Source organism: Mycobacterium sp. 852014-50255_SCH5639931 (genome assembly GCF_001665605.1).
Lineage (GTDB): Bacteria > Actinomycetota > Actinomycetes > Mycobacteriales > Mycobacteriaceae > Mycobacterium > Mycobacterium paraffinicum.
Genome location: NZ_LZSV01000031.1, coordinates 1 through 56,128 on the forward strand (window position 1 = coordinate 1; position 56,128 = coordinate 56,128).

Consider the following 56,128-nt stretch of genomic DNA (forward strand, 5'->3'; position numbering starts at 1 on the left):
TTTTTTTTCACCCCCATGACGCCATACGACCTGTCTTAGGGTCTCGTGGGCTCGGAGATGTGTATAAGAGAGGTCACCAACGCGGCGCCGCGCTCGACGTCACCGCGCCGGGCCAACGGGTCGGTGGGCCAGACCGCCTCGGTGATGTTGTCGCGCAAAGGGTTACGATCGCCGTCCGCCGGCGCGGGCGCCCACTGATCCACCACCCCGCAGGGCGCCCCGGCCGCGGCCGAACGGTCGATGACCTCCTTGATCTCGCACAGGAAATCCGAGGGGCCGCGCGGTTTGATGCCGGAGGCCCCCCACTGATGACCCGACACCATTAGGGCGTCCTCGGCCCGGGTGACGGCGACATACAGCAGCCGGCGTTCCTCGTCGACGCGCCGCTGATCGAGCTGGCGGCGATGCTCGGAGATCTTGTCGGACAACTGCTTTCGATTGGTGACGTCAGAGGTGTCCAGCACCGGGATGCCCAGCGCGCCCGCCGAGGCGCGGTCGCCCCGCAGCAGCGGCGGCAGCTCGGCCGCGTCGGTGAGCCAGCTGCTCCTGGACGCGGTCGAGGGGAAGATTCCGCCCGACAGGTGTGCCACCGCCACCACCTGCCACTCCAACCCCTTCGCGGAGTGCACCGTGAGCACCTGGACGCGGTCGCGCGCGGCCACCAACGGGGCAGGCGGCAAACCGTTCTCGACGGACTCCGCCACCTCCAGGAAGGCCAGCAGGCCCGACACCGATGCCGCGGTGCGACGGTCCGAGACGCCGGCGACGTCGGCTCGTTCGGCGTATCCGGCGACGACGTCGGCGAACGCGTCGAGGTGTTCGGTGCCGGCCCATCCCGCGTCCGCTCCCGCCGCGGCGCGGACCTCGCAGTCGACACCGAGCACGCGGCGCACCTCGGCGACCAGGTCCGGCACGGAATGGTCCAGGCGGCCGCGCAGGGTGCGCAGTTCGCCGGCCAGCGCGGTGATGCGCTGATATCCCGCGGCCGAATACCCTTCGGGCGGGCCGGGATCGGCGATGGCGTCGGCCAGGCACGCCGTGTCGGCGTCCGGGCCGGCGGACATCGCGATCGACTCGGGCGCGGATGCCCCGCCCGGGCCCAGCCCTTCGCCGAGTTTCCGGGCGCGCCTCCAGAGCGCGGCGATGTCCCGGCCCCCGAGGCGCCAGCGCGGACCGGTGAGCACCCGCATCGCCGCCGCGCCCGCGGTCGGGTCGGCGACGAGTCGCAGCATGGCCACGACGTCGGCAACCTCGGGGATGGACAGCAGCCCTGCCAATCCGACGACCTCGACCGGAACTCCGCGGGCGCGCAGAGCGTCGGCGATGGGGGCGGCGTCGGCGTTGCGGCGCACCAGAACCGCGGCGGTCGGCGGGCTCACTCCGTCGGCCCGGGCCGCCTGGTACCGCGCGGCGAGCTCGTCAGCGATCCACTCGCGTTCGGCGTGCACGTCGGGGAGCAGCGCGCAGCGGACCGTTCCGGTCGGGGCGTCCGGGCGCGGCCGCAGCGCGTGCACCGCGACCGACCGGCGGCGCGCCTCCGCCGAGATCGCGTTGGCCAGTTGCAGGGTCCGCGGCGGGTTGCGCCAGCTGGTCCGCAGCTCCAGGACCGGCGCGGGGGTGCCGTCGGAGAGGGGGAAGTCGGTGGTGAAGCGCGGGAGGTTGGTCGCCGAGGCGCCGCGCCAGCCGTAGATCGACTGAATCGGGTCGCCGACGGCGGTCAGGGCCAACCCGTTGTCGACGCCACCGCCGAACAAGGCCGACAAGGCAACCCGCTGGGCGTGCCCGGTGTCCTGGTACTCGTCGAGCAGCACCACCCGGTAGCGGCCGCGCAGGTCGGCGCCGACCTGCGGGAAGTTCGCCGCCAGCCGCGCCGCGCAGGCCATCTGCACCCCGAAGTCCATCGTCTTCGCGGCACGCATGCGCTGGTTCAGCGCGTCGAGCAGCGGAACCAGCTCGGCGCGCTGGGTCTGGGTGGCCAGCAGCCGCAAAAACCACTGGCTGGGTCCGCGGTCGCGCTGATAGGGGCCCGGCGGGAGCGCGTGGATCAGCCGCTCGAGCTCCACATGCGTATCACCGAGCTGGCGGGTGTCCACCAGGTGTTCGGCCAGCTGACCCCACAACCGCAGCACCATCGACGTGACCGCGGCGGGGGTCTTGTCGGTGCGCAGCTCGCCCCGGTACCCGCTGACCACGTCGAATGCCAGCTGCCACAGCTCGGTTTCGCCGAGCAGCCGGGTGTCGGGCTCGATGGGCAGCAGCAGCCCGTAGTCGCGGATCAACGAACCGGCGAACGCGTGGTAGGTGCTGACCGTCGGCGCGCCCGCCGGCTCCGCGGGGGCCGCGCCGTCGGGACCCAAGCCGACGCCGGCCAGCCGGGCCAGCCGGGACCGGACCCGGCGCAACAACTGGCCGGCGGCCTTGCGGGTGAACGTCAATCCGAGCACCTGGCCGGGTTCGGCGTAGCCGTTGGCGACGAGCCACACCACCCGCGCGGCCATGGTCTCGGTCTTGCCGGCGCCGGCGCCGGCGATGACGACCAACGGCCCGGGCGGTGCCGCGATGACGGCGGACTGCTCGTCGGTGGGCGGGAAAAGCCCGAGCGCACCGGCCAATTCGGCGGGGCTATAGCGCGGGTTCACTGCGCCGCCCCGTCGGCGTGGGCCGGACACGAGGGCCGCAGCGGGCAGTGCGAGCAGCCGTCGTTGCGCCGGGCGATGAACCGCGGCCCGGCTGTCGCCTCGGCGGCGCGCCGGACCAGCCGGCGCCACTCGTCGCGGGCGGCCGGTGTCAGCGGATCCTGCTCGCGTTCGGTGGCTCCCGAGGCCCCGGACTTGCCCAGGTAGACCAGCCGCGCCCCGCCGGGCTCCGACCCGGCGGCGACCATCCCCTCGGCCACCGCCAGCTGATACATCGCCAGCTGGGCGTGTTGTTGGGCATCGTCCTTGCTGACCGGCGTTTTGCCGGTCTTGATGTCGACGATCACCAGCCGGCCGGCGGCATCGCGCTCCAACCGGTCGACCCGGCCGCACAGCCGGACGTCGCCGCCTTGAAGGGCACCGTCACCGGATGTTGCCAGGGTGCCGTCGATCTCAACCTCGACGCCGACCTCGGTCAGCGCGCCCCGGGTCTGCGCGCGCCACTCGACGAAGGCCTCGATCATCGCGCGGTGCCGCGCCAATTCGTTGGCCGAATGCCATTGCGCCTCGAAGGGCAGATGGCGCCAGGCCCGGTCCAGCTCGGCCAGCAATTCGGATTCGCTCCGCTGCGGTTCGGCGACCAGGGCGTGCAGCACCGACCCGATGGCGGAACGCAGATCACGCGCGTTGGTGCCACCGTGCCGTTCGGCCAGCCAGCGCAGTGGGCAGTCGTTGAGCATCTGCAGGGTCGACGGGGTCAGGGTGACGGCATCGTCGTCACCACGCAGAGGTTCGCTGGTGCTGACCGGGATCAGGCCGTGCCAGCCGGCCGGGTCGGCGCCCGGGACAGCGGCGCGGGCCAACCGCGCCAATTGCGTTGCCGCACAAGCGCGGGCGGCGTCGTCGACCGCGCCGTCGGGCGCGCACACGACGCCGCGCAACCGGCCGACCAGCGCGGCAGCGGACAGCACCCGGGGCGCTGAGATGGGTTGCGCGGCAACGAGATCGCCATCGTCATCGGTCCACTGTCCGAGTTCGTAGCAGAACGACGACGGCAGCGCGGCCTCGTTGTCCCCGCCGCCCGTGTCGCCGTCCACGGCGGTCACCAGCAACCGGCGGCGGGCCCGGCCCATCGCTGCCACCAGCAGCCGTCGCTCCTCGGCCAGCAGCGGCGCCCGCACCGACGCGTCCTCGGTGACGCCGTCGAGCACGTCCAGCAACCGCTGGGTGCCCAGCACACCGCCGCGCGGAACGGTGTTGGGCCACAACCCCTCTTGCAATCCGGCGATGACCACCAGGTCCCATTCGTGCCCCAGTGCGGCGTGCGCGCTGAGCACCCGCACCTGCTCCACGGGTGACACCGGCTCCTGGTTCCCGGTCGGCAGGTGCAGCGCGGCGACGTGCTCGATGAGACCACGCAGCGACGCACCCGACGTGCGGGACACGTACTGATCGGTGATGTCGAACAGCGCGGTCACCGCCTCCAGGTCTCTGGTGGCCTGGGCGCCGGCGGGGCCCCCGCGCTCGGCGGCCGACAGCCAGCGACGCTGCAGGCCGGACCGGTGCCAGGCGGCCCACAGCGTGTAGCGCGGGTCTTGGCCCGCACGATGGCAGCGCGCCGCGGCGTCCAGCACGGCACGCACCCGCTGCAGCGGGCGGAAGTGCGGGCCCGATGGCGGCGGGTCGGCGGACAGCGTCTCGGCCAGCAGCTCCGCGACCTCGCCCGGCGCGCGACCTGGGTTGGCGCGCTGCACCGTTCGGCGCAGCTGGCGCAGCGAAACCGGGTCGACCCGACCGATGGGACCGGTCAGCAGCGCCAGGGCCCGTTCGCCGTCGAGCCCGTCGGCGGTGGCCGCCAAGACGGTGAGCAGCGCCCGGGCCGCCGGCTCGTCGGACAGCGGTCCGCTGGTCGCGGGCGCGGCCACCGGCACCCCGGCGGCGGCCAGCGCGCGGGGCAACCGCGCACCCGCCCGTGGCACCGACCGGACGACGACCGCCATCTGCGACCACGGCACCCCGTCGACCAGGTGCGCACGCCGAAGCGCGTCGGCGATCATCGCCGCCTCTGCGTGCGCCGACGCCGCCAGGCGCACCGTGACCGAACCCTCCTCGGGCCCGCTGCCCTCGATCCGCTTGCCGCCGCTGCCGCCGGGCAGCCGGTGCGCGATGCCGCTGACGGCGCGCGCCACCGCCGGGGCGCAGCGGTGCGAGACCGTCAACGTCACCGACGGCGAATCCCCGTCGAGCAGGCCGGCGGATTCGCCGCCCCGGAAGCCGAACACCGCCTGGTTGGGGTCGCCCGCGATCACCGCCAGCTCGGTGCCCGCCGCCAGCACCCGGACCAGGCGGGCCGCCTGCGGGTCGAGCTGCTGAGCGTCGTCGACCAACAAGACCCGCACCCGGCCCCGCTCGGCGGCCAGCAGCTCGGGATCGACCGCGAAGGCCTCCAGGGCGGCACCCACCAGTTCGGCGGCCCCCAGCGCGGGGGTCGTCGCCTGGGGTGCCGCCGTCCCGACCGCCGCCCGCAGCAGCATCACCTGCTCGTACTGCCGGGCGAACTGGCCGGCGGCCGTCCATTCCGGGCGCCGGCACCGACGGCCCAGGCGCTCCAGCTCCTGCGGATCAACGCCACGTTCGGCGCAGCGCGCCAACATGTTTCGCAGCTCGGTGGCGAAGCCCGCGGTGGCCAGCGCGGGTTTCAGCTGGGCGGGCCACGCCGTCGTCGCGCGCGGCCCGTCCTCGAGGTCGCCGGCCAACAGCTCCCGGATGATCGCGTCCTGTTCGGCGCTGGTGACCAACCGCGGGGGTGCGTCACCGGCACGCGCGGCGGCCCGCCGCAGCACCGCGTAGGCGTAGCCGTGCACGGTGCGCACCAACGGTTCGCGGACGGCGGCCCGGCAGGGCCCGGTCGAGCGTGCCCCCAACAACGCCGTTGTCAAGGCGCTGCGCGCCGTCATGCCCAGCCGGCCCGAACCGGTAAGCAGCAGAACCGAATCCGGGTCGAGACCCGCGTCGATCCGGGCGACCGCGGCGTCGACCAGCAGGCTGCTCTTACCGGTGCCGGGGCCGCCCAACACCCGGACCGGCCCGCGCGCGCCGGGCGCCAGCAGAGCCCGCGCCTCGGTGTCCCAGATGTACGACATGGCTGCATGCAATCACCAGGGTCTGACAAGTCGCCGGGCCCGCGCCGCCGCGGACCCCTACGCTGGAGGCCGCAAGCAGCCCGACGAACGGTGAGGAGGTAGGTAATCGTGACGAACGTCGGACCCGGTTTTCCCAGCGACGAAGCGCCCGAAGGTGACGCCGCGGAACAATTGCAGCCCGTCGACTTCGACGACGAGGTCGGCCTGGACACCGAGTATCTGTCCGCTGCCGACCGCGAGGCCAACGAGGCCGACGTGATCGAGCAGGCCTACGTCGTCCCCACCGAGGACGAGTGGGACGAACGCTGACCCGCCCGCCCGCGAGTGGCCGTGGCGGCGGCTGCCACGATCGACGGGTGACCGCTGATCTCCATGTGCACCGCTACGGCCCGCCGGGTCCGGTGCGAGTGCTGGCGCTGCACGGGTTGACCGGTCACGGGCAGCGGTGGCAGCATTTGGCCGGCCTGTTGCCCGAAATCACCTTCGCTGCACCGGATCTGATCGGTCACGGCCGGTCATCATGGGCGGCGCCGTGGAGCATCGACGCCAACGTCGCGGCGATGGCCGCGCTGCTCGACGGCGAGGCCGAGGCACCGGTGCTGGTGGTGGGGCACTCCTTCGGCGGCGCGCTCGCCATGCAGCTGGCCGCGATGCGGCCGGACCGGGTGGCGGCGCTGCTGCTGCTGGACCCGGCGGTCGGATTGGACGGCGCGTGGATGCGCCAGATCGCCGACGCGATGCTCGCCTCGCCCGACTACCCCGACGCCGAGGAAGCGCGCCTGGAAAAGCTGCACGGCTCGTGGTCGGACGTCGACCCCGCGTTGCTCGACGCCGAGATCGACGAGCATCTGATCGAGCTGCCGGGCGGCCGGTACGGCTGGCGGGTGAGCCTGCCGGCGATGATGTCGTACTGGAGCGAGCTGGCCCGCGACATCGTGTTCCCGCCGGCCGGGACGCCGACGGTCCTGGTGCGGGCCAAGCGCACCTCGCCGCCGTACGTCGGCGACCAGCTCATCGCCGGGCTGCAGGACCGGTTGAGATCGGATTTCCGGCTGCTGGATTTCGATTGCAACCACATGGTGCCCTACGCCGCGCCGGCGGAGGTCGCCGCGCTGACGCGCGAGCTGCTCGAAGCCCGCTGATCGTGGCGCCGGTGACCGACGAGCAGGTCGAGCGGGTGCGCGCGCTGGTCGCGGCGATTCCGCCCGGCAGGGTCGCCACCTACGGCGACATCGCCGACGTCGCAGGGCTTTCCAGCCCGCGCATCGTGGGTTGGATCATGCGGACCGACTCCTCGGACCTGCCGTGGCACCGGGTGATCACCGCCTCGGGGCGCCCGGCGCCTCATCTGACCACCCGGCAGCTGGAGCTGCTGCGGGCCGAGGGGGTCCTGGCCACCGACGGCCGGATCGCGTTGCGCGAGGTTCGTTACGACTTCCGGCGCTAGAGCACCAGACGCACCAGCGCCGCGGTGCGGGCCAGCCCGGGAAACGCCTCGGCGGTCGACCGCGGGTGCAACGCATGGACCGCCAGGCGGAACATCAAGGCGCGCAACAACATCTGGGGCCACTCCGGCAGCGCGTTCCAACGTTCGATGAGTCCGTCGTCGGCCTCGCCCCAGGACAGGGCGTCGACGACGACGACACCGGCCGCCCACGACGCTGGCCGCCAGTACGGGGTGATGTCGGTAATGCCCGGGGCGGCGGTGCCGATGAAAAGCACTGTCCCGTAAAGGTCTCCGTGCACCAGCTGGTTCGGGCTCTTGGTCGGCCGGCGCAGGGTGGCCAGCTGATTTATCAGCTCCACCGACCGCTCGGCGTCGGCCGTCGGCGGTGCGGTCCGGGCGCCCGGGGGCACCGAGGCCAACGGCCGTTCCTCCCAGGCGGCGCGGTCGGCGGCGATGAAGATGTCCACGTCGCCCCACGGCGCGGTGGGGCCCTGGGTCAGAAATCGGGGCCGTTCCAGTTTGCCGGTCGCCTCGTGCAGGCGCACCGCCGCCGAGACGACTTCGTCATGCCGCGGTTCGGGCGTGCCGGCGACGAAGGTATCCGCCCGCCATCCCGAAACCACGTATCGCCCGTCCGTCGAGCGGACCGGGCGGGCCAGCCGAACACCGTCGACGAACAGCGTCTCCCGCACCCGGGCCGACCAAGCCGCCCGCGCGTGGTCGGCCACCAGCGACAGGACGACCTCACCGCAGCGCCAGCCGCCTTCCCAGCTAGCCCCCAGATAGACGGGCTTGACGCCGGTCAAACCAAACGCCGTTAGCACATGCTCCGGCGGTGGTTCGACATTCACACGGGTAGCCTAGACGAGGTCACCTGCGGCGATCGCGAGCGCGGCGACGCCGGGCGCGGCGGGTCGGCGCCGACAAACCACGACGTATTGGGTCAGTACATGACCATGTCGGGTTGCATCTGCTGCGCCCACGCCACGATGCCGCCCTGCAGGTGCACCGCGTCGGGGAATCCGGCCTTTTGCACCGCCACCAGCGCCTCGGCCGAGCGCACCCCCGTCTTGCAGTACAGCACCGGCATGCGGTCCTGCGGCAGCTTTGCCAGACCCTCACCGGAGTTGATCGACGACTGCGGGATCAGCTGGGCCCCGTCGATGTGCACGATGTCCCATTCCGCGCGCTCACGAACGTCGATCAACGCCAGTTTCTTTCCCGAATCCAGCAATTCGCGCAATTGCCGCGGGGTGATCACGGAGCCGGTGACAACCGGGCCGGCGTCATCGGACGCCACACCGCAGTACTGCTCGTAATCGATCAGCCCGGTGATCTTCGGCCGGAAGGCGTCGTCGGGGTCCCTGCGGATCGTGATGGTGCGATAGGACATCTCCAGGGCGTCGTAGATCATCAACCGGCCCAGCAGCGATTCGCCGATCCCGGTGATGAGTTTGATCGCCTCGGTGCCCATCACCGACGCGATGGAGGCGCAGACGATGCCCAGCACACCGCCTTCGGCGCACGACGGCACAGTGCCGGGTGGCGGCGGCTCCGGGTAGAGGTCGCGGTAGTTGAGGCCCCGCCCGCCCGGCGCGTCCTCCCAGAACACCGAGACCTGCCCCTCGAATCGGTAGATCGATCCCCACACGTACGGCTTGCCGGCCAGCACGGCGGCGTCGTTGACCAGATACCGGGTGGCGAAGTTGTCGGTGCCGTCCAGGATCAGGTCATACTGCGAGAACAGGTCGACGGCGTTGCTCGAGTCCAGCCGGAACTCGTGCAGACGCACCCGGACCAACGGGTTGATCGCGGCGATCGACTCGCGCGCCGACTGCGCCTTGGAGCGCCCGACGTCGGCCACGCCGTGGATGATCTGGCGCTGCAGGTTGGAGTCGTCGACGACATCGAAGTCGACGATGCCGATCGTGCCGACGCCGGCCGCGGCCAGGTACAGCAGCGTCGGCGCGCCGAGCCCGCCTGCGCCGATCACCAGCACCTTCGCGTTCTTGAGCCGCTTCTGCCCGTCGACGCCCAGGTCGGGAATGATCAGGTGGCGGCTGTAGCGGGCCACCTCATCGCGGGTCAGCTCGTCTGCCGGCTCCACGAGAGGCGGCAACGGTGTCGGCACCCACTCCTCCTCGGTCTCGCGTTGCGGTTGTCCACCACCATCACAGCAGCCGCCGAAGTGGACGGCAATGAATTCAACTTGCCGAGCGTCGGGCTACGGCTAGGCGATCGGGAACGGCCACGGGTTGAATCGGCAGGTCTTCCCGTCGGCCTTGACGAAATCCGGGTCGAATTGGGCGGCATCGTTGTTCGACGTGGAGAAGGTCTGCTGCATCATCACCGGCGCCAAGGCGCCCTGCTGCTCACACGGCTCGTGGCGCACGTACCCGATGGCGTGGCCGACCTCGTGGTTGATCACGTACTGGCGATAGGAGCCGATGTCCCCCTCGAACGGGACCGCCCCGCGCACCCAGCGCGCCTCGTTGATGAAGACCCGCGATTGCCGGTCCTTGCCGAATGAGGGGTTGTAGCAGGAGGTCTCGAGCCGGAATTCGTAGCCACACCCCTCGCGGACCGTCACCGGCGACACCAGTGAGATCCGGAAGTCGGGCTTTCCGTTGTCGATCCTGACGAACGCGAACTGCGGGTTGTGCGTCCAGCCCTTGGGGTTGGCCAGCGTCTGGTCGACCATCTGCGCGAACGCCTCGTCGCCGCCGATCATCGTGGGGTCGATGCCGTCCTCCACCTCGACGGTGTAGCGAAACACCCGTACGGTGCCCTGACCGATCTGCGGCGTCGTGCCGGGCACCACGTGCCAGGTCTTCTCGCCCGCCTCGGTGAACGGGCCGCCGTCCGGCAGCGTCCCCGCCGGCAGGTTGGCGTCGAACGCCGCGAGCCCGCGCGGTGGCGCGTCGATGATCGAGGTGCCCACGGCCTCCATCGCCTGCGGACTCTGGATGGGCTGGTTCGCCGTCGGCTTCACCGCGCTGGTGCCCGTCACCGTCTGATAGATGACCACCGCGGTGAGCACCGCCAAGACCGGCAGCGCGTATGCGCGCCAGCCATAGGTGGATACGAACCGTCCCAGCCACGTCTGTTTGCGCCACTGGCGCGGCCGCTCCCGGTCGGCCCGGGTCCGTCCGCCGTCGCGGGCGATCGGGTCACGCAGCGCCCGTAGCGGTTCGCGCCACTCGTCCCGCAGCACCGGGACGCGACCGGTGCCGCGCGAAGGCCGCTGGGACGTCATTGCCCCAGGATTACACAGTCGGCAGCGGGGCCGTCCTTGGCGCGCCCGAATGCTCCGCCCGACACCACTTTCTGCCAGCCACGACGGCGGCGACGACGGTCACCGGGACGACGCGGGTAGTAATGTCTCTCGCAACGAGCCGAGCGCGCTGGCCAGTTGTGCCGGCGGCCGGTTGCCGACACATCAGATGAGGACTCGATGAGCGAACTCGCCAAGGCCGGGGCGCGGCGTGCCGTCAAATCGACCGACCGCAGTCGGCCCGGGGACGGCATCGCGGCTTCGAGCCGGCGCGGCAACCGGTTGCCCCGAGATGAGCGTCGCGGTCAGTTACTCATCGTCGCCAGCGACGTCTTTGTCGATCGCGGCTACCACGCGGCCGGCATGGACGAGATCGCCGACCGGGCTGGAGTCAGTAAACCGGTTCTGTATCAACACTTTTCGAGCAAACTCGAGCTCTATCTGGCCGTGCTCGCCCGGCACGTCGAGAATCTCGTCTCGGGCGTACAGCAGGCACTGAACACCACCACCGACAACCGCCGGCGGCTGCACGCTGCGGTGCAGGCGTTCTTCGACTTCATCGAGCACGACAGCCAGGGTTACCGGCTGATCTTCGAGAACGACTACGTCACCGAACCCGAGGTGGCCGCGCAGGTGCGCGTCGCCACCGAATCGTGCATCGACGCTGTGTTCGCCTTGATCAGCGAGGACTCGGGGCTCGACCCGCACCGCGCCCGGATGATCGCGGTGGGATTGGTGGGCATCAGCGTCGACTGCGCGCGCTACTGGCTCGACTCCGACCGCCCGATCTCGAAGGCGGACGCCGTCGAGGGCACCGTCGCGTTCGCCTGGGGCGGGCTGTCACACGTGCCGCTTACTCGCCTTTAGCGCCCTTGCCGGTGAGCTTTCCGACTTCGGCGCCGATGCCGAAGCCGACCCGGCGCGCGTCGGCGGGGCCGATCTCGACGTAGGCGATCTTGCTGGTGTGCACGAGGAAGCGACGTCCCCGCTCGTCGTTCAGCCTCAGCAGACCCGGTCCCTCACTCAGCGCGGCGCTGACCAGCTCTTCGACTTCGGCCGGCGTCTGCGCACTGGAGAGGACCAGCTCGCGCGGACTGTCCGTAATACCGATCTTGACCTCCACGGTCACCCCTTCCATAGGTATTGAAGTCGACAGACCTGTCAGCTGCAGGCTAGCGGACGCGGCGGGCCCGCTGCGGCGACAGCCCCCGGCATGCGGTTCGCGCTGAGCGAAACATCGGTCGCGAGCAGATAACGATTAGCTTGCGACTGGGCCCAGACCCGGGTCCGCAGCCCGGTTCGTGTTTTCACATGGCTACCTTCGGCCCCATGGGTACCACACTGGCCGATCTCGACGAGGTCCGGGACTACCCCGAAGACCAGACCGACGAGCTCTACGGAGCCGACGCCTACCCCGAGGGCGACTACACCTGGACCGGCTGGCCGGCCGAGCTTCGCTGGCGTCCGGTCACGGCGATCCTCGGCGCCGTGGTGGCCGTCGGCGCGATCGCGACCGCCGTCATCATCAACAGCGGCGACAGCGCGTCGACCAAGGCCACCGTGGCACCGGCCCCCCAACCGGTGACGTCCGCGCCGGCGACGACGAGAAGCTCCGTCCCGCCCAGCGCCCAGCCCAACCCCTCACGCACGGCGTTGCCGCCCGAAACGGTCACCACGGTGACCACGCCCAGCGCGTCCCCGAGCCTGGCGCCGACCGGAACGCCCACCGCCGCTCCGCCCCTGACGCTGACGCCCCCGCCGGCCGCGCTGAACCCGCGCACCGTCGTCTACAGCGTGACCGGCAACAAGCAGCTGCTGGACCTGGTCAACATCGTCTACACCGACGGGAGCGGCTACTCCCAGACCGAGTTCAACGTGTCGCTGCCGTGGACCAAGGCGGTGATCTTGAGTCCGAGCATCCAGAACCCATCGGTCGTCGCGACCAGCTTCTACGGCCGGCTCAACTGCTCGATCGTCAACGCCGCCGGTCAACTGGTGGCCGCGTCGACCACCAACTCGAGCCTGGCGACCTGCGCGCGCTGAGCGTCAGCTCAGACCCAGTTCGTGCATCCGCCGGTCGTGGGTGTGCTGCAACCGGTCGAAGAACGCGTTGAGCTGGCCCAGGCCCCCGGCGCCCGACATCACCAGGTCGACCAGCTCGTCGTGGTCGGCCAGCAGGTACTGAGCCTGCGTGATCGCCTCACCGAACAGGCGGCGCGACCACAGCGCCAGCCGGCTGCGCTGCTTGCCGCTGGAGGTCACGGCGGCGCGCACCTCGGCGACGACGAACTGCGAATGCCCCGTCTCGGACAGCGCCGACCGCACCACGTCGGCGATCTCGTCGGGTAGCCCGTCGGCGATCTCCAGGTACAGGTCGGCGGCCAGGGCGTCGCCGACATAGGTCTTCACCAGGGCTTCCAGCCACGTGCTGGGCATCGTCAGCCGGTGGTAGTTCTCCAGCGCCGAGACGTACTTCGACATCGCCTTCACGACGTCGACGCCCCGGCTTTCCAGGGCATCGCGCAGCAGCTCGTAGTGCTGCATCTCGGCGGCGGCCATGCTGGCCATGGAAATCCGTCCGCGCAGGTCGGGGGCCATCCGCGCCTCGTCGGTGAGCCGATAGAACGCGGCGATCTCGCCGTATGCCAAGACCGCGAACAACTCGTTGACGCCCGGGTGGTCGGCCGACAGACGCGGGGCGGGCGAATCGTCCACCTGGTCGGCTTCCAGTTCGGCTTCGGAGGGCTGGCAAGAGGGCCGGGTCATGGCAACACTGTAGTCGGCGGACCCGGCGCTAAATGGGCGCCAGCTGTCGACCAGCTATCATGTATCTAGATAGCGGCTGTATTTCTTTTTCCAAGCCGCTATCGGCGAAATGTGCGTGCACAGCTGGCCCGCCCAGATTGGGCAGGGGCCCGCGACTCGGCGACGTATTCGGAGTCGGACCTCGTGCGCGCGTGACCGCGACAGAGAAACACCGACACAATCCGATACGTCACCGAAAGGCTTACAACCCACGCATGAGCGCACTCACCAGCACAACTGAATTGACTTTTGCCAACCTCGGCGTTCGCGACGAAATCGTCCGCGCCCTCGCCGAAAAGGGCATCGAACGCCCCTTTGCCATCCAAGAACTGACCATGCCGCTGGCGCTCGCCGGCGACGACGTGATCGGCCAGGCCCGCACCGGCATGGGCAAGACCCTCGCCTTCGGCGTGCCGCTGCTGAACCGCATCACCTCCGGAGTCGGCGTGCGGGAGCTCAACGGCACACCACGGGCCCTGGTCGTGGTCCCGACCCGTGAGCTGTGCCTTCAGGTCACCGAGGACCTGGCCGCCGCGGCCAAGTACCTCACCGCCGACGAAGGCCGGAGGCTGTCCGTCGTCTCGATCTACGGCGGGCGGGCCTACGAGCCCCAGATCGAGGCGCTGCAGGCCGGCGCCGACGTCGTGGTCGGCACCCCCGGCCGGCTGCTCGACCTGGCCCAGCAGGGCCACCTGCAGCTGGGCGGGCTGTCCATGCTGGTCCTCGACGAGGCCGACGAGATGCTCGACCTAGGCTTTTTGCCCGACATCGAGCGCATCCTGCGTCAGATCCCCGAGGACCGGCAATCCATGCTGTTCTCGGCGACCATGCCGGGCCCGATCATCACGCTGGCCCGCACCTTCATGAACCAGCCCACCCACATCCGGGCGGAGGCGCCGCATTCGGCCGCCACGCACGACACCACCGAGCAGTTCGTCTACCGGGCCCACGCGCTGGACAAGGTGGAATTGGTGAGCCGGGTGCTGCAGGCCGAGAGCCGCGGCGCGACGATGATCTTCACCCGCACCAAGCGCACCGCCCAGAAGGTCGCCGACGAACTGGCCGAGCGCGGCTTCAAGGTGGGCGCCGTGCACGGCGACCTCGGGCAGATCGCCCGCGAGAAGGCGCTCAAGGCCTTCCGCAGCGGCGACATCGACGTGCTGGTCGCCACGGATGTGGCCGCCCGCGGCATCGACATCGACGACATCACCCACGTCATCAACTACCAGATCCCCGAGGACGAACAGGCCTACGTGCACCGCATCGGCCGCACCGGCCGCGCCGGCAAGACCGGTATCGCCGTCACCCTGGTGGACTGGGACGAGCTGCCCCGCTGGTCGATGATCGACAAGGCGCTGGGCCTGGAGTGCCCCGAGCCCGCCGAAACCTACTCGAACTCGCCGCACCTCTATGAAGAGATGGGCATCCCCACGGACGCGGGCAGCGCCATCGGCTCGCCGAAGAAGCCGCAGGGCCAGCGCCGCGCCAGCGAGCGCGACGGCCAGAAGGCGGACCGGGGCGGGCGTGCCCGCTCCGGCGCACCGCGACGGCGCACCCGCGGCGGCCAACCCACCACCGCACATGCGGGCGGGAATGCCGCGGCCGGCGCCACCAACGGCGAAGCCGCCGCGGAAGCGCCCGGTAACGGCGGGACCAGCCGCCGCCGTCGGCGCCGCAAGCCCGCCGAAGCCGGCGCAAACGCCAGCTGAGTCGCCCGCCCGGATGGTCAGACCCGAACGCCGGACCAAGGGCGACGTCTTGGCCGCCGCGGCGATAGCGGTCGTTGTCGCCGCCGTCGCCTCGCTGATCTGGTGGACCAGCGACGCCCGGGCCACCATCAGCCGGCCGGCCGCCGTTCCGGCGCCCAACCCGACACCGGCCCGACAGGTCCCTGCCGCGCTCAAGGAGCTGTGGACCGCGTCGAGTCCGGCCACCACCGCGCCGGTGGCGGTCGGCGGGACGGTCATCACCGGCGACGGCCGCCGGGTCGACGGGCGTGACCCCGCCTCCGGCCAGTCCCGATGGAGCTACGAGCGCGACACCGACCTGTGCGGGGTCTCCTGGGTGTACCACTACGCCGTCGCCGTCTATCGGGACGACCGCGGGTGCGGGCAGGCGAGCACGCTTGACGGGTCCACGGGTCGCCGCGGGCCCGCCCGCAGCGGCTACTCCGACCCGCACGTGCAGCTGTCCTCCGACGGCACGACGGTGTTGGCGGCCGGCGACACCCGGCTCGAGCTGTGGCGCTCCGACATGGTCCGGATGGTGGCGTACGGCGAGACGGACGCCCGGGTCAAGCCCACGGCACGCGGGCTGCACTCCGGCTGCAAGCTGGTCTCGGCGGCGGCCAGCTCGTCGGCGGTGTCGGTGCTGGAGAGCTGCGTCAACCAGGCCGACCTGCGGCTAGTGCTGCTGCGGCCCGGCAAGGACGATGACGAGCCTCAGCAGCGCATCGTGGCCGAACCCGGGATCAGGGCGGATTCGGGCGCCCGGGTGCTGGCCGTCTGGGAGAGCAACACCGCGGTGTACCTGCCGTCGCCGCAGCCCCGGGTGGACGTGATCGACGAGACCGGCACCACCGTGTCGAGCACACTGCTGCCCAAGCCGCCGACGAGCCCCGGTGCCGTGGCACACGCGGGCAGCCTGATCACCTGGTGGACCGGCGATTCCGTCATGGTCTTCGAGACGGGCAACCTGTCGCTGCGCTACACCATCGCCGCAGGCGCCACGACGGCGCCGCTGGGGCCGGGCGCGATGATGGCGGGCCGCCTGCTGGTGCCGGTCACCGGCGCGATCGGGGTCTACGACCCGGTCAGCGGCGCCAACGAGCGCTACATCCCGGTGAACCGGGCGCCGAGCACACCCGGACGGGCGGTGGTCCCGGCCGTCGCGGGCTCCCAGGTGTTCGAGCAGCGGGGCGACACCGTCGTGGCCCTCGGCTGACCGCAGCCGCGAGCCGGAACTACACCTCGACGGCGAGCGTCGGCAGCGGCTTGCCGGTCTTCCAGTGCTTGAGCAACGCCTTCGCCAGATCGGCGTAGGCCGACGCACCCTTGTTCTTGCGCCCGGCCATCACCGACGACCCCGAGGCGCTGGCCTCGGCGAAACGCACCGTGCGCGGTATCGGCGGGGCCAGCACCGGCAGGTTGTAGCGGTCGGCGACGTCCACCAACACGTCCCGGGTGTGGGTGGTCCGCGAGTCGTACAGCGTCGGCAACGCGCCGAGGAGCCGCAGCTCCGGGTTGGTGATCTGCTGGACATCGGCGACCGTGCGCAGGAACTGGCCGACTCCACGGTGCGCGAGCGTCTCGCACTGCAGCGGCACGATCACCTCGTCGGCGGCGGTCAACCCGTTGAGGGTGAGCACACCCAGCGACGGCGGGCAGTCGATGATGACCACGTCGAAGTCGTCGGAGAGCTTCGCCAACGCGCGTTTGAGCGCGTATTCGCGGCCGGCGCGCATCAACAGCATCGCCTCGGCTCCCGCCAGGTCGATGTTGGCCGGCAGCAGCGTCATTCCCTCCATGGTGGTGACCAGCGCGGCGTTGGGCTCGACCTCGCCGAGCAGCACCTCGTGCACCGACACCGGGAGTTTGTCGGGATCCTGACCGAGCGAGAAGGTCAGGCAGCCCTGCGGATCGAGGTCGACCAGGAGCACCCGGAGTCCCTCGTCCACCATCGCTGCGCCCAGCGAGGCGACCGTCGTCGTCTTGGCTACGCCGCCCTTCTGGTTGGCCACTGCCAGTACCCGGGTCTTAGCAGCCATAGGCGCGGCTCTCCCCTCTGCATCGTTGCCATGCGGTCAACAGTGCCCATCCTGGCACGTTCGCTCGCCACACGCTGCGGCCGACGTGCCCGGCATGTCGTCCGGCAGAATCGGTCGATATGGGCTTGCACAATCATCGACTGGTCCTGCTCCGCCACGGCGAGACCGAGTGGTCGAAATCCGGCCAGCACACGGGCCGGACCGACCTCGAGCTGACCGACACCGGCCGCGTTCAGGCCGAGCTGGCCGGCCGCGTCCTGCGAGAACTGAACCTCACCGACCCGTTGGTGATCAGCAGCCCGCGCATCCGCGCCCTGACCACCGCGAAGCTGGCCGGCCTCGCCGTGGACGAGGTCTCTCCCCTGCTCGCCGAATGGGATTACGGCTCCTACGAGGGGTTGACGACGCCGCAGATCCACGAACAGGTGCCCGATTGGCTGGTCTGGACGCACGGCTGTCCCGGTGGCGAAAGCGTGCAGCAGGTCAGCGACCGCGCCGATCGGGCGGTCGCGTTCGCGCTGGACCACATGAGCTCACGCGACGTGGTGTTCGTGGGGCACAGCCACTTCTCCCGTTCGGTCATCACGCGCTGGGTGGAGCTGCCGCTCGTCGAGGGCAGCCGCTTCTGGATGCTGGCCGGCTCCATCGCGGTGTGCGGTTTCGAGCATGGCGTGCGACAGCTCGCCGCGCTCGGATTGACCGCCCAGCCGCAGGCGATCAAACCCGGGTGAGCGCCCAACCGCCGTTCGCGCTGTGCGGACCGAAGCAGAGCCTGGTCGCCGCGGGGGTGCGGGAACGCTACCGCGACGTGGCGGTGGCGCAGGACGCGCTGCGTTCGGGCTCAGCCGCAATAGTGTTGGGCGCGTTGCCTTTCGACGTGAACCGGCCCGCAGCGCTGCTGACGCCCGACGCGGTGCGGCGTACCGACGGCCCGCCCGACTGGCCGACCGGCCCGCTGCCGCCGGTGCGTATCGCCGCCGCCGATCCGTCACCGGCCGACTACCGCAGTCGCATCAGCCGGGCCCGCGATCAACTCACCGCCCCCGACAGCCTGCTGAGCAAGGTGGTGCTGTCCCGCGCGCTGCGGCTGGTCGCCGACGCCCCCCTGGACGCCCGCGTCATCCTGCGCCGGCTCATCGCCGCCGACCCGGCCGCCTACGGCTATCTTGTCGACCTGACCGCCGCCGGCGATGACTACGCCGGTGTGGCGCTGGTGGGCGCCAGCCCGGAACTTCTGGTGGCGCGCAACGGAGATCGAGTCACGTGCCGGCCGTTCGCCGGTTCGGCGCCCCGCGCCGCCGACCCGGACGTCGACGCCGCCAACGGCGCCGCGCTGGCCGGTTCGGCCAAGGATCGGCACGAGCACCAGTTGGTCATCGAAACCATTCGGGTCGCCCTCGAGCCGCTGTGCGACGAGTTGACGATCGCCGCCGAGCCCGAGTTGAGCCGCACCGCGGCGGTGTGGCACCTGTGCACACCGATCAGCGCCCGGCTTCGCGATACATCCACCACCGCAATCGATTTGGCCCTGGCGCTGCATCCCACCCCGGCGGTCGGCGGGGTGCCGACCAAGGCCGCGGTCGAGCTAATCGCCGAGTTGGAAGGCGACCGCGGGTTCTACGCGGGGGCGGTCGGCTGGTGCGACGCCCGGGGCGACGGCCGCTGGGTGGTGTCCATCCGCTGCGCGCAGCTGTCCGCGGACCGCCGCACCGCGCTCGCACGATCCGGTGGCGGCATCGTCGCCGAATCCGACCCCGACGAAGAAGTAGCGGAAACCACAACGAAATTCGCGACAATCCTCAACGCATTGGACGTCGAGCAATGACCATTCGCCGCGCCGCCCCGGAAGACGCCGCCGCAATCACCGGAATGATCCACGAACTGGCGGAATTCGAACACGCCGCCGATCAATGCACGGTCACCGAAAAGCAAATCGCGGCAGCACTTTTCGGAGCCACCCCGGCGGTGTACGGGCACGTCGCGGAAGTCGAGGGCCAGATCGCCGCGATGGCGCTGTGGTTTCTCAACTTCTCCACCTGGGACGGCGTGGCGGGCATCTACCTCGAAGACCTGTTCGTGCGGCCGGGATTTCGCCGCCGCGGCCTGGCCCGCGCGCTGCTGGCGACGCTGGCGGCCGAATGCCTCGACAACGGCTACACGCGGTTGTCCTGGGCGGTGCTGAACTGGAACGCCGACGCCCTCACGCTGTACGACGGCGTCGGCGGCGAACCCCAGCGCGAGTGGACCACCTATCGGCTGTCCGGCCCCCGGTTGGCCGAGTTGGCGGAATCGCGCTGATCGCCCGCGGCCCAACGCACGCCCGCGGGGCTGAAGAGCAGGCCCAACACGCTCAGCGCCACAATGCCAGCGGGAATCCCGAAGCCGGGCCGATGCGAGTCCACCGTCAGGTACCACGCCACCGGCAGTAACAGCAGCTGGGTGATCACGGCCAGCCCGCGCCCCCAGCGCTTGCCGACCGTCAGCGCCCGTCCAGCGGCCAGCACCACCGCCCCGACCAGAACGAAAAACACCGCCGTGCCCAACCCGTTGACCACGCGCTGGTCGGCCCCAGCGACGCCCCGCACCACCAGCACCGCCGCCACCGCCAGCGCGGCCAGCCCTTGCACCACCACCAGGAGCCCAGCGCCGCGCACGGCGGCTGGAGCGGCCCCTGGGTTGCGGCGGAAAACTGTCACCCGCGTCAGCGTAGTCACCCCGGCCGCCGAGGAGTTCCCCACAGCGTGGCCTTAACCGGCCCGCATAAGCTCGTGCTTCATGCGCGCCGTGCTGATCGTGAACCCCACAGCCACCACCACCACCCCGGCCGGTCGCGACCTGCTGGCGAACGCGCTCAAGAGCCGCCTAGAGCTCACCGTCGAACACACCAGTCACCGCGGTCACGGCACCGAACTCGCCGAGAAAGCGGTCGCGGACGGCGTCGACCTGGTCGTGGTGCACGGCGGCGACGGCACGGTGAGCGGGGTGGTCAACGGCCTGCTCGGGCGTCCCGGCGCGGTTTCGGGGCACTCCGGCCCGGTGCCGGCGGTCGCGGTGGTTCCCGGCGGTTCGGCGAATGTGCTGGCGCGGTCGCTGGGGATCTCGCGGGACCCGGTGGCCGCCACCAACCAGCTCATCCAGCTCCTCGACGACTATCGCCACCACCACGCCTGGCGCCGCATTGGCCTGATCGACTGCGGTGAGCGGTGGGCCGTGTTCAACACCGGCATGGGGGTCGACGCCGAGGTGGTGGCCGCGGTCGAGGCCGAACGCGACAAGGGCGGCAAGGTCACGGCCTGGCGCTACATTCGCGCGGCGGTGCCCGCCGTGTGGGGCTATACGCGCCGCGAACCGATGCTCACCCTTGAACTGCCCGGCCGCGAACCCATCACGGGGGTGAGTTTCGCGTTCGTGTCCAACTCCAGCCCGTGGACGTTCGCCAACGAGCGGCCGGTGTGGACCAATCCCGGCTGCACCTTCGAGTCCGGGCTGGGCGTGTTCGCACCCAAGAGCATGAAAACGATCCCCACCCTTCGCATAGTGCGGCAGATGTTCGCTAAGCGGCCCAAGTTCGACTTCGACCACCTCATCACCGAGGACGACGTGCCCTGCTTGCGCGTCACCTCGACCGGCGGCCCGGTCGCCTGCCAGTTCGACGGGGATTACCTCGGCGTGCGCGAAAGCATGACGTTCAAAGCGGTACCCGACGCGCTGGCGGTGGTAGCACCTCCCCAGAAAAACGCCTTCTGAGCTGCGCAAACGAAGCGGCCGCGGGCCACGCGGCGAAGTTTTTCCTCGTGAGTGGCCGGTGAGTGTAGTACAACGGAGTAATGGCCCGACTACGGAACGATCGAAGTGAGATAGCCCACGAGCGAACTCGGGGCTATTGACATCTGTTGGGCCTGTGAAACGATCAAAAGGTTGCATGCAGGAATTTAGATAGGGGTACGGACCCTTTTCTTGTGCACGCGTTAACAGCCGAAGAAAATTGGCCGTGCGCCTTGCTGCGCACTCAGTGAGGAGTAGGACGTATGGATTGGCGCCACAAGGCGGTCTGTCGCGACGAGGACCCGGAGCTGTTCTTCCCGGTAGGGAACAGCGGCCCGGCGCTCGCGCAGATCGCTGACGCGAAACTGGTCTGCAATCGGTGCTCGGTGACCACGGATTGCCTGTCGTGGGCCCTGAACACCGGCCAGGACTCGGGCGTCTGGGGCGGCATGAGCGAAGACGAGCGGCGCGCACTCAAGCGTCGCAATGCCCGGACGAAGGCCCGTAGCGGAGTCTGACTCAGTCAGAGCAAACAGTGCGGCCTCGACGAAAGTCGGGGCCGCACTGTTGTGTGGGGCGCACTTTGAACGCCTAGATGGCCAGTCGGGCCCGCCGGCCGATCGGTACCCGCAACACCACGTCGGTGCCGCGAGCCGGGGCTTGGCGCATGCCCAGCGTGCCGTCGAGTTCCGCAGACACCAGCGTCCGCACGATCTGCAGGCCGAGGCTGTCGGACGTCTCCAGGTTGAAGCCTTCCGGCAACCCGCGGCCGTCGTCGTGGACAACGACGTCGAGCCAGCGCGCCGAACGCTCGGCGCGGATGGTCACCGATCCCGCTTCGACCGCAGGATCGAACGCATGCTCGATCGCGTTCTGAACCAGTTCGGTGATCACCATGATCAGGGCCGTCGCCCGGTCGGAGTCCAGCACGCCGAGGTCGCCGACCCGGTTGATCCGGATCGGCCGGTCCACTGACGCCACGTCGTTCATGATCGGCAGAATCCGGTCGATGACCTCGTCGAGGTTGACCTGTTCGTCGACGGACATCGAGAGCGCGTCGTGCACCAACGCGATGGACGAGACCCGGCGCACCGACTCGATCAGGGCTTCGCGCCCTTCGGCGTTGACCGTCCGGCGGGCCTGCAGGCGCAGCAGTGCCGCCACCGTCTGCAGGTTGTTCTTCACCCGGTGGTGGATCTCGCGGATGGTGGCGTCCTTGGAGATCAGGGCCCGGTCGCGGCGCTTCACCTCGGTGACGTCCCGGATCAGCACGGCGGCACCGGCGCTCGCGCCGTCGACCACCAACGGGAGCGTCCGCAGCAGCACCGTGGCGCCGCCGGCGTCGACCTCCATGCGCATGCTCTTACCACCGGCCAGCAGGTCCAGGACGTGCTCGGCCAGCTCCTGCGCCTCGAAGGGGTCCGAGATCAGCGGCCGGGTCACCTTGACCAGGCTGCGGCCCTCCAGCTCGGACGTCAGGCCCATCCGGTGGTAGGCCGACACCGCGTTGGGGCTGGCGTAGGCGACGACGCCGTTGACGTCCAACCGGATGAAGCCATCGCCCGCCCGCGGGGTGGAGCGGGACATGACCACGTCGCCCACGTCGGGGAAGGTGCCGTCGGCGAGCATGTGGACCAGATCGCCGGCGCATTCCCGGTATGCCGTCTCCAGGTGGCCGGACGTGCGGTCGGCCGCGACGGCCGTCTGATGCCGGGTGAGCACGGCCACCACCCGGCCGCCGTATCGCACCGGGGTCGCCTCGACGTGCGGGCCGGGCAGCCACGAATCCTGTTGGCCCGCATCGCCATCCCGCTGGGCGGTGCCGGACTCGAAGGTCTCGGCGACCAGCGCCAGCCGGTCGGCGGCGACGACACTGCCCACCGAGTCGGTGACGAGCACCGTGGGCGCGGTGTTCGGCCGGCACTGCGCCACACACACCAACATGCCGTCGTCGCGGCGAACCCACATCAGATAGTCGGCGAACGACAGGTCCGCCAGCAGCTGCCACTCCCCCACGACCGCGTGCAGGTGGTCCACCGCGTTGCCCGGCAACACGGTGTGTTCGGCAAGCAGATCACCGAGAGTCGACATCACTCACTCCCCGGGCCATTCCCCGGCAGCAGACAGGACGGTCCAAACTTTTCCGCGGCCTAGCTGATCACAGCAATCAGGTCGCCCGCCTGGATGACATCGCCCACCGCGACGCTCACCTTGCTGATGGTGCCGTCGACCTCAGCCAAGACGGGAATCTCCATCTTCATCGACTCCAGCAGCACCACGATGTCGCCTTTGCCGATCTGGTCACCCTCGTTCACTACGACTTCGAGCACGCTGGCCACGATCTCGGCGCGCACATCCTCGGCCATCTTCACCCCACTCGTTTCGGCCATTGCGCAGGCTGGCTACTGGTCCATCAAGCTTTCGTCAGGCTCACGTACATCGAACCACAGGAGGGGTCGGGACCGCGGCGCACGGGGCGTTGTGGCCGGGCGGGTCTTTCGTGAGAGACTGTGCGGCAGGCTGACGGGCGCCGGGCGCCCGGATCAATGACCAAATCAATGGAGGTTCGACCCATGGCCAAGCGTGGCCGTAAGAAGCGCGACCGCAAGCACAGCAAAGCCAACCACGGCAAGCGGCCCAACGCCTGAGGACCCGCTACTGCGTCTCGCGGATGATGGTGGTCCGCCGGATCTCCAGCCGTAGCCGCTCGCGCAGGCCGTCGGGGGCCTTCTCGCCTCTGCATTTGGTGGCGATCAACGCCTTGATCCGCTCCTCGAGGCCGTAATGCTTGAAGCAACCGGGGCACGCCTCCAGGTGGCGGCGCAGCTGGTCCCGCGACTCCGGGGTGCATTCACCGTCGAGTAGGAGCCAAACCTGGCGGATCACCTCGGCACAGCCGACCGCGCCGTGGTCGTCGTCATTAGGGCACGTGTCGCCGGGGCTGGAGAACTCACTCATGACGACACCTCCTCGTGCGCCTGGTGGCCGCGGTTGAAGCCCCGCTCCTTGGCCACGTCAGCCAGCAGCCCACGCAGTTGACGCCGGCCGCGGTGTAGCCGTGACATTACCGTCCCGATGGGCGTGTCCATGATCTCGGCGATTTCCTTGTACGGAAAACCCTCGACATCGGCGTAGTAGACGGCCATCCGGAATTCTTCCGGCAGCGCCTGCAGCGCTTCTTTGATCTCGTTGTCGGGCAGCGCCTCGAGCGCCTCGACCTCGGCCGAGCGCAGCCCGGTGGACGAGTGCTCGGCGTTGGACGCCAGCTGCCAGTCAGTGATCTCTTCGGTCGGGTATTCGGCCGGCTGGCGCTGCCTCTTGCGGTAGCTGTTGATGTAGGTGTTGGTCAGGATCCGGTACAGCCAGGCCTTGAGGTTGGTGCCGGCCCGGAACGAGCGGAACCCCGCGAAGGCCTTCACCATCGTCTCTTGCAGCAGGTCTTCGGCGTCGGCGGGATTGCGCGTCATGCGCAGCGCACCGCCGTAGAGCTGGTCCAACAGCGGAATCGCGTCGCGCTCGAAGCGCGCCATCAGCTCGGCGTCCGTCTCCGGCGGTGCGGGATCGGGAATCTCCTGTGCTGTTGCGCCGTCTGTGTCGGCCATGTCGATTACCCCGGTCCCTTCTGCTGCGGTGTCGCCGGGCAGCACCGAAAGCGCCACCGGGCTTGCGAGAAAGCAAGCCAACTGCTCGGCACCCGTTGGACTGTCCAACAGGCTCGTCGCCGCTGACACCAAACCGCTCCTCCCAATCTAGAGGCTGCCACCGACAGTGTCTGCCCGGGTGCGCCCACATAACATCAGAGACCGCCTCGTTTAACAGCGTTAACGGACGCGCTATTTCCGGGCCCCATCCGGCCCATGGCGGCAGGACGTTAATGTGACGCCATGTCCCTCAACGGCAAGACCATGTTCATCTCCGGCGCCAGCCGCGGTATCGGCCTGGCGATCGCCAAACGCGCCGCACAAGACGGTGCCAACATCGCCCTGATCGCCAAGACGGCCGAGCCGCACCCCAAGCTGCCGGGCACGGTGTACACCGCCGCCAAGGAGCTCGAGGAGGCGGGCGGTGCGGCCCTGCCGATCGTCGGGGACGTCCGCGATCCGGAGTCGGTCGAGTCGGCGGTGGCCAAGACCGTCGAGCAATTCGGCGGCATCGACATCTGCGTCAACAATGCGTCGGCCATCAACCTGGGGTCCATCACCGAGGTGCCGATGAAGCGGTTCGACCTGATGAACGGCATCCAGGTGCGCGGCACCTACGCCGTGTCGCAGGCCTGCATCCCGCACCTGAAGGCCGCCCAGAACCCGCACATCCTGACGCTGTCCCCGCCCGTGCTGCTCGGCAAGGAGTGGCTGAAGCCGACCGCGTACATGATGGCCAAGTTCGGCATGACGCTGTGCGCCTTGGGAATCGCCGAGGAGATGCGCGAGGCGGGTATCGCGTCCAACACGTTGTGGCCCCGCACGCTGGTGGCCACCGCCGCGGTGCAGAACCTGCTCGGCGGTGACGAGGCGATGGGACGCGCCCGCAAGCCCGAGGTGTACTCCGACGCGGCCTACGTCATCCTCAACAAGCCCGCCCGCGAATACACCGGCAACACCCTGCTGTGCGAGGACGTGCTGGTGGAGTCCGGCGTCACCGACCTGTCGGTCTACAACTGCGTGCCGGGCGGGCAGCTCGGCGTCGACTTCTGGGTGGACGGCGTCAACCCGCCGGGGTACTCGGGGCCGTAGTCGGGTTTCTGTCGTGGCTCGCGCCGCCACGCCCGCGCTCGCCGCGTTGACGAAAGCCGGTGTGCCGCACGAGGTCATCACCTTCGACCACGATCGGCGGGAACGCTCGTTCGGCGTCGAAGCGGTGCACGCGCTGACGGAACGCGGCGTCGCACCCGAGCAGATCTACAAGACCCTGGTCGTCGCGGTGCCGGGCGGGCTCGCGGTCGCGATACTGCCGGTGCCGGACCGGCTCTCACTGAAGGCGGCCGCCGCGGCGCTGGGCGTGGCCAGCGCCGGCATGGCCGAGGCCGCTGCCGCCGAGCGCGCCACCGGCTACGTCGTCGGCGCCGTGTCGCCGTTCGGGCAGCGCAAGGCCCTGCCGACCGTCGTGGACGCCGGCGCCCTGGCCTGGGATCGGGTGTACTGCAGCGCCGGCCGGCGTGGCTGGGACGTGGGGGTTTCACCGCAGGACCTGATCCGGTTGACCAATGCGATCACCGCCCACATCCGCGCGTAGCCGCGCGAGAGTAGCGCCATCGCGAAAACCGGATCGAATTCTCGCCGTCGCGTTACGCTCCCGCCATGACGACGAAGCGATCCCGCGGCGCGACGATTGTCGCCGCCGGTGTGCTGGCTTTCTCCGGGCTGATGACGATCGGTGTGGGCACCGGCAACGCCGACACGATCCAAACCGAGGGCAACTACCCGACCCGGGCAGCTTGTCAGGACGCCGGGCCCGGCGTGAAGGCCAGCACTCCGGGCAACTGGAATAACTTCTGGTGCGTGCCGGATCGCAACGTCAACGGCAACTGGAAGCTGGTTCTCAGCAACTAAAGCAAGGTCGCCTGCTCGGGCTCCGGGCCGGCCGGCTCGAGTAGCTGGGGCCCGTTGTTGCGGACGTTGTTGACCAGCGTCGACACCTCGCGCATGCGGATGCCGCGCACGTCGGGCGAGTGGGCCAGCAGCTTTTCGTCGACCGGGGCATCCGGATCCAGCCAGCGGTCCCACTCCCGCTCCGGGACCACGAACGGCATCCGATCGTGGATCTCCGCCAGCTCGCCGGGTGCGTCGGTGGTGATGATCGTGCAACTCAGCAGCGGCTGAGCGTCTTTGGCCGGTTTCCAGACCGACCACAGCCCGGCCATGAACAGCGGCTCGCCATCCTCGCGGTACATGAAGTACGGCGTCTTGCGCGACTTCTTGCCCGCGACGGCGTCGTTGACGCGCCATTCGTAATAGCCGTCCATCGGGATCAGGCACCGCTTCGACTTGGCGCTCGACCGAAAGGCGGGCGAGGTGGTGACCTTGTCCGCGCGTGCGTTGATCAGCATCGGGCCCTTGGTCTCGGGCGCCCCGTCGGAACCGGCTTTGGCCCACGGGGGCACCAGGCCCCAGCGCATCAGCCGCACCCGGCGGGTGGGCTGGTCGTCGGGGTCGGTGTGCCGGCTCACGACGGTCGCGATGGTCGACGTGGGGGCCACGTTGTAGTTGGCCGCCCCGGCACTTTCGGAGGCGCCGGTGGCCTCGTCGATCGCCTTGATCTTCTGGGCCAGCAGCGCCGGATCGGTGGTGACCGCGAACCGTCCGCACATACCTTCCATGGTGGCAGAAGCCGGTGACACGCCATGATGGACCGGTGAGTATGTGGACGGCCCCCAGCGCGCCGAAACCGGTGCACGCGACCGTGACCGTTCCGGGCTCGAAGTCGCAGACCAATCGCGCGCTGGTGCTGGCGGCGCTGGCGGCCACGCAAGGCCACGGGACGCCGACCATCAGCGGTGCGCTGCGCAGCCGGGACACCGATCTGATGATCGGCGCGCTGCGCGCCCTGGGCCTGCGCGTCGAGGGCGACGGCTCCGAGCTGACGGTCGGCGGGCGGATCGCTCCCGGGCCCGCCGCGCGCGTGGATTGCGGGCTGGCCGGTACGGTCCTGCGGTTCGTCCCGCCGCTGGCGGCGCTGGCCGAAGCGGTCGTCGAGTTCGACGGGGACGAGCAGGCCCGGGTGCGGCCCATCGCGCCGCTGCTCGACGCCCTGCGCGGCCTGGGCGTGCCGATCGAGGGCGCGGGTCTGCCCTTCCGGGTGCACGGCAGCGGATCGGTCGCCGGGGGCACCGTGGCCATCGACGCATCGGCGTCGTCGCAGTTCGTGTCGGGGCTGCTGTTGTGTGCGGCGTCGTTCACCGAGGGCGTGACCGTGCAGCACACCGGCGCGACGCTGCCGTCGGCGCCGCACATCGCGATGACCGTGGTGATGCTGCGGCAGGCCGGGGTCGACGTCGACGACTCGGTGCCCAACCGCTGGCGGGTGCGCCCCGGTCCGGTCGCGGCCCGGCACTGGGAGGTGGAGCCCGACCTGACGAACGCCGTTCCGTTCCTGGCGGCGGCCGTGGTCAGCGGCGGAACGGTGCGCATCACCGGCTGGCCGGCGGCCAGCGTGCAACCCGCCGACCAGATCCTGACAGTGCTGGGCAAGCTGAACGCCGTTGTCACCCAGGGGGATTCGTTCCTCGAGGTACAGGGATCCGCCGACTACCCCGGTTTCGATGTCGACCTGCGCGCGGTCGGCGAGCTGACCCCGGCGGTGGCGGCGCTGGCCGCGCTGGCCAAGCCGGGATCGGTGTCCCGCCTCTCCGGCATCGGCCACCTGCGCGGTCACGAGACCGATCGGCTCGCCGCACTGAGCGCCGAGATCAATCGCCTGGGCGGCGACTGCTCCGAAACCCCCGACGGCCTGGTGATCACCGCGACACCGCTGCGCGCCGGCGTCTGGCGCGCCTACGCCGACCACCGGATGGCGATGGCGGGCGCGATCGTCGGCCTGCGGGTGGCCGGGGTTCAGGTGGACGACATCGGGTCGACTTCCAAGACGCTGCCGGAGTTTCCGCAGCTCTGGGCGCACATGCTGGGGTCCGATATTTGAAGCCCGGCGATTACGACGAGTCCGACGTCAAGGTCCGCTCCGGCAGGGGCTCGCGACCGCGCACCAAGACCCGTCCCGAGCACGCCGACGCCGAGGCCGCGATGGTGGTCAGCGTCGACCGCGGCCGCTGGGGATGCGTGCTCGGCGGGGACCCCGATCGCCGGGTCACGGCGATGCGGGCCCGCGAACTGGGCCGCACCCCAATCGTCGTCGGTGACGACGTCGACGTGGTCGGCGACGTGTCCGGGCGACTGGACACGCTGGCGCGGATCGTGCGGCGCGGGGAACGGCGAACAGTGTTGCGGCGCACGGCCGATGACACCGACCCGACCGAACGCGTGGTGGTCGCCAACGCCGACCAGCTGCTGATCGTGGTGGCGCTGGCCGACCCGCCGCCGCGCACCGGCCTGGTCGACCGGACGCTCATCGCCGCCTTTGCCGGCGGGCTGAAGCCGATTCTGTGCCTGACCAAGACCGACCTCGCCCCGCCGGAGCCCTTCGCCTCGCATTTCGTGGACCTGGACTTGACGGTGGTGGTCGCGGGCCGCGACGATCCGCTGCTCGCGGTGGCCGACCTGCTGGCCGGCAAGATCACCGTGCTGCTGGGGCATTCCGGCGTCGGCAAGTCCACGTTGGTGAATCGCCTTGTGCCCGAGGCGGAACGGGCCGTCGGCGAGGTCACCGACATCGGTCGCGGACGGCACACCTCCACCCAATCGGTCGCTTTTCCTTTTAGAGACCCGCTGGGACATTCGGGCTGGGTGATCGACACCCCGGGCATCCGCTCATTCGGGCTGGCGCACATCGAGCCCGACGACGTCCTGATGGCCTTCTCGGATCTGGCCGAGGCGATCGAGGACTGCCCGCGCGGCTGCGGACACATGGGGCCGCCGGCGGACCCCGAATGCGCGCTCGACACCCTGTCCGGCCCCGCCGCCCGCCGCGTGGCCGCGGCCCGGCGGCTGCTGAAAGCGCTCAACCAGACTTAGCCAGCCGCATGCCGAGTTCGTCGGGCGCCACCTTATGGCCTTCAGAGCAACGGATTTCGACGCTCGCCTCGGCGCCACAGCCGAGATGGGTGAGCCGGAGGCGATTGCGCCCCGGCAAATGGCGCCGGCCCCACTCGAACATCGCCCAGACCACGGGCATGAAGTCGATGCCGGCCTCGGTGAGCACATACTCTTCCCGACGCCGCTGCCCGGGCTCGTGGTACGGCTGACGCTTCAGCAGCCCCAGTTCGACCAGCTCTGACAGCCGGGCCGAAGTGGCGGCCTTGGTGATGCCCACCCGGCGGGCGAAGTCATCGAAGCGGGTCGTGCCGTAGTACGCCTCGCGCATGATGAGCATCGCGGATTTGGTGCCAAGCAGCCCCATCGTCTTCTCGATCGCGCACTCGCCCACGGCTGACCAGGCATCGCGGTCGGCCAGCGGTCCCTGCAGCAGTGTCATAAATCACCTCCCGGGCTGGGTTGCTTTTAGTGTACCTAGATGTTTACCTGGGTACAGCAATCTATACCTAGATCCTGGGACTCAAGGAGGAGCCATGAACCGCGACGCCGTGATCGTCGGGGCCGTCCGCACCCCGATCGGCAAGGGCAAGCCCAGCGGGGCGCTGCACGAGGTGCTGCCCGCCGACCTGCTCGCGCACAGCCTGCGCGAAGTGGTGGCGCGCACCAGTGTGGACCCCGCGCAGATCGACGACGTCATCGCCGGTGCCGTCGCCCAGGTCGGCGACCAGGCGGTCAATATCGCCCGGAACGCATTGCTGGGCGCCGGATTTCCCGAGTCGGTTCCCGGCGTCACGATCGACCGGCAGTGCGGCAGCAGCCAGCAGGCCATCAGCTTCGCCGCCCAGGGCGTGCTGTCCGGTGCCTACGACATCGTCGTCGCCGCCGGCGTGGAATCCATGGGCCGCATCCCGATGGGCACCTCGGTGCTGCCGGGCAGCAATCCCTTCGGCGACGACATGACCCGGCGCTACCCCGACGGCCTGGTGCCGCAGGGCATCAGCGCCGAACTGATCGCCGCGCGGTGGGGCTTCTCGCGGACCCAGCTCGACGAGTTCTCCGCAGGCAGCCACGACAAGGCCGCCCGCGCCACCAAGGACGGTCTGTTCGACAACGAGCTGATCCCGATCGCCGGCCTGGCCACCGACGAATTCATTCGGCCCGGTACGACGGTCGAAACGCTGGCCGGGCTGCGGCCGGCGTTCTACAGCGAGGCGATGAAAGCCCGTTTCCCGCAGATCAATTGGGAGATCACCGCCGGCAACTCCTCGCCGCTCTCCGACGGCAGCGCCGCGGTCATGATCACCACCAGCGACGTTGCGAAGAAGCTCGGCCTGCGGCCGCTGGCCCGCATCCACACCACCACCGTGGTCGGCTCCGATCCGCTCTACATGCTGACCGGGGTCATCCCCGCCACTGAAAAGGTGCTTCACCGGGCCGGGCTGACGCTGGCCGACATCGACCTGTTCGAGGTGAACGAGGCCTTTGCGCCCGTCGTGCTCGCGTGGGCGCACGACACCGGCGCCGATCTGGCCAAGACCAACGTCAACGGCGGCGCCATCGCGATCGGCCACCCGCTGGGCGCCAGCGGTGCCCGCATCATGACCACACTGGTCAACGCGCTCGAGCAGCGCGGCGGGCGGTATGGGCTGCAGACGATGTGCGAGGGCGGCGGCATGGCCAACGCCACCATCATCGAGCGGCTGTGACACCGACGATGCCTTCGAACAGCATCGCGAAAGTCTTTGTCGTAGGCGGCACGGGCGCCCAGGGAATGCCCATCATCCGTGCCCTGGTCGCCGACAACAAATACTCCGTTCGATTCCTCACCCGCGACCCCGCCTCCCGACGAGCGAAGGACCTTCTCGCCCTCGACAACGTGTCCGTCCTGGAAGGTTCATTCGCCGACGAAGCGATCCTGCGGGAAGGATTCCGAGGTTGTGATGCAGCATTCGTCAACATCGACGGGTTCAACACCGGCGAAAAAACCGAGATGTATTGGGCAATACGCAGTTACGAGATAGCCATCGAAGAAGGAATCAAGTTCTTCGTCTACGGAAACCTCGACTATGGGCTCAAAAAGTCGGGATATGACTCTCGATTCCGGACCGGCCACTACGACGGCAAGGGCCGGGTGGGTGAGTGGATCCTGTTCCAGAATCAGGTGAATCGCGATCGGATGGGAGCGGCGGTCTTCACGTCGGGCCCGTACATCGAGATGGTGATCTCACCCGGGACGCCCATGACGCCTACCGTCGAGGACGGTGTCGTGACGTGGCGGGTTCCGCTCGGTGAGGGTGCGGTGCCCCATGTGGCTCTCGAAGATTGCGGGTCTTATGTCCGTTGGCTTTTCGACCATCCCGACCGCGCGAACGGCATGGATCTCGAAGTCGCTATCGACCATATCACCTATGCGGATCTTGCTGCGGCGTTCGAGAAGGTCACCGGGCATCCGGCGCGGTACATCGACACCGATCTAGACACGTACTGGAAAACCGGTCCCCTCAGTAGAGCCGCAGATTCCCCTGCTGGGTACAACGCCGACCCAAACGACAAGAGCACCATGAACATCCGGGACAATTTCACGGGATTCTGGAATCTCTGGAAGTGCGGAGTCGTCAAACGCGATTACGGTCTGCTCGATGAGGTGCACCCGAATCGGATCAGGAGTGCCGAGGAGTGGTTCCGCAGAGAAGACCGGTTAGGAAGGGCGCTGGGCAAGGGCGGCCTCTGGGAGCGGGTTCAACCGGAGAACCGGACTCCGATCCTCAAGATTGGTGAGGATCAAAGGACAGGAAAATTGTAGGCCCCGCGCCCGAAAGGTGGACTGAGACATGGAATCTTCGTACTCGACTGGTCTTTCCGGGGGCGGTCCGATGACCGAGATTCGGTTCGACGGCGTGCGGGTGCGTTACGACAGCACCAAGAGCTACCAGGAGCTGCTCGCCGCGCTGCTCGCCGACATCGGCGAGCGGCCCGTCCCGATCAACGACATCGCGACGGGCGCCGACGACTGGGAGTCCTACCGGGAGCGCGTCGAACCCCACGTCGGGCCGAGCGGATTCATGCTGTTCGGTGTCGTCGACCACGGCGCGTGGATCCCCAAGGCCGGCATCGACCGCAAGGCGATCCGCGTGATTCTCGGCAACCCGTTGATCGCGATCACGATGCTGCGCCACGACGTGATGGCCGGCCTATTCGCCCCCGTTGAGCTCTTGATCCTGGACGAGACGGCCGGCAGCAGCCTGACCTACGTCAAGCCGTCGTCGCTGATGGTCGTCGAGCCCAACCCCGAATTGCTCAGCGCCGCTGAAGAACTCGACGCCAAGCTGGCCGCGCTGGCTTCCAAGGTGACCAGCGGCTCGTGACCAACTTTCTCAGCGCGGCGGTCGTTGCGGGAAATAGTGTGGACGCGCTGCAGACGATTGACGTTGGGAGATCCCGTCGGTAAGTAATCTTTCGGTATGCACCGCACGAGCGCGCAGGAGATCGAGAAACGCTGCCGTGGCGAAAGCATTGGCCATGGCATGTTGCATCCGCACACCTGAGGCGCCCGCAGCACAGATACCGCACCCGACTCATTGGATCGCGTAGTGGTCGCGGTTGCTGGGCTACGCGAATAGGCACGAGGAGAAGCAGTTATGAAAGCGTGGCTGTGGGATGGACATGCAGGGATAGATCATTTGACCCTGGCCGACGTGCCGGATCCGGCCCCGAATGACGGTGAAGTGGTGATGCGAGTCCACTACGCGGGCTTGAATCCTGCCGACCGGATGATGGCAGAGAGGCGGTACCCATATCCCGTATACCCGCCTGCGCCGCACGTGCTGGGTCGGGACGGCGTCGGGGAAGTGATCAGAATTGGTAAAGGCGTCGAAGATGTGCAGGTGGGCGACCAGCGCGTTCTTCTGCGCAGTGATGTGGGACTTCTCCGCTGGGGCATGTTTGCCGAGCAAGTGTCGATACCGGCAGCTAACTTAGCGGAGATCCCCACGGGTTGGACCGAAGAGCAGTCGTCGGGCGCCGCCGTCGTTTATCTATCGGCGTACCGTGCGCTCACCATGTGGGAACCGCTCAAGCCAAACTCAGCGGTCCTGGTCACCGGCGCGTCCGGCGGGGTCGGAGTTGCGGCTGTGCAACTGGCGGCGGCGATGGACCACACGGTCATAGCGCTTTCGCGCAGCGAGGAAAAGCAACGACGCCTCAAGGAACTCGGAGCGACGTTCACATTCAACCCTGAGGACCCGCAGTGGCGAGCTGGTGTGAAGGATGCCCTGAATGGAGGCGGGGTGAACCTGGCAGTCGACACGATCGGGGGCACGCTGTTTCCTGAAGTCATCGATGCGATGGGCGATTCGGGAAGACTCAGCTTGGTGGGAGAACTCGGAGGCCCGGTGCCCAACTTTTACACGGGCACGCTCTTTTCGCGCTGGCTGCGAATCGGCGCAATGGCTCTCAGCTACTACACACCGGAGCAGCATCGCGTCGGCTGGCACGACCTCTTGGGCATTTTGGCCCGCTCCGGCGCTCGGCCACTGGTCGACCGTGCGTTTCCGTTCGAGCAGTTGCCGCAAGCCTTCGAACGCCTGGCTGACGGCCCGATGGGCAAAGTGGTGATCGAGGTAAAGCCTTGAGGCTCCATCACGTTGGCTTCGCCTTCACCGAACCCGGTAAGTAACGGCGGCGGGAAACCAGGCCCTCGCGCCGGTGATGGTGTGGGCGCACGACACCGGTGCGGATCGCCGCGTTGCTGAACGACATCGGTGAAAGGCCGGTGCCGATCAACGACAGGGAGCGCGTCGAACCCCATGTCGGGCCAAGCGGATTCATGTTGTTCGGTGTCGTCGACCACGGCGCCTGGATCACCAAGGTCGGCGTGCCCCGCAAAGCGATCCGCGTCATCCTCGGCAATCCGTTGATCGCCATCACGATGCTGCGCCACGACGTGACGGCGGGCCTGTTCGCACCGGTCGAGCTGTTGCTGGCCGACTAGGGGGCCGGCAGCAGCCTGACCTATGTCAGGCCGTCGTCGCTGATAGTCGTCGAACCCGATCCCGGATTGCTCGGCGCCGCAGAACAACTCGACGCCAAGCTGGCCTCCATGGCCGAAAAGGTAACCGCCTAGAGCCAGCCGGTGCGGGCGGCCGCGACCGGCTCGGGCGGCGCCGGGGCCAAGTTACCGTCGCGCACGCCGTCGAGCATCCGTTTCACCGCTGCCACGATCTCCGGGGCCGCCGCCGCGAGGCCGGCCTTGTCGGCCTCGCTGACCTCGCCGGGGTCGACGCCCGCCCGGGCCAGCACGGCGGCCGGGTCGGCCAGCTGCTCGGCCAGCCAAGCGACGGGGTCGGCCGACAGCTCGGGGACGAAATTCCGGCGACCGGGTTCCCACCCGTCGAACCGGGGGTGATGATGGGCCCGGTCCAGCGTGCCGGGCGGGCTCTCGGTGGATCCGAACAGGTCCACCCGCCACACCGGGCGATTAAACGAGATCGGGACGCCGGCGTAGATCGAGCCCTGGGGCTCGTCCCGGTCGACCAGGCGCAGTTCCAGCCTGACTCCCCGCTCCGGGGTTTCCTGACCTTCGAGCGGGCGCGGGTCGACGAAGAACATGTCCCCGACGACCACACCCATGGTTTCGAATCCAAACGCTGCGAGCATGTTTCCGAGCGTAGTCCCGGCCGTCGAACCGGGCTAAGCGCCGACCTTCTTGGCCGCGCGGTCGGGCAGCACCACGTCGTAGTCCGCGAAGACCACTGCCCGTGTGCGGTGCTGGTATTCGTGCACCAGCCCCGGCCAGTTGGTGGTGACCCGGCCGGAGGCGACGCGGTACCAGGAATCGCAGGTGGTCCATACGCCGGCATCCAGGCGGGCCTGGACCTCCGCGTCGTAGGCCTGCTCCACGGCGCGGCGCACCTCGAACGCGCGGGCCACGCCCCCGCGGGCCAGCTCCTCGACGATCTGGCGGATGTAACCGGCCTGCTGCTCCATCATCAAAATGATCGAGCTGCTGCCGAGATTGGTGTTCGGGCCGTAGATCAGGAACATGTTCGGGAAACCCGGCACGGCCATGCCGAGATGGGCCCGCGCTCCCTCCGCCCATTCGGACTGCAGGTCCCGCCCGTCGCGGCCGGTGATCGTCATCGGCGCGAGGAATTCGGTCGCCTTGAACCCGGTGCCGTAGACGATGGCGTCTACCTCGTGCAACCGGCCGTCGGCGGTGCGCACACCCGCGGGCGTCACCTCGGTGATCGCCTCGGTCTCGACGTCGACATTGGCACTGGCCAGCGCGGGATACCAGTCGCTGCTGAACAGCACCCGCTTGCAGCCGATCGGGTAGTCGGGCGTGAGCTTGGCCCGCAAGACCGGATCTTTGATGTGGCGCTTGAGGTTTGCCGACGCGGCAATGCCGATCAGCCGCGCGAGCGGAGCCACCCTGGTCAGCGCGAGGCCGAAGAATTCCGAGATCTCCCAAATCAGGTTCCGCATCGCGGCCGCGAACCCGGGCACGGTCCGGAAGGCGGCGTGATGGGCGTGGGTGTAGGCACGATCCGGCTTCGGCAGCACATATGGGGCGGATCGCTGAAAGACGGTGACATGCTTGGCGGTCTCACGAATGCGCGGCACGAACTGGATCGCCGACGCACCGGCGCCCAGGACGGCGACGCGCGTGCCGGCCAGGTCGACGTCATGGCGCCACTGCGCCGAATGGAACGAGGGGCCCGCGAACGTGTCGAGTCCCGGGATGTTCGGCAGCGCCGGCCGCGACAGCTGCCCGACCGCGGGGACCAAGACATCGGCCTCGAACACGTCGCCGGTCGAGGTCTCCACCCGCCACGTGGCGGTGTCGTCGTCATAGCAGGCCGAGGTGACCTCCACACCGGTCCGCACCACGTCGCGAAGGCCGAACCGGTCGGCGGTGTCGTGGATGTAGCCGAGGATGTCGGGCTGCTCGGCGTATCGCCGGCCCCAGTCGGCCTTCCGGGCGAAGGAGTAGGAGTAGAGGTTCGACGGGACGTCGCAGGCGGCGCCCGGGTACGTGTTCTCCCGCCAGACGCCGCCGATGTCGTCGGCCTTCTCCAGCACCGTCACGTCGGCGAGACCATCCCTGGACAGCTCGTAGGCGGCGGCAAGGCCACCGAATCCGGCCCCGATCACCAGTACGCGAGGACGAGTCGAAGTCATGACTCCAACGCTAGGGGCGGGCTGCGGGTTGCGGGCAGCCGATTGCGGTCGGCAAATCCATGATTCCGGCCACGGATCAGACGGCCTGGAGCCGGGCGCGCGGCGCGACCGACCGCTGATAGCGCGCGGGGGTGGTGCCCGTCCACCGCTTGAACGCGGCGATGAAGCTCGTCGCCTCGGCGTAGCCCAGCCGCAACGCAACGTCCTCAACCGACAGCGCGCCGGTTGCCAACAGCTCCTCGGCGAGGACCCGGTGCACCTCCTCGACCAGATCGCGGAAGGTCGTGTTCTCCTCGGCCAGCCGCCGCCGCAGCGTCCGCTCGCTCATCGCCAGTTGCCGGGCGACGGCCGCGATCGTGTGAGGTTCGCCGTCGATCGACGCCAGGCGCTCGCGCACCCGCCGGGCGACACCGGTGCGCTCCCGGCGGCGTTCCAACAGGGCTCGACACTGCTGCTCGCACATGGCCACCGTCATCTCGCTGGCCCGAGGCAGCGGGTTGTCCAGCAACGCGGCCGGCCAGCGCGCCACGTTGGCCGGCGAATCGTAACGCGGCGTTACGCCAAAGGCCTTACAGGCCAAGGTATCACCGGATGATGGGGCCGCCCCGGCGAACTCGATCGAGGTGAACGGGACCGGACGGCCCAGCATTTCGGCCATGACCCGGGCGATCGCCACCAGGTCGCGCCGCACCAGAAACTCCGCCACCGGACCGGTCAGGTCGGGCAGGTCGAGCCGCATCGCCGCCACCGGTCCGTCCACCGTGACGGTCGGCAGGCAGAAGCCGTAGCTCAGCTCGTAGAACCGGGCCGCGAACCGGACGGCGTCGCCCAGCGTCGAACTGGTCAGGCAGGCGAAACCGAAGATGCCCAGCGCCCCGACGTGATAGCTGCCGCCCACCCGCACCCCCAGGTCGGACGCGCCGTCTTCGCCGCCCAGCAGCTTCACCAGATTCGTCGCGACCGCCAGCTCCTGGCGCCCGACGATCGTGCGGTTGGGGTCGCGCAGGTCGGCCTCCGACAGACCGGTCCCCTCGAGGACGTCCGCTACGGCACAGCCGTTCTCGCAAGCGAACTCGGCCATCAGCGCGACGCTGACCGGGCTCCGCGGGAAATCCCAGTGGGACACCTGCGAGCCGACGAACACCTGCACTTATCCAGTATGGCGAACGACGCCGCCGCCGAACGTGCACTCACTGCGAGAATCAGCCCGAATCTCGCGCTCAGTACACGTTCGATGAAGCGCTACGCCGCCAGGCCATCCTTGGCATCGCCGGCCGCCGCGGCTGCCTTCTCGGCACGCTTGGCGCGCCGCCAGCCGCGCACGGTCGCGATCGCGGTCTTCAGCCCGCGCCGCCGGCCGGTCTCCGGGTCGGTGCCCGCGAAACCGGGCTCCAGGTCGGCGAACATGCGCTCGCTGCGGGTTTCCGGAGCGTTGTCGGCGTCATCGCGCAGGTACTTGTTCGGCAGCGACAGCTTGGCCAGCGTGCGCCAGGTCTTGCCGTATTGCACGAGGAACGAGCCGGTCGTGTACGGCAGGTCGTACTTGTCGCAGACCTCGCGGACCCGCACCGAGATCTCGTGTAGCCGGTTGCTCGGCAGGTCCGGGTACAGATGGTGCTCGATCTGGTGGCACAGGTTGCCGCTCATGAACCGCAGCGCCGGCCCCCCCTCGAAGTTGGCGCTGCCCAGCATCTGGCGCAGGTACCACTGCCCCTTGGTCTCGCCGATCATGTCGGTCTTGGCGAATTTCTCTGCACCATCGGGGAAATGGCCGCAGAAGATGACGGCGTTGGCCCAGACGTTGCGGATCACATTGGCGACCGCGTTGGCCTTCAACGTGGACGTGTAGGTGGCTCCGGGCGACAGCGCGGTCAGCGCCGGGAACGCGACATAGTCCTTGAACACCTGGCGGCCCGCCTTGGCCAGGAACTCGTCCACCCGCTGGCGGGCGTCGTCCTGGTCCATCCGCTTCTTGGCGATCTTGCCGAGCTCCACGTGCTGCAGTCCGACGCCCCACTCGAAGAGCAGCGCAAGCATGGTGTTGTAGAACAGGTTCAAGATGTTGAAGCGCTTCCAGCGCTGGTCCCGGGTGACGCGCAGCAAGCCGTAGCCGACGTCGTCGTCCATCCCGAGGATGTTCGTGTACTTGTGATGCACGAAGTTGTGGGTGTAGCGCCAGTGCTTCGACGACCCGCTCATGTCCCACTCCCACGTCGAGGAGTGGATCTCCGGGTCGTTCATCCAGTCCCACTGGCCGTGCATGACGTTGTGGCCGATCTCCATGTTCTCGATGATCTTGGCCACGCCCAAGGTGACGGTCCCCGCCCACCATGCCGAGCGGCGGGAACTCGCGGCCAGCATCAGCCGCCCCGTTACCTCCAGCGCGCGCTGCGCCGCGATGGTGCGACGGATGTAGCGGGCATCCCGCGCGCCACGAGAGTCTTCAATGTCCTGGCGGATGGCGTCCAGCTCCACGGCCAGGTTCTCAATGTCGGCGTCCGTCAGATGAGCAAATACGTCGACGTCGGTGATCGCCATCGTCGTCCTCCCTGCGGTCGATTTGTCCGTCCTAAACCAGGTCCAGACCTACGCTATCGTAACCTACGATTCCGTAGGTTACCTGTGAGTAGCCTTTAGATGTCGAGCACACAATCGCCGGAAGCGGCCGACACGCAGGTCTGAATCCGGGTGCCCGGGTCGTGTTCCGCGCCGGTGCGCAGGTCACGGACGTGCCCCTCCACCAGACTGACGACACATGACTGGCATATACCCATTCGGCAGCCGAAGGGCATCTGCACGCCGGCGCCCTCCCCCGCGTCCATCAACGACGTCGCCGCGTCGGCGACGACGGCGCGATCGCTCCGGGCGAAGGTGACCGTTCCGCCGGCGCCGGCCGGCGCGGCCTTGGACACGGCGAATCGTTCGAGGTGCAGCCGGTCGCCGATGCCCGCCGCCGACCAGATCTGCTCGGCCTGGGTCAGCATGCCCTCCGGCCCGCAGGCCCAGGTCTGCCGTTCGCGCCAGTCCGGTACCTCGTGGTCGAGCCGGGCGAGGTCGAGACGACCCTGGGTGCGGGTTTCCCGCAGCAGTAGGCGATAGCCGGGATGGTCGACGGCCAGCGCGGCCAACTCGGCCCGAAACATCACGTCGGACTCGGTGGGCGCCGAATGCACGTGCGCGATGTCGCCAATCTGGTTGCGGCGCACCAGGGTTCGCAGCATCGACATCACCGGCGTGATCCCGGATCCGGCGGTGAGGAACAAGATCGATGGCGGCGCCGGGTCGGGCAGCACGAAGTTGCCCTGCGGTGCGGCCAGCCGGACGATGGTCCCCCGCTCGACGCCCGCCACCAGGTGCGACGACAGAAACCCTTCGGGCATCGCCTTCACCGTGATGGTCACCGTGCGTTTCGAGCCGGATCCGGACGTCGCGGCGGGGCTGGACGTGAGCGAATACGACCGCCAGCGCCAGCGCCCGTCCATCAGCAGCCCGATCCCGATGTACTGACCTGGCTGGTAGTCGAAGTTGAAGCCCCAGCCCGGCTTGATCACCAGGGTCGCGGAATCCTCGGTCTCGCGGCGCACCTCGAGGATGCGGCCCCGCACTTCCCGCGCCGACCACAGTGGATTGGCCAGATGCAGGTAGTCGTCGGGCAACAGTGGCGTCGTGATGCGCGCGGCGAGCTTGCGCAGCGCGTGCCAACCGGGGTGCCGGTCGGCGCCGGCGACGACTGGCCGCTTGGTCTCGACGACGTTGCCCGTGATCGATGGGTTACGTCTGCCCAGGGGAAGCTCCTGCTCACTACGCGGCGTCTTGCTTGCGCTAACCATTGTGGTCGATTGGATGGGCTTCACGAAACCTACGGTACCGTAACCTACGGTTGCGTAGCTAGCATTGCGGCCGGGAACGCGCCACCTTTGCCCCGTCAGAGCAGCTCGAGCAGGAACGGCAGCTCCTGGTTGGCGTACCACGCCAAGTCGTGGTCTTGCGCGTCGCCGACGATCAGTTCGGCATCCTCGTCACCCAGGTCGGCGGCGTCGATGGCCTCGATCGCCTTCGCCACGGCCGGCTCGGCATCCGCGTTGTCGACGTACGCGGCGATCACGTCCTCCAGCGCGACGGGCCCGCCGAGTCTCACCACCGCGTCGTCGAGATCGGGACGGAAGCTGACGTCGCCGACCTCGGCGGCCAGCACCGCGCGCCGCGGCGGCAGCGATCCGGCGGCCCCTTCGGCTTCCGTGTCGGCCAGCAGCCGCAGCGACGCCAGCGCCGCCTCGCGCAGCGCGACCTCGGCGAGCTCATCGTCGTCGCCCTCGGCGTACGCCTCGCGCAACCTCGGCGTCAGCGCGAACGCGGTGCCATTGACGGGCCGCAACGAGCCGTCGGCGACCAGCCCCTGCAACATGGCCAGCGTGGCCGGAATGTAGACCTGGATGGCTCAATCCCCGATCAACGTGGCCGCAAAGTCGTCGACATACGTCGCCAGGTCGCGCGGCGGACGCTGGTAACTCACAGCCGGGAGCGGAAGCTTCGGCAGTTTGATCTTCGGCCGCTCCACGTCGTGGTAATCGATCGTGGACAACAAATGGGCCATCATGTTCAGCCGCGCGTGCTTCTTGATATCCGATTCCACTACATACCAAGGGCTGAACGAGGTATCGGTGTGCACCATCATCTCGTCCTTGGCGCGGGAATATTCTTCCCACCGGTAGACCGATTGCAGGTCCATGGTGGACAGTTTCCATTGCCGCACAGGGTCATTCAGCCGCGCCCTGAACCGGCGCAGCTGTTCGGCCTCGGAAACCGAGAACCAATATTTGCGGAGCAGGATCCCCTCATCGATCAGCAACTGCTCGAAGATGGGCGTCTGCCGCAAAAACAACACGTACTCCTGCGGCGTGCAGAATCCCATGACCTTCTCGACACCGGCGCGGTTGTACCACGACCGATCGAACAGCACGATCTCCCCTTTGGCGGGCAAATGGGCGATATAGCGCTGGTAGTACCACTGTCCGCGCTCCCGCTCCGTCGGCGCGGGCAGTGCCGCGATGCGGGCGGCCCGTGGGTTCAGGTATTCGGTGATCCGCTTGATGGTTCCGCCCTTGCCCGCTCCGTCGCGGCCTTCGAAGATGACCACGACGCGGGCGCCGATGTGCCGCACCCACTCCTGCAGCGTGACGAATTCCGTTTGCAGCCGGAATAATTCAGCTCGATATACATCGTCGGGCACCTTCTGCACGGGCGGCGAAGCCGATTTCTTTGTGTGTGCCTTCGCAGACTCGCCGTCTTTGGTCGCGGTGCTCATATCAACGGATGATAGATCCAGGCAGCAAGGTTCACCTCCGACTACGAGCGGGAAGCTTCCAGCAATTCCTCGAGCGCTTGGTTCAACAGGCCCGGCAGCAGCTCGACGTCGCTCATCGCTTCGCGGTCGGCATTGATGCCGAAGTACAGCATCCCGTTATACGACGTCACGCTGATGGCCAGCGCCTGGTTGTGCAACAGCGGCGGGACGGCGTAGGTCTCGAGCAACTTGGTGCCGGCGATGTACATCTGCGACTGGGCCCCGGGCGCGTTGGTGATCAGCAGGTTGAACGTCCGCCTGGAAAAGCTGGGGAAACTGGTGGCGACCCGGATACCCATGGCGTGCAGCGTGGGTGGCGCAAATCCCGACAGCGTGACGATGGTCCTGGCGTCCACCAGGCGGGCGGCCGTCGGGTTCGATTCGGTGGCGTGCGCGATCTGCGACAGCCGCACCACCGCGTTCGGCTCCCCCACCGGCAGGTCGACCAGAAACGGCGTCACCTGGCTGATGGCCTGACCTGGGCCGGTCGCATCGAGCTGACCGTCGGCGTAGATGGACAGCGGCGCCATGGCCCGCACCGTCGCGGTCGCCGACACCGCCACCCCGCGTGACATCAGCCAGCTGCCCAGGGCGCCGGCGATCACCGCGAGCACCACGTCGTTGACGTCGCAGTCGTACCGGGCGCGCACGGTGCGGTAGTCGTCGAGGTTGCCGCACGCGACCGTGAACCGCCGGTGGCGCGACACGGTGGCATTGAGCGGGCTGCTGGGTGCGGTGCCGCGCGCCACGGTGCGCGCGAAATCGAGCACCCGGCGGCCGGCGGCGAGCAGTTCGCCATGGTTGGTCACCAGGCCGCCGATGGCCGAACCGACGGCCTGCAGCTGGGTGCCCGGCCCCACGAACCAGTCGCCGACGGCCCCGAAGATCAGCCGCGCGTCGCCCGGGTCGCGTTCCGGCACCCAAATGTCTTCGGGGAAGGGCGGCGGGCGTTTGGTGCGATCGGCGATGACGTGGTTGATCTCGAGCGCCGTCATGCCGTTGATGAGGGCTTGATGCGACTTGGTGTAGAGGGCGACGCGGTTCTTGGACAGGCCCTCGACCAGATACATCTCCCACAGCGGCCGGGACTTGTCCAGCGGCCGGGCGGCCAGCCGGGCGATCAGCTCGTGCAGTTGTTCGTCGCTGCCCGGGGAGGGCAGGGCGGAGCGCCGGACGTGATAGGCGATGTCGAAGTCGCCGTCGTCGACCCAGACGGGCCGGGCCGATCCGACCCGCACCTCCCGGACCTTTTGCCGATAGCGCGGAATCTGCGGGAGCCGCTGCTCGATGGTGGCCAGCAGCGTCTCGTAGCTCAATCCGGCGCGCGGCCGGCGCAGGATCGACAGTGATCCGACGTACATCGGGGTGGCCGTGTTTTCCAGCCGAAAAAACGACGCGTCCGATGGGGACAGCCGGGTCACCATAGGGCGCAGTCCTCCTCACCGAATCATCGCCCTGTTGCTGAAGGAGATGTCCCGCCCACGGTAATCGTCTGGCCGGGCAGCGTCCGAGCGCGGGTACGCGCCGGCCCGAGTTGTGCCATGATGACCACTGCCTGCCACTCTCCAGCGGGCTTGAGGGAGTTCGACCCAAGAGTTGGAGAGTGCGCGTTGAACATCAGCCCTGTCGCGGGTCCGCCCGGCGCCTTCGCCGTCCTACCCGTCGTCGATTACGAGCCCCCGGCACAAGACGTACCACGGAGCGTCCCTTCCTGCCTGCCGTCGTCGCGCGCACCATTGCGCAGGCGCAGCGCCCACGCGCCGCACCGGCCCTGCCCGCCCGGCGGGCAGCCTGCCGACGAGCCGCGAACCGCGATGCCGGGGCCGATGCGGCAGGCCGCGATATTCGCCGACGCGGCGCTGCGCCGGGTGCTGGAGGTCATCGACCGCCGCCGCCCCGCCGCCCAGCTGCGCCCGTTGCTGACGCCAAGCCTGGTGGACTCCGTCGTCTCAGTGGGCCATGCGGCCGCCGGTCAGCAGGGCGCGGCGGTGCTTCGGCGGCTGCGCCTGCAGCCGGCCGGTCGGGACCCCGAGGCCGCGGCCGAGGTTTCCGGCTCGTACAGCCGCGGCAACCGGATCCACGCCATCGCCTGCCGCGTAGAGCGGGTGTCCGCCGGCGCCGGCGCCCGCTGGCTGGTGGTGGCCCTGCACATCGGTTGATCGGGGCTAGTGTGGCGGCCCGGCGGTCGGCGCCAGCGGGCCGCCCGTGTAGCGGGTCAGCACCGGCCCGACGATCGCCATGATGAACACGTATGCCGTCGCCAGCGCGGCGACCGCGGGGATCGACGTGCCGGCCAATCCGATGATGATCAGCGAGAACTCTCCCCTGGCGACCAGCGCGGTGCCCGCGCGCAGTTGCCCGCGCCGCGCGACTCCATCGCGGCGGGCGGCGAAGATCCCGGTGGCCACCTTGGTCGCCGCGGTCACCGCGGCCAGTGTCAGCGCCGCGGGAAGCATCGGGATCAGCGCGTGCGGATCGACCGAGAAGCCGATAGCCAGGAAGAAGATGGCGGCGAACAGATCCCGCAACGGGCCCAGCACCCTGCGCGCGCGGTCCGCCGTTTCCCCGGTCAGCGTCAGCCCCACCAGGAACGCGCCGACGGCGGCCGACGCGTGCAGGGATTCGGCCATCGCCGCCACGATCAAGGTGATGCCCAGCACCCGCAGCAGCAGCTGTTCGGAGTCGGCGTGCTCGACCAGTCGGCCGACATGGTGGCCCCAGCGGTAGGACGCGGCGAACGCCGCCAACAGCGCGGCCACCGCCACCACCATGCCGACGACGGCGTGCAGCCAACCGCCGCCGGATGCCAGGACGGCGAACAGCGGCAGGTAGGCCGCCATCGCGAAATCCTCGAGGACCAGCACGGACAGCACCGCCGGCGTCTCCCGGTTACCGAGCCGGTGCAAGTCCTCCAGCAGCCGCGCGATGACACCCGAGGAGGAGATGTAGGTGACGCCGGCCAGGCACAGGATCGCCACACCGTCCAATCCCAGCAGCCAGCCGGCGAGCGCACCGGGCGCCGCGTTCAGGACGATGTCGACCCCCGCCGACGGCAGGTGGTGGCGCAGGCTGGCGGCGAACTCGGCCGCGGAGAATTCCAGGCCCAGGGTGAGCAGCAGCAGCACGACGCCGATGGGCGCGCTCGTCGTGATGAACTGGCCGCCGGCGTCCAGCGGCAGGATCCCGCCCTTACCCAGCGACAGGCCCGCCAGCAGGTACACCGGGATCGGAGACAAGGCGAATCGGCGTGCGATGCCGCCCACTACGGCCAGCGTGGCCAGGAGGGCGCCGAGTTGTAACAGCAGCGCCCACGAAACTTGCACCGGCTCAGCCTTTGTCGATGATCTGTTCGACGCCGGCGATGCCGTCCTGGGTGCCGATGACAATCAAAACGTCTCGGGCATAGAGCGTTTCGGCCGGACCCGGCGAGGCGAGCACTTCCTCGTTACGCACGATCGCGACGATGGAGGCACCGGTGCGGGTGCGGGCATGGGTGTCGCCCAAGGGATGGCCTACGAAGGGGCTATCGGCCAGGATGTGGACCTGCCCCGTCTCGAGCCCGGGTATTTCGCGGGCCAGCTCGGTGAACCGCTCGGCGATGCGCGGTGCCCCCAGGATCTGGGCCACCGCCTCGGCCTCTTCGTCGCTGAGGTGCAGGAGCGGCCGGGCCTCGTCCGGGTCCTCCCGGGCATAGACGACGACCTCGAAGTCGCCGCTCCGCCGCGCGATGATGCCGATGCGGTCGCCCTTGTGATCAGTGAATTCGTAGCGAAGGCCGACGCCCGGCAGCAGCACCTCCTTGACATCCATACTGTCAATCCTGACAGGTTGGCCGGAGGCGCAGTCACCCGATCGCCGAGCTGCTAATGAATTACAAAGATTCAGCCCTGCCGGGCAATGCCCGTGGCCTGGCGGCGCGGAATCGGCAGCAGCATCGACACCTCGCGGCGGTACTCGCGGTACGGGTGGCCGAGAGACGCGACCAGGTCACGCTCTTCGAGCTGCGTGGCGATCAGGATGTAGGTCGTCATGCCAATGGAGAACAGCAGGTGTCCCGCCGTCATGGTCGGCGCCGCCCAGAACGCGATGAGCATCCCGAGCATCAGGGGGTGACGCACCACGCGGTAGAGCAGCCGTACGCGGAATTCCACGCTGGTGTAAGGCTTTTGGCGCGACGCCAGATACACCTGCCGGAGCCCGAACAAATCGAAATGGTTGATCAGGAACGTCGCCAGCAGCGCTATCGCCCAGCCGAGCCAGAACAGCGCCCACAGCACCGCGCGGGCCGCCGGCATCCGCACATCCCAGATGACCGTTGGCATCGTTCGCCACTGCCAGTACAGCAGGGCCAGCACCACACTCGACAGCAGCACGTATGTGCTGCGCTCGATCGACGACGGCACCAACCGCACCCACCATCGCTTGAACGCGGGCCGGGCCATCACGCTGTGCTGGACGCCGAACAAGGCGACCAGCGCCGCGTTGATCGGTATCGCCGCGGCGACGGGCGCGGCTAGCCCACGGTCGACGCTTCGCGGCACCGCGAGGTTGCCCACGAAACCAATGAGATACAGAAAGGCCGCGAGGAAGAGCAGGTATGCCGCGGCGCCGTAACCAAGCGTCAAGTATCGCTTCATGGGGCTAAGTGTCCGCCGGCCAGGCACGTTCGGATATAGGTCGTTTGCCTCATCTTCGGCGAGCGGGGCCCTAGGTATTTTTGACTAGTCCGTGGCGCAGCGCGTACATGCTGGCGCCGATCCGGTTCGACACGCCGATCTTGGCGTAGGTCCGTTCGACGTGGTTGCGCGCCGTTTTCTCGCTGATCACCAGAGACGCCGCGATCTCCTTGTTCGAGGCGCCACGCGCGACCAGGCACAGCACCTCGACCTCCCTGGGGGTCAACCCGTCCGGCCGCACGTGGGGCCGTTGCGCCGGCTGACCCGCTGCGTGCAGCACCGCTTCGACGGCGACCGAATCGAGTTCACCGGCCTGCGCCCGCCCGCGCAGCCGCCGGGCCGCCGCGTCCGGGGACATCTGTTCGCGATATGGCCTCGGCTCGCAGGCGGACTGGTAGCAGACCGCGGCGGCCAGGATGCGGTCCGGCGGGCCGAGCGCCGGCCCGGCGAGCCCGCGGGGATATCCCGACCCGTCAAGGCATTCATGGTGATTGCCCGCGACTTCGGCAAGCTGCCGCAGGCCGGGTACCTGGTTGAGGATGCGCACGGTCAGATACGGGTGCAGCCGAACGCGTTCGAACTCCGAGGAGGTCAACGATCCTTGCCTGGACCAGATCTGATTCGACACCCCGATGCGGCCCAGGTCGTGCACATGCCCCGCCCGCCGCGTCAAGGCCACCGCGTGGGCGTCGAGACCCGCGGCCCGCGCGGCGTCCCCGGCGAGCCGGGCCACCGCGCGCGAATGTCCAAGGGTGAAAGGGCATTTCAGATCGACGAAGTCGCCGAGGGCGACGAGCAGGGCGTCCAGCGATTGGTCGTCAAGCCGCCGATGCCGATCGGGCGCCGCGGCCAAAGCCGCCGCCCACGCGTCGCCGGCCGGCGGCCCGGCCAGAATCTCCTCGGCGTGACGAAGGACGGCGTCGGCGACCTGGGGATCGAATTGTCCGCCGCGCCGGTCGCGCACCATGGCCACGGCCCCCGCAACGCCGTAGGTGCGGTGGTGCACCTCGACCATGTCGGCCAGCTGGGCGATCCGCATCTGAATCGGGATCTCGTCGCCCTGGGCGCCTGCGGGCAGCCCGCCGCCGTCGTAGCGCTCGAACGCAAACGACACTGCCGCCTGCACGTTGGGGCCCAGGCCGATTCGGTCGGCCAGCACGGCCGCCGAGGTGCAATGCGAGTGGATCAACTGGGAGATGTGGCCGCGCGCGTTGGTGAAAAGGGTTGCCATTACGCTCAACCGGTGCGCCAGCGGGTGGCCGCGCCCCACGTTCCCGGCCAGGAACCGCAAGTACGGTAAGCCCGACCAATCAACGAGATACGAGTCGTGGCGCACGGCGATGTCGTCGCCGAACCACCGCGCGTATTCATGGGAGTCGGCGTGACAGCCGATCCACATGACCAAAGTCGTGTAGTAGGTGCAGTCCCGCTGTTCCGCATCGAGCCCGAGCCGGTCGGCAAGTCTGGTCGCGATCAGCGCCGCGCGCAGCATGTGCTCGGCGGGCTGGCCCAGGCCGAGGTCGATCGCCACCGACAGGGCCGCCAGCAGCTCCGCACGGGTCGGCAATTCGGGCTCCGACATGGGCCTCATTGTGCCCAGCTCATCGGCCCGCGGTCAGCCGATTGGCACAGTGCGCCCGACGGCATGATGGCGGCCGGCGTCGAACGTTTCGAAATGCCCCGAGCCCACCACGAACAGGCCTCGTTGCGGCGGCCGGAAGCCGGCCAGCCGCGGTTGACGCGGCAGCGGCCCGACGGGCCCGAGGTCCGCATCGCGCCATATCGCGCGCGACTGCGCCACCGCCCATACCCGCGCGGGGGCGATCATGAAGCGCTGCCCGTTGGGCGCCGTTCCCGCGAGCCGGACCCGGCCGGCGCGCAGGGTCGGGCCGGCGGCTCGGCCCATCGCGGCCAGCACCGCCCGGTTCGTCCAGGCGCGCGCCGGCAACCGCGCGCCGACCACGCTCATCAGTCGCGTCGACGGGGTGGAACCGATATCGATCTGCCACGCAAGCAATCCCGGGATCTCCACGAACAGCGACCACGGGGTGACCCAGGCGACGTCGATGTCGCACTGCACCGCGTCGTTGGGCGTCGCCGCGCTGAAGAAGCGTGCGCAGCTCTGCGGACCCGGCGTCGTCGCGTAGAAGGTCCACACACCGTCGGGGGCGCGATGCCACACCGACCGGTAGCCGGGCGAGAACGATGTGGCCGGGAAGTGCCGCAGCGCCAGATAGTGGCCGCTGGCGAACGGAAGGCCCATGACACCGAAGCCGACGAATCGTTCGTCGTCTCCGGCGGGCAGGTCGGGCTTTTGCAGGACGGCCGTGGCGGCGTCCAGTGGGGTGAGTGCTTTGGTCATTTGTGAATCGTGCGCGCCCGCACGGCCATACCGCATGGGGCGGCTGCCTCAAATCCGATGCCGAGTGTGAAGCCAGCCGCGCACTCGCGAAAAAGGTGGGGGTTTAGCGGCGTTTCACCGATTTGGGCGGCTTGGCGCCGCGGCCCTGCCGGCGTGCGGCTTCCCGACGCTCGCGCCGGCTCGCCCCGCCGGGAACCCCGGCCGGGGCCTTCCCGTCGCCGCCGTTGCGCTGCACCTGCGCCGAGCCGTCCTCCGACGGGCCGGAGTAGGTCATGGCGGGCGCCTCGTTGTCAATGCCCTTGGCGCGCAACTGAGTTGGGGGCTCTTCGCGCACGGGCGCTGCGGTGTCGCCCTGGTCTGCGGCGGTTCCCAGATCCTTGAGCCCCTCGGGCGTTTCCACCGGCGCGACCTGCGGGGACGGCACCGCCTCGACGGTGACGTTGAACAGGAAGCCGACCGACTCCTCTTTCATGCCGTCGAGCATGGCCATGAACATGTCGTAGCCCTCGCGCTGGTACTCCACCAGCGGATCGCGCTGCGCCATTGCGCGCAACCCGATGCCCTCCTTGAGGTAGTCCATCTCGTATAGGTGCTCGCGCCATTTGCGGTCGATGACGTTGAGCAGCACGTTGCGTTCCAGCTGGCGCATCGCGCCCTCGCCCGCGAGCTCCTCGAGCTCGGCTTCCCTTACGGCATAAGCACGTTCGGCGTCTTTGAGCAGCTCGTCGAGCAACTCCTCGCGGGTGAGGTCGTCGCGCTCGGAGTCACCGTCCAGGCGCATCAACGGCTCGTGCTCGATGCCGACCGGGTACAGCGTCTTGAGCGCCGTCCACAACGCCTCCAGGTCCCAATCCTCGGCGTAGCCCTCGGCCGTCGCGCCGTTGACGTACGCGGTGACCACGTCGCGGACCATGCCCAGCGCCTGATCCTTGACGTTCTCGCCTTCCAGGATGCGGCGACGCTCGGCGTAGATCACCTTGCGCTGCTGGTTCATCACCTCGTCGTACTTGAGGACGTTCTTTCTGACCTCGAAGTTCTGCTGCTCGACCTGGGTCTGCGCGCTCTTGATCGCCCGGGTGACCATCTTGGCTTCGATCGGCACGTCGTCGGGCAGGTTCAGCCGGTTCAGCATCGCCTCCAGCGCGGCGCCGTTGAACCGGCGCATGAGCTCGTCGCCCAGCGACAGGTAGAAGCGCGACTCGCCCGGGTCGCCCTGCCGGCCGGAGCGGCCGCGCAGCTGGTTGTCGATACGTCGCGACTCGTGACGCTCGGTGCCCAGCACGTACAGACCGCCGGCCTCGACCACCTCGGCGGCCTCCTTGCCGGCCTCCTCCTTGACTACCGGCAGCTCCTCGTGCCAGGCCGCCTCGTACTCGTCGGGCGTCTCGACCGGATCGAGGCCGCGTTCGCGTAGCCGCTGGTCGGTGAGGAAGTCGACGTTGCCGCCCAGCACGATGTCGGTACCGCGACCGGCCATGTTGGTGGCCACCGTGACCCCGCCGCGGCGGCCCGCCACGGCGACGATGCCGGCCTCCTGCTCGTGGTACTTGGCGTTGAGCACGTTGTGCGGGACCCGTCGCTTCTGGAACTGCCGCGACAGGTACTCCGAGCGCTCCACGCTGGTGGTACCGATCAGGACGGGCTGGCCCTTCTCGTAACGCTCGACGACGTCGTCCACCACCGCGATGTACTTGGCTTCCTCGGTCTTGTAGATGAGGTCTGACTGGTCGGTGCGAACCATCGGCTTGTTGGTCGGGATGGGTACCACGCCCAGCTTGTAGATCTCGTGCAGCTCGGCCGCCTCGGTCTGGGCGGTACCGGTCATGCCGGCGAGCTTCTCGTAGAGCCGGAAGTAGTTCTGCAGCGTGATGGTGGCCAGCGTCTGGTTCTCGGCCTTGATCTCGACGTGCTCCTTGGCCTCGATCGCCTGGTGCATGCCCTCGTTGTAGCGGCGGCCGTAGAGTACGCGGCCGGTGAACTCGTCGACGATGAGGACCTCGCCGTCGCGGACGATGTAGTCCTTGTCGCGGTTGAACAGCTCCTTGGCCTTCAGCGCGTTATTGAGGTAGCTGACCAGCGGCGAGTTGGCGGCCTCGTACAGGTTGTCGATGCCGAGCTGGTCCTCGACGAACTCGACGCCCAGCTCGTGCACGCCGACGGTGCGTTTGCGCAGGTCGACCTCGTAGTGGACGTCCTTTTCCATCAGCGGCGCCAGCCGGGCGAACTCGAGGTACCAGTTGGAAGCCCCGTCGGCGGGCCCGGAGATGATCAGTGGGGTGCGGGCCTCGTCGATCAGGATGGAGTCGACCTCGTCGACGATGGCGAAGTTGTGCCCGCGCTGCACCAGGTCGTCGAGCGAGTGGGCCATGTTGTCGCGCAGGTAGTCGAAGCCGAACTCGTTGTTGGTGCCGTAGGTGATGTCGGCGGCATACGCCACGCGGCGCTCGTCCGGTGTCATCTGGGCGAGGATCACGCCGACGTCCAGGCCGAGGAAGCGGTGCACGCGGCCCATCCACTCGCTGTCGCGTTTGGCCAGGTAGTCGTTGACCGTGACGACGTGCACGCCCTTACCGCCGATGCCGTTGAGGTAGGCCGGCAACACCGAGGTCAGGGTCTTGCCCTCACCGGTCTTCATCTCGGCGACGTTGCCGAAGTGCAGCGCCGCAGCGCCCATCACCTGCACGTCGAACGGGCGCTGGTCGAGCACCCGCCAGGCCGCCTCGCGGGCCACCGCGAACGCCTCGGGCAGCAGGTCGTCGAGGCTTTCACCGTCGGCGTGCCGCTTCTTGAACTCGTCGGTCTTGGCCCGCAGCTCCGCGTCGGTCAGCTTTTCGACCTCGTCGGACAAGGTGTTGACGTAGTCAGACACCCGCTTGAGACGCTTGAGCATGCGGCCTTCGCCGACGCGCAGCAACTTCGACAGCACAGCTATGTCCCCTGTTGGTAGGAGTCTCTTCTCTTAAGCGACTCCCATGGTAGGTGACAACCCCCTAAAGGCCGTCGTGGCGGCGATCGCAAGCGCGGCACCGCCGGGCGCTGCGGGTTGTCGCCTACAGACCCAGCGGCGATCGCAAGCGCGGCACCGCCGGGCGCTGCGGGTCGCCGCCCGAAGACCACGTCAGGAGAGCCTGATCAGCCCGTAGTCGTAGGCGTGCCGGCGGTAGACCACGCACGGCCGTTCGGTCTGCTTGTCGTGGAACAAGAAGAAGTCGTGCCCGACGAGCTCCATCTCGTAGAGCGCGTCGTCGACCGTCATCGGCGTGGCCGGGTGTTCCTTGGTCCGCACGATCCGCCCGGGCTCGTGGCCGGCGTCGGCGCCGTCATGGTCGGCCGGCGGCTCCAGTATGCGTTCCTGCCGCTGCGGCGGAACGACCGCGGTGGCGGCGGCCAGCGACACCGGCGTCTTGTCGCCGTAGTGGACCTTGCGGCGGTCCTTGACACGGCGCAGCCGGTTCTCCAGTTTGTCCACCGCGGACTCGAACGCCGCATAGAAGCTGTCGGCGCAGGCCTCCGCCCGGCTGACCGGCCCGCGGCCGCGGGCGGTGATCTCCACGCGTTGACACGATTTGCGCTGGCGCCGGTTCGGCGCGTGTTTGAGCTCGACATCGAAGAGATAGATGGAGCGATCGAACCGCTCGAGGCGGGCAAGTTTCTGGGAGACGTACAGACGGTAGTGGTCGGGAATTTCTACATTGCGGCCCTTGAAAACGACTTCGGCGGTGGTCGTCGGTTGGGGTTGGCCGTCGGTTTGCGTCGGCGGTTGGTCGAGAATCTGACCGGAATCCACGGATAGCCTTGACATACGTGACAACTCGTTTCTCTTTCACGTCGCACGCGCCCTGCGTGCCCGGCTTGCTAACGACGCGCCGACGAGGTGGGGAGAGCGGTCCTTTGGGGAAGTCACCGCCGCAGAGTGCTCGCCGATGCAAGGTGTCGAATACTCACCCCTTCCCGCGAGTGGGGTCTCAACTTGGGAATGTCGCGACCAGTGAGGCAGACCAGTGAGTTGATTAACGTTGTTCTCGACGTTAGCTCTTGTTCGCCTCGCCATGCCACTGATTTCGCGGAGCTGTTGCGAGTTCTTCACATACTCTTGGCGACCGCACAGCCTCACGCGACCGCGAGCGCCAGCACGGCGGTCACCCGGACGCCGGCGGCGTCCAGCACTCGCACCGACTCGCGTGCCGTCGCCCCGGTGGTGACGATGTCGTCGACGATCAAGACCTCGGTGCGCGGCCGTGTTCCGTGCAGCAGCACCCGGCCCGCGACGTTGCGCTCACGGGCGGCCGTGCCCAGGCCCACCGAGTCGCGAACCAGGGCCCGCATCCGCAGCGCAGTGGCGACGGCGATGGCCGGGTGGCCGGCCACCGCGGCGCGCGCCAGCCGGGTGACCGGGTCGCCGCCGCGCCTGCGCGCCGCCGAACGACGCGTCGGCGCCGGCACGACGGTCAGCGGGGTCTGCACGATTCCCCACGACAGCAGCCGGTGCACGCCGGTGGCCAGCGCAACCGCCAACGGCCCGACGAGATCGGCGCGGCCCTGCTCCTTGAGCGCCAGGATCGCTTGCCGGCGCGCGCCGGCGTAGCGGCCGAGGGCGAACACCGGCACCTGCGGGTCGATCCGGGGGTTCACCACGTGCGGTTGGTCCGCGGCCACCGCCAGCTCGTGCGTGCACGCGTCACACCAGCGGGTCGACGGCGCCCCGCAGCCGCCGCACTGCAGCGGCAGGATGAGGTCGAGCATGGGGCCAGTGTCGCGGGCTGGACCGACAACCCGGGCGGCTGCGGTGTTCTGGCGTCGGGCCGCAACTAGCCCGGCAGCACCGGCGCCGCGCCGAACACCGTCAACCCCGGCACCTCCGACCAGCCCTGCTGGCTTTCGGCCGCCGACGCCGAATACTGCAGCACCCCTTGGGGAGCGCCCACGTAGACCGTGGACGGGTTGGCCGCGACCGTGATCACCGGCATCTGCAGGCCCCGGGCGGGCGCGTCGGAGTTCACCCCGTCGAGGTTGACGTACGACACCGGATGGCTGGCGTCGGTCCGGGTCACCACGATGTCGTCGCCGGTTCGCCAGGACAGCGACACCACCGAGTTGCCCAACCCGAAGCCGAGCCGCCGCGGGTAGGTCAGCGCGTACTGGCCGGCCTGGGTCTGCTCGACGCTGGCCAGGATCACCTGGCCGCCGATCACCATCGCGGCGCGCGCGCTGTCGCGGGACAGCTGCAGGTCGGTGATCGGCCCCGGGAACCGGGTGGACACCGCGACGGAATCGACCGGGATGCGGGCGGGTTGCCCCGACGCCGGCTCCTGGATCGCGCGCAGCACGTTGTTGCCGTCCACCACCACCCACACCGCGTCGTCCAATGACCAACTCGGCCGCGACAGGCTGTGCCCGTCGGCGGACTGGACCGCTTCGCCGCCGAGGTCACCGATCCACAGCGACGCCGCCTCGTCGGGCGCGCCGCGGTGCAGCGTGACGACGGACGCCACCTGCCGCCCGCTGCGCGACAGCGCGGCGCCGGTCTGATCCCCCATTCGCCCGAAGGCCCCCGGCACGTTGCTGATGCGCTGTCCGTCCAGGCCGACCAGCGAGCCGTTCACCAGGGCATGCAATCCGGCGCCCGCGCCATCCGCAACGCCCGGGTCGGTGGCGGCGACATCGGAGGTTGTCCACCCCTCGGCGAACCGGTCGTCCAGCGGCGCGCCGTCGGCGTTGATGACGTAGGGCCCCCGGATATCGGCCCTGGCCAGTGTCCAAATGATCTGCGCGGCAAGCAATTGCCGGCTGTGCGGATCGGTGGTGGACAGCTTCTCCAGATCGATGCGCGCGCCGCCGTAGCCGCGCCCGATCCCGTTCTTGCCGCCGTCGGCCCGGGTCACCGGTCCGCGCAGCCGCAGCGGCGGGGCGAGCAGGTTGCGGACCGTGTGGGCCATCTCCGGCCGCGGCCCGGCGATCATCTTGGACACCAACTCGGTGGCCAACTGATCGTGGTCGGCGACCGCGACGTAGCGCGGATCGGGGACCACGGTCTTGCCGGTCGGGTCGGCGAAGTACAGGGTGTTGCGCTTGTAGGTGGACTGAAACTGCTGCCAGTCCAGGAAGACTCCGTTGGGCAGGCGGTCGATCCGCCACCCGCCCGAGGTCTTGACCAACTCGATCGGGCCCGGGTCGGGCAGCACCCCCTCGGCGGTTTCGAACACTCCCATGTCCGACAGCGATCCCAGGATGTCCGCCCGCATGGTCGCCGAAACCCGTTCGGCGGCACGGGTTTCCACAAACACCACGTGGTCGATCAGCAGCGCGCTACCGGCGTCGTCCCACGCGTTGGATGCCGACTGGGTGAGGAACTGCCGGGCCGCCAGATGCCGGTTCGCGGGATCGGCTGTGGCCTTGAGGAATTCGCGCAGCAACACGTCGGGATCCATGCCGGGCGTCGGCTTGGGCAGGTTCGACGGGGCCGGCCGTTCGACGGTGCCGATGGCTTGGGGGGCCGACGAGCTGGGCACCCCCGCGCAGCCGCCCAGCAGCACCGCCACCAGCAACAACCCGAGCAGGCGCCGCATCACCCGCTCCTCTCGGCGTGTTCACGTTGGCGCGAACGGTCTTTCGCGGTTGGCGGCCCCGGCGGATTCGTGCCGGCGGTCGGCGGAACGGGCTTCATGGGCAGCGGGCTGGTGGTGACCTTGTGGCCGCGAACCAGCGGAAGCGTCAGCCGGAAGCACGAACCCTCGCCCGGCTCGCCCCACGCCTCCAGCCGGCCCTGGTGCAGGCGCGCATCCTCCACGCTGATCGCCAGGCCGAGCCCGGTGCCGCCGGACCGGCGCACCCGCGACGGGTCGGCGCGCCAGAATCGGCTGAACACCAGCTTCTCCTCGCCGGGCCGCAGCCCCACCCCGTAGTCGCGGACGGTGACGGCGACGGTGTCCTCGTCGGCGCCCATCCGGATCTGCACGGGCTTGTGTTCCGCGTGGTCGATGGCGTTGGCGATCAGGTTTCGCAGGATCCGCTCCACCCGCCTGGTGTCGACCTCGGCGATCACCTCCTCGTCGGGCAGGTCGACGAGCAGCTCGATGCCGGCCTCTT

At 69.0% G+C, this 56,128-nt stretch carries 55 protein-coding genes and 2 pseudogenes (1 of these 57 cut by a window edge); 24 read left to right on the forward strand and 33 right to left on the reverse strand.

The window, feature by feature from the left end; genetic code table 11:
- Positions 1-47: 47 nt before the first annotated feature.
- Both A5758_RS17560 and A5758_RS17565 read right to left on the reverse strand, forming a co-directional pair.
- Positions 48-2,669 (reverse strand): annotated as a pseudogene (locus A5758_RS17560) (ATP-dependent helicase); the annotation flags it as partial.
- A complete protein-coding gene (locus A5758_RS17565; RefSeq protein WP_067742528.1) occupies positions 2,636-5,779 on the reverse strand; it encodes an ATP-dependent DNA helicase in 3,144 nt (1,047 codons plus the stop codon). The pseudogene A5758_RS17560 and the gene A5758_RS17565, both read right to left, overlap by 34 nt.
- Before the next feature lie 108 nt (positions 5,780-5,887).
- Between A5758_RS17565 and A5758_RS17570 the strand changes: the two genes are divergently transcribed.
- The 3 genes from A5758_RS17570 to A5758_RS17580 are packed head-to-tail and all read left to right on the forward strand — an operon-like array spanning position 5,888 to position 7,226.
- Positions 5,888-6,088, forward strand: a complete 201-nt coding sequence (locus A5758_RS17570) for a hypothetical protein (protein ID WP_067205533.1) — start codon at positions 5,888-5,890, stop codon at positions 6,086-6,088.
- Positions 6,089-6,135: 47 nt separating this feature from the next.
- On the forward strand, positions 6,136-6,921 hold the full coding sequence (locus A5758_RS17575) for an alpha/beta fold hydrolase (RefSeq protein ID WP_067742531.1): 786 nt from the start codon (positions 6,136-6,138) through the stop codon (positions 6,919-6,921).
- A gap of 2 nt (positions 6,922-6,923) precedes the next feature.
- Entirely contained in the window at positions 6,924-7,226 is a 303-nt protein-coding gene (locus A5758_RS17580) for an MGMT family protein (RefSeq protein WP_067205527.1), read from the forward strand.
- Here A5758_RS17580 and A5758_RS17585 read toward each other — a convergent pair.
- The 3 genes from A5758_RS17585 to A5758_RS17595 form a co-directional block, all read right to left on the reverse strand.
- The gene (locus A5758_RS17585) at positions 7,223-8,077 is read right to left on the reverse strand and encodes a TIGR02569 family protein (protein WP_067742534.1); all 855 of its coding nucleotides are present in this window, start codon (positions 8,075-8,077) and stop codon (positions 7,223-7,225) included. The two genes, A5758_RS17580 and A5758_RS17585, sit on opposite strands and share 4 nt — an antisense overlap.
- Positions 8,078-8,169: 92 nt before the next feature.
- Positions 8,170-9,357: an adenylyltransferase/sulfurtransferase MoeZ gene (moeZ, locus tag A5758_RS17590; RefSeq protein WP_067742537.1), complete on the reverse strand. Its 1,188-nt coding sequence runs from the start codon at positions 9,355-9,357 to the stop codon at positions 8,170-8,172.
- Between the two features lie 99 nt (positions 9,358-9,456).
- On the reverse strand, positions 9,457-10,482 hold the full coding sequence (locus tag A5758_RS17595) for a DUF3152 domain-containing protein (RefSeq protein ID WP_197503800.1): 1,026 nt from the start codon (positions 10,480-10,482) through the stop codon (positions 9,457-9,459).
- Between the two features lie 198 nt (positions 10,483-10,680).
- Here A5758_RS17595 and A5758_RS17600 point away from each other — a divergent pair, with 198 nt between their 5' ends.
- Entirely contained in the window at positions 10,681-11,367 is a 687-nt protein-coding gene (locus A5758_RS17600; protein ID WP_066956131.1) for a TetR/AcrR family transcriptional regulator, read from the forward strand.
- Here A5758_RS17600 and A5758_RS17605 read toward each other — a convergent pair.
- Complete coding sequence (locus A5758_RS17605) at positions 11,354-11,623, reverse strand: DUF3107 domain-containing protein (protein ID WP_067205619.1); 270 nt, start codon at positions 11,621-11,623, stop codon at positions 11,354-11,356. The two genes, A5758_RS17600 and A5758_RS17605, sit on opposite strands and share 14 nt — an antisense overlap.
- Before the next feature lie 206 nt (positions 11,624-11,829).
- Here A5758_RS17605 and A5758_RS17610 point away from each other — a divergent pair, with 206 nt between their 5' ends.
- Complete coding sequence (locus tag A5758_RS17610) at positions 11,830-12,543, forward strand: MmpS family transport accessory protein (RefSeq protein WP_067742541.1); 714 nt, start codon at positions 11,830-11,832, stop codon at positions 12,541-12,543.
- A gap of 3 nt (positions 12,544-12,546) precedes the next feature.
- Here A5758_RS17610 and A5758_RS17615 read toward each other — a convergent pair whose 3' ends face one another.
- Positions 12,547-13,266 carry a ferritin-like fold-containing protein gene (locus tag A5758_RS17615; protein ID WP_067205507.1) on the reverse strand — a complete coding sequence of 240 codons (720 nt, stop codon included), beginning with the start codon at positions 13,264-13,266 and terminating at the stop codon, positions 12,547-12,549.
- Positions 13,267-13,520: 254 nt separating this feature from the next.
- Between A5758_RS17615 and A5758_RS17620 the strand changes: the two genes are divergently transcribed.
- Together A5758_RS17620 and A5758_RS17625 are read left to right on the forward strand one after the other, a co-directional pair.
- Positions 13,521-15,014 carry a DEAD/DEAH box helicase gene (locus A5758_RS17620; protein WP_067205504.1) on the forward strand — a complete coding sequence of 498 codons (1,494 nt, stop codon included), beginning with the start codon at positions 13,521-13,523 and terminating at the stop codon, positions 15,012-15,014.
- A gap of 13 nt (positions 15,015-15,027) precedes the next feature.
- Positions 15,028-16,248, forward strand: coding sequence for a hypothetical protein (locus A5758_RS17625; RefSeq protein WP_067742544.1), 1,221 nt, complete (start codon positions 15,028-15,030; stop codon positions 16,246-16,248).
- 19 nt (positions 16,249-16,267) lie between these two features.
- On the opposite strand, the gene A5758_RS17630 is transcribed toward A5758_RS17625, so the two are convergent.
- Positions 16,268-17,071 (reverse strand): ParA family protein, encoded by an 804-nt coding sequence (locus A5758_RS17630; protein ID WP_067205496.1) that lies wholly within the window; start codon positions 17,069-17,071, stop codon positions 16,268-16,270.
- Positions 17,072-17,190: 119 nt separating this feature from the next.
- On the opposite strand from A5758_RS17630, the gene A5758_RS17635 reads away from it, so the two are divergent.
- From A5758_RS17635 to A5758_RS17645, 3 genes are read left to right on the forward strand one after another with little or no spacing between them, the layout of a single operon-like run.
- Entirely contained in the window at positions 17,191-17,802 is a 612-nt protein-coding gene (locus A5758_RS17635; protein WP_067205493.1) for an acid phosphatase, read from the forward strand.
- Positions 17,799-18,896, forward strand: coding sequence for an isochorismate synthase MenF (locus A5758_RS17640; RefSeq protein ID WP_067742547.1), 1,098 nt, complete (start codon positions 17,799-17,801; stop codon positions 18,894-18,896). The genes A5758_RS17635 and A5758_RS17640 overlap by 4 nt, the downstream gene beginning before the upstream one ends.
- A complete protein-coding gene (locus A5758_RS17645; protein ID WP_067742549.1) occupies positions 18,893-19,369 on the forward strand; it encodes a GNAT family N-acetyltransferase in 477 nt (158 codons plus the stop codon). The genes A5758_RS17640 and A5758_RS17645 overlap by 4 nt, the downstream gene beginning before the upstream one ends.
- Here A5758_RS17645 and A5758_RS17650 read toward each other — a convergent pair.
- Positions 19,321-19,767 carry a hypothetical protein gene (locus A5758_RS17650; protein ID WP_067742552.1) on the reverse strand — a complete coding sequence of 149 codons (447 nt, stop codon included), beginning with the start codon at positions 19,765-19,767 and terminating at the stop codon, positions 19,321-19,323. The two genes, A5758_RS17645 and A5758_RS17650, sit on opposite strands and share 49 nt — an antisense overlap.
- Positions 19,768-19,846: 79 nt before the next feature.
- On the opposite strand from A5758_RS17650, the gene A5758_RS17655 reads away from it, so the two are divergent.
- Both A5758_RS17655 and whiB1 read left to right on the forward strand, forming a co-directional pair.
- Positions 19,847-20,818 (forward strand): diacylglycerol kinase family protein, encoded by a 972-nt coding sequence (locus A5758_RS17655; RefSeq protein WP_067742555.1) that lies wholly within the window; start codon positions 19,847-19,849, stop codon positions 20,816-20,818.
- A gap of 281 nt (positions 20,819-21,099) precedes the next feature.
- Positions 21,100-21,354, forward strand: a complete 255-nt coding sequence (whiB1, locus tag A5758_RS17660) for a transcriptional regulator WhiB1 (RefSeq protein WP_067205475.1) — start codon at positions 21,100-21,102, stop codon at positions 21,352-21,354.
- Positions 21,355-21,427: 73 nt separating this feature from the next.
- On the opposite strand, the gene A5758_RS17665 is transcribed toward whiB1, so the two are convergent.
- Together A5758_RS17665 and A5758_RS17670 are read right to left on the reverse strand one after the other, a co-directional pair.
- Positions 21,428-22,927 (reverse strand): sensor histidine kinase, encoded by a 1,500-nt coding sequence (locus A5758_RS17665; protein WP_067742860.1) that lies wholly within the window; start codon positions 22,925-22,927, stop codon positions 21,428-21,430.
- Positions 22,928-22,986: 59 nt separating this feature from the next.
- Positions 22,987-23,202, reverse strand: a complete 216-nt coding sequence (locus A5758_RS17670; protein ID WP_066956294.1) for a biotin/lipoyl-binding carrier protein — start codon at positions 23,200-23,202, stop codon at positions 22,987-22,989.
- 207 nt (positions 23,203-23,409) lie between these two features.
- Between A5758_RS17670 and A5758_RS26580 the strand changes: the two genes are divergently transcribed.
- On the forward strand, positions 23,410-23,484 hold the full coding sequence (locus A5758_RS26580) for a 50S ribosomal protein bL37 (protein ID WP_011728008.1): 75 nt from the start codon (positions 23,410-23,412) through the stop codon (positions 23,482-23,484).
- 7 nt (positions 23,485-23,491) lie between these two features.
- Here the strand turns inward: A5758_RS26580 and rsrA are convergent, their stop codons facing one another.
- Both rsrA and A5758_RS17680 read right to left on the reverse strand, forming a co-directional pair.
- Positions 23,492-23,794, reverse strand: coding sequence for a mycothiol system anti-sigma-R factor (gene rsrA, locus A5758_RS17675; RefSeq protein WP_067205468.1), 303 nt, complete (start codon positions 23,792-23,794; stop codon positions 23,492-23,494).
- On the reverse strand, positions 23,791-24,438 hold the full coding sequence (locus A5758_RS17680) for a sigma-70 family RNA polymerase sigma factor (RefSeq protein WP_197503806.1): 648 nt from the start codon (positions 24,436-24,438) through the stop codon (positions 23,791-23,793). The genes rsrA and A5758_RS17680 overlap by 4 nt, the downstream gene beginning before the upstream one ends.
- 282 nt (positions 24,439-24,720) lie before the next feature.
- On the opposite strand from A5758_RS17680, the gene A5758_RS17685 reads away from it, so the two are divergent.
- The 3 genes from A5758_RS17685 to A5758_RS17695 all read left to right on the forward strand — a co-directional run bounded on the left by A5758_RS17685 (position 24,721) and on the right by A5758_RS17695 (position 26,385).
- Entirely contained in the window at positions 24,721-25,569 is an 849-nt protein-coding gene (locus A5758_RS17685; RefSeq protein WP_067205464.1) for an NAD(P)-dependent oxidoreductase, read from the forward strand.
- A 13-nt stretch (positions 25,570-25,582) separates the two neighbouring features.
- Positions 25,583-26,068, forward strand: a complete 486-nt coding sequence (locus tag A5758_RS17690; RefSeq protein ID WP_067742564.1) for a YbaK/EbsC family protein — start codon at positions 25,583-25,585, stop codon at positions 26,066-26,068.
- A gap of 65 nt (positions 26,069-26,133) precedes the next feature.
- The gene (locus A5758_RS17695; protein WP_066956297.1) at positions 26,134-26,385 is read left to right on the forward strand and encodes a hypothetical protein; all 252 of its coding nucleotides are present in this window, start codon (positions 26,134-26,136) and stop codon (positions 26,383-26,385) included.
- Here A5758_RS17695 and A5758_RS17700 read toward each other — a convergent pair.
- Positions 26,382-27,143: an SOS response-associated peptidase gene (locus A5758_RS17700; protein ID WP_067742567.1), complete on the reverse strand. Its 762-nt coding sequence runs from the start codon at positions 27,141-27,143 to the stop codon at positions 26,382-26,384. The two genes, A5758_RS17695 and A5758_RS17700, sit on opposite strands and share 4 nt — an antisense overlap.
- Before the next feature lie 44 nt (positions 27,144-27,187).
- Between A5758_RS17700 and aroA the strand changes: the two genes are divergently transcribed.
- On the forward strand, positions 27,188-28,471 hold the full coding sequence (aroA, locus tag A5758_RS17705; RefSeq protein ID WP_156622683.1) for a 3-phosphoshikimate 1-carboxyvinyltransferase: 1,284 nt from the start codon (positions 27,188-27,190) through the stop codon (positions 28,469-28,471).
- Positions 28,468-29,460 carry a ribosome small subunit-dependent GTPase A gene (gene rsgA / locus A5758_RS17710; protein WP_067205447.1) on the forward strand — a complete coding sequence of 331 codons (993 nt, stop codon included), beginning with the start codon at positions 28,468-28,470 and terminating at the stop codon, positions 29,458-29,460. The genes aroA and rsgA overlap by 4 nt, the downstream gene beginning before the upstream one ends.
- Here the strand turns inward: rsgA and A5758_RS17715 are convergent.
- Positions 29,447-29,920: a helix-turn-helix domain-containing protein gene (locus tag A5758_RS17715; protein ID WP_067742573.1), complete on the reverse strand. Its 474-nt coding sequence runs from the start codon at positions 29,918-29,920 to the stop codon at positions 29,447-29,449. The two genes, rsgA and A5758_RS17715, sit on opposite strands and share 14 nt — an antisense overlap.
- 94 nt (positions 29,921-30,014) lie before the next feature.
- On the opposite strand from A5758_RS17715, the gene A5758_RS17720 reads away from it, so the two are divergent.
- The 5 genes and pseudogenes from A5758_RS17720 (at position 30,015) to A5758_RS17740 (ending at position 34,603) form a co-directional block, all read left to right on the forward strand.
- Positions 30,015-31,187, forward strand: coding sequence for a thiolase family protein (locus A5758_RS17720; protein ID WP_067742576.1), 1,173 nt, complete (start codon positions 30,015-30,017; stop codon positions 31,185-31,187).
- Between the two features lie 8 nt (positions 31,188-31,195).
- The gene (locus A5758_RS17725) at positions 31,196-32,284 is read left to right on the forward strand and encodes an NmrA family NAD(P)-binding protein (RefSeq protein ID WP_067742579.1); all 1,089 of its coding nucleotides are present in this window, start codon (positions 31,196-31,198) and stop codon (positions 32,282-32,284) included.
- Positions 32,285-32,354: 70 nt separating this feature from the next.
- Positions 32,355-32,846 carry a DUF302 domain-containing protein gene (locus tag A5758_RS17730; RefSeq protein ID WP_067742582.1) on the forward strand — a complete coding sequence of 164 codons (492 nt, stop codon included), beginning with the start codon at positions 32,355-32,357 and terminating at the stop codon, positions 32,844-32,846.
- Positions 32,847-33,119: 273 nt separating this feature from the next.
- A complete protein-coding gene (locus A5758_RS17735; RefSeq protein WP_067742586.1) occupies positions 33,120-34,112 on the forward strand; it encodes a zinc-binding alcohol dehydrogenase family protein in 993 nt (330 codons plus the stop codon).
- Positions 34,113-34,210: 98 nt separating this feature from the next.
- Positions 34,211-34,603: pseudogene (locus A5758_RS17740) on the forward strand (DUF302 domain-containing protein).
- Here A5758_RS17740 and A5758_RS17745 read toward each other — a convergent pair.
- From A5758_RS17745 to A5758_RS17780, 8 genes are all read right to left on the reverse strand, one after another.
- Positions 34,600-35,136 carry a hypothetical protein gene (locus A5758_RS17745; RefSeq protein ID WP_067205424.1) on the reverse strand — a complete coding sequence of 179 codons (537 nt, stop codon included), beginning with the start codon at positions 35,134-35,136 and terminating at the stop codon, positions 34,600-34,602. The pseudogene A5758_RS17740 and the gene A5758_RS17745 sit on opposite strands and share 4 nt — an antisense overlap.
- A gap of 33 nt (positions 35,137-35,169) precedes the next feature.
- A complete protein-coding gene (locus A5758_RS17750) occupies positions 35,170-36,660 on the reverse strand; it encodes an NAD(P)/FAD-dependent oxidoreductase (protein WP_067742587.1) in 1,491 nt (496 codons plus the stop codon).
- Positions 36,661-36,736: 76 nt separating this feature from the next.
- Positions 36,737-37,810, reverse strand: a complete 1,074-nt coding sequence (locus A5758_RS17755; protein ID WP_082939746.1) for an AraC family transcriptional regulator — start codon at positions 37,808-37,810, stop codon at positions 36,737-36,739.
- A 92-nt stretch (positions 37,811-37,902) separates the two neighbouring features.
- Entirely contained in the window at positions 37,903-39,198 is a 1,296-nt protein-coding gene (locus A5758_RS17760; protein ID WP_067742588.1) for a fatty acid desaturase, read from the reverse strand.
- A 95-nt stretch (positions 39,199-39,293) separates the two neighbouring features.
- On the reverse strand, positions 39,294-40,490 hold the full coding sequence (locus A5758_RS17765) for a ferredoxin reductase (RefSeq protein ID WP_369816459.1): 1,197 nt from the start codon (positions 40,488-40,490) through the stop codon (positions 39,294-39,296).
- A gap of 95 nt (positions 40,491-40,585) precedes the next feature.
- On the reverse strand, positions 40,586-41,065 hold the full coding sequence (locus A5758_RS17770; protein ID WP_067205410.1) for a hypothetical protein: 480 nt from the start codon (positions 41,063-41,065) through the stop codon (positions 40,586-40,588).
- A gap of 33 nt (positions 41,066-41,098) precedes the next feature.
- Positions 41,099-41,965, reverse strand: a complete 867-nt coding sequence (ppk2, locus tag A5758_RS17775) for a polyphosphate kinase 2 (RefSeq protein WP_067742591.1) — start codon at positions 41,963-41,965, stop codon at positions 41,099-41,101.
- 41 nt (positions 41,966-42,006) lie between these two features.
- On the reverse strand, positions 42,007-43,428 hold the full coding sequence (locus A5758_RS17780; protein WP_067742594.1) for a wax ester/triacylglycerol synthase family O-acyltransferase: 1,422 nt from the start codon (positions 43,426-43,428) through the stop codon (positions 42,007-42,009).
- A 186-nt stretch (positions 43,429-43,614) separates the two neighbouring features.
- Here A5758_RS17780 and A5758_RS17785 point away from each other — a divergent pair, with 186 nt between their 5' ends.
- Positions 43,615-44,163, forward strand: a complete 549-nt coding sequence (locus tag A5758_RS17785; RefSeq protein ID WP_067742597.1) for an Rv3235 family protein — start codon at positions 43,615-43,617, stop codon at positions 44,161-44,163.
- Positions 44,164-44,169: 6 nt separating this feature from the next.
- On the opposite strand, the gene A5758_RS17790 is transcribed toward A5758_RS17785, so the two are convergent.
- The 10 genes from A5758_RS17790 to mtrB form a co-directional block, all read right to left on the reverse strand.
- A complete protein-coding gene (locus tag A5758_RS17790) occupies positions 44,170-45,327 on the reverse strand; it encodes a cation:proton antiporter (RefSeq protein WP_067742600.1) in 1,158 nt (385 codons plus the stop codon).
- 4 nt (positions 45,328-45,331) lie between these two features.
- Entirely contained in the window at positions 45,332-45,814 is a 483-nt protein-coding gene (locus tag A5758_RS17795) for a cation:proton antiporter regulatory subunit (protein ID WP_067742602.1), read from the reverse strand.
- A 71-nt stretch (positions 45,815-45,885) separates the two neighbouring features.
- Complete coding sequence (gene mddA / locus A5758_RS17800) at positions 45,886-46,641, reverse strand: methanethiol S-methyltransferase (RefSeq protein ID WP_067742603.1); 756 nt, start codon at positions 46,639-46,641, stop codon at positions 45,886-45,888.
- Positions 46,642-46,711: 70 nt separating this feature from the next.
- Positions 46,712-48,262, reverse strand: a complete 1,551-nt coding sequence (locus tag A5758_RS17805) for an HD domain-containing phosphohydrolase (RefSeq protein WP_082939756.1) — start codon at positions 48,260-48,262, stop codon at positions 46,712-46,714.
- A 33-nt stretch (positions 48,263-48,295) separates the two neighbouring features.
- Positions 48,296-49,042, reverse strand: a complete 747-nt coding sequence (locus tag A5758_RS17810) for a hypothetical protein (RefSeq protein ID WP_067742867.1) — start codon at positions 49,040-49,042, stop codon at positions 48,296-48,298.
- A 103-nt stretch (positions 49,043-49,145) separates the two neighbouring features.
- Positions 49,146-51,968 (reverse strand): preprotein translocase subunit SecA, encoded by a 2,823-nt coding sequence (gene secA / locus A5758_RS17815; protein WP_067742609.1) that lies wholly within the window; start codon positions 51,966-51,968, stop codon positions 49,146-49,148.
- Positions 51,969-52,160: 192 nt separating this feature from the next.
- Positions 52,161-52,829 (reverse strand): ribosome hibernation-promoting factor, HPF/YfiA family, encoded by a 669-nt coding sequence (gene hpf, locus A5758_RS17820; RefSeq protein WP_067205379.1) that lies wholly within the window; start codon positions 52,827-52,829, stop codon positions 52,161-52,163.
- Between the two features lie 323 nt (positions 52,830-53,152).
- Positions 53,153-53,785, reverse strand: coding sequence for a ComF family protein (locus A5758_RS17825; RefSeq protein WP_067205376.1), 633 nt, complete (start codon positions 53,783-53,785; stop codon positions 53,153-53,155).
- Positions 53,786-53,850: 65 nt separating this feature from the next.
- The gene (lpqB, locus tag A5758_RS17830; RefSeq protein WP_197503797.1) at positions 53,851-55,608 is read right to left on the reverse strand and encodes an MtrAB system accessory lipoprotein LpqB; all 1,758 of its coding nucleotides are present in this window, start codon (positions 55,606-55,608) and stop codon (positions 53,851-53,853) included.
- Positions 55,608-56,128: the final stretch of an MtrAB system histidine kinase MtrB gene (gene mtrB, locus A5758_RS17835; RefSeq protein WP_082939307.1), read on the reverse strand. Its footprint extends 1,165 nt past the window's final position; the window shows 521 of its 1,686 coding nt (coding positions 1,166-1,686); its start codon lies off the right edge, out of view — the gene reads right to left on this strand; the stop codon is at positions 55,608-55,610. The genes lpqB and mtrB overlap by 1 nt, the downstream gene beginning before the upstream one ends.

What these genes read in the sequence shown, in the direction of transcription:
- A5758_RS17565 (WP_067742528.1), bottom strand. Translation starts at nt 5,779, where the DNA reads ATGTCGTACATCTGGGACACCGAGGCGCGGGCTCTGCTGGCGCCCGGC.
- A5758_RS17595 (WP_197503800.1), bottom strand. Translation starts at nt 10,482, where the DNA reads ATGACGTCCCAGCGGCCTTCGCGCGGCACCGGTCGCGTCCCGGTGCTG.
- A5758_RS17600 (WP_066956131.1), top strand. Translation starts at nt 10,681, where the DNA reads ATGAGCGAACTCGCCAAGGCCGGGGCGCGGCGTGCCGTCAAATCGACC.
- A5758_RS17610 (WP_067742541.1), top strand. Translation starts at nt 11,830, where the DNA reads ATGGGTACCACACTGGCCGATCTCGACGAGGTCCGGGACTACCCCGAA.
- A5758_RS17615 (WP_067205507.1), bottom strand. Translation starts at nt 13,266, where the DNA reads ATGACCCGGCCCTCTTGCCAGCCCTCCGAAGCCGAACTGGAAGCCGAC.
- A5758_RS17620 (WP_067205504.1), top strand. Translation starts at nt 13,521, where the DNA reads ATGAGCGCACTCACCAGCACAACTGAATTGACTTTTGCCAACCTCGGC.
- A5758_RS17625 (WP_067742544.1), top strand. Translation starts at nt 15,028, where the DNA reads ATGGTCAGACCCGAACGCCGGACCAAGGGCGACGTCTTGGCCGCCGCG.
- A5758_RS17630 (WP_067205496.1), bottom strand. Translation starts at nt 17,071, where the DNA reads ATGGCTGCTAAGACCCGGGTACTGGCAGTGGCCAACCAGAAGGGCGGC.
- A5758_RS17635 (WP_067205493.1), top strand. Translation starts at nt 17,191, where the DNA reads ATGGGCTTGCACAATCATCGACTGGTCCTGCTCCGCCACGGCGAGACC.
- A5758_RS17645 (WP_067742549.1), top strand. Translation starts at nt 18,893, where the DNA reads ATGACCATTCGCCGCGCCGCCCCGGAAGACGCCGCCGCAATCACCGGA.
- A5758_RS17655 (WP_067742555.1), top strand. Translation starts at nt 19,847, where the DNA reads ATGCGCGCCGTGCTGATCGTGAACCCCACAGCCACCACCACCACCCCG.
- whiB1 (WP_067205475.1), top strand. Translation starts at nt 21,100, where the DNA reads ATGGATTGGCGCCACAAGGCGGTCTGTCGCGACGAGGACCCGGAGCTG.
- A5758_RS17665 (WP_067742860.1), bottom strand. Translation starts at nt 22,927, where the DNA reads ATGTCGACTCTCGGTGATCTGCTTGCCGAACACACCGTGTTGCCGGGC.
- A5758_RS17670 (WP_066956294.1), bottom strand. Translation starts at nt 23,202, where the DNA reads ATGGCCGAGGATGTGCGCGCCGAGATCGTGGCCAGCGTGCTCGAAGTC.
- rsrA (WP_067205468.1), bottom strand. Translation starts at nt 23,794, where the DNA reads ATGAGTGAGTTCTCCAGCCCCGGCGACACGTGCCCTAATGACGACGAC.
- A5758_RS17680 (WP_197503806.1), bottom strand. Translation starts at nt 24,438, where the DNA reads ATGGCCGACACAGACGGCGCAACAGCACAGGAGATTCCCGATCCCGCA.
- A5758_RS17685 (WP_067205464.1), top strand. Translation starts at nt 24,721, where the DNA reads ATGTCCCTCAACGGCAAGACCATGTTCATCTCCGGCGCCAGCCGCGGT.
- A5758_RS17695 (WP_066956297.1), top strand. Translation starts at nt 26,134, where the DNA reads ATGACGACGAAGCGATCCCGCGGCGCGACGATTGTCGCCGCCGGTGTG.
- A5758_RS17700 (WP_067742567.1), bottom strand. Translation starts at nt 27,143, where the DNA reads ATGTGCGGACGGTTCGCGGTCACCACCGATCCGGCGCTGCTGGCCCAG.
- A5758_RS17715 (WP_067742573.1), bottom strand. Translation starts at nt 29,920, where the DNA reads ATGACACTGCTGCAGGGACCGCTGGCCGACCGCGATGCCTGGTCAGCC.
- A5758_RS17720 (WP_067742576.1), top strand. Translation starts at nt 30,015, where the DNA reads ATGAACCGCGACGCCGTGATCGTCGGGGCCGTCCGCACCCCGATCGGC.
- A5758_RS17725 (WP_067742579.1), top strand. Translation starts at nt 31,196, where the DNA reads ATGCCTTCGAACAGCATCGCGAAAGTCTTTGTCGTAGGCGGCACGGGC.
- A5758_RS17730 (WP_067742582.1), top strand. Translation starts at nt 32,355, where the DNA reads ATGACCGAGATTCGGTTCGACGGCGTGCGGGTGCGTTACGACAGCACC.
- A5758_RS17735 (WP_067742586.1), top strand. Translation starts at nt 33,120, where the DNA reads ATGAAAGCGTGGCTGTGGGATGGACATGCAGGGATAGATCATTTGACC.
- A5758_RS17745 (WP_067205424.1), bottom strand. Translation starts at nt 35,136, where the DNA reads ATGCTCGCAGCGTTTGGATTCGAAACCATGGGTGTGGTCGTCGGGGAC.
- A5758_RS17750 (WP_067742587.1), bottom strand. Translation starts at nt 36,660, where the DNA reads ATGACTTCGACTCGTCCTCGCGTACTGGTGATCGGGGCCGGATTCGGT.
- A5758_RS17760 (WP_067742588.1), bottom strand. Translation starts at nt 39,198, where the DNA reads ATGGCGATCACCGACGTCGACGTATTTGCTCATCTGACGGACGCCGAC.
- A5758_RS17765 (WP_369816459.1), bottom strand. Translation starts at nt 40,490, where the DNA reads ATGGTTAGCGCAAGCAAGACGCCGCGTAGTGAGCAGGAGCTTCCCCTG.
- A5758_RS17770 (WP_067205410.1), bottom strand. Translation starts at nt 41,065, where the DNA reads ATGTTGCAGGGGCTGGTCGCCGACGGCTCGTTGCGGCCCGTCAATGGC.
- ppk2 (WP_067742591.1), bottom strand. Translation starts at nt 41,965, where the DNA reads ATGAGCACCGCGACCAAAGACGGCGAGTCTGCGAAGGCACACACAAAG.
- A5758_RS17780 (WP_067742594.1), bottom strand. Translation starts at nt 43,428, where the DNA reads ATGGTGACCCGGCTGTCCCCATCGGACGCGTCGTTTTTTCGGCTGGAA.
- A5758_RS17795 (WP_067742602.1), bottom strand. Translation starts at nt 45,814, where the DNA reads ATGGATGTCAAGGAGGTGCTGCTGCCGGGCGTCGGCCTTCGCTACGAA.
- mddA (WP_067742603.1), bottom strand. Translation starts at nt 46,641, where the DNA reads ATGAAGCGATACTTGACGCTTGGTTACGGCGCCGCGGCATACCTGCTC.
- A5758_RS17805 (WP_082939756.1), bottom strand. Translation starts at nt 48,262, where the DNA reads ATGTCGGAGCCCGAATTGCCGACCCGTGCGGAGCTGCTGGCGGCCCTG.
- A5758_RS17810 (WP_067742867.1), bottom strand. Translation starts at nt 49,042, where the DNA reads ATGACCAAAGCACTCACCCCACTGGACGCCGCCACGGCCGTCCTGCAA.
- A5758_RS17825 (WP_067205376.1), bottom strand. Translation starts at nt 53,785, where the DNA reads ATGCTCGACCTCATCCTGCCGCTGCAGTGCGGCGGCTGCGGGGCGCCG.
- lpqB (WP_197503797.1), bottom strand. Translation starts at nt 55,608, where the DNA reads ATGCGGCGCCTGCTCGGGTTGTTGCTGGTGGCGGTGCTGCTGGGCGGC.